The organism is Martinezella dioscoreae, assembly GCF_009176305.1.
Lineage (GTDB): Bacteria > Pseudomonadota > Alphaproteobacteria > Rhizobiales > Rhizobiaceae > Rhizobium > Rhizobium dioscoreae.
Genome location: NZ_BLAJ01000004.1, coordinates 688,972 through 746,475, shown reverse-complemented (window position 1 = coordinate 746,475; position 57,504 = coordinate 688,972). Strand labels below are relative to the sequence as shown.

The following is a 57,504-nucleotide window of genomic DNA, read 5'->3' as shown; positions in this document are numbered from 1 at the left end:
GCGGAGTCCGATTATGCGGTTGCCTGCATCGCATCGCCGGTCGTGGACCGGGATGGTCAATGTGTCGCGACCATTTCGATCGTGCTTCCCGAACAGAAAGCCGTGTCCGACGGCAGCCATTATGGCGAACAGGTGCGCGCGGCCGCCGAGCGAATCGAAAAGCTGATGGGCTGGCGCAACCACTGAATTCGTCCTCCTTAAAGCAATTCCAGCAAAAGCGCGACGCGGTTTTGCGTCCGGAATTGCGTAAAAACTAATCGTTAAGTGATACGATCGCTTCGATTTCGACCGTGATGTTGCCGGGAAGCGAGCCGAAGCCGACGGCCGAACGGGCATGTTGGCCCGCTTCGCCGAAGACTTCGATGAAGAGGTCCGAGCAGCCGTTGATGACGCTCGGATGATCCTCGAAATGCGGCACGGCATTGACCATGCCGAGCAGCTTGACCACTCGCTTCACCCGGGAGAGATCGCCGAGCGCGCCGTGCATGACAGCAAGCAGGTTGATGCCAGTTAGCCGCGCATGCTGATAGGCCTGGTCGACGCCCACGTCACCACCGACCTTGCCGGAATGGAGGTGGCCGTCTGCTTCCCGCGGCCCTTGACCTGAAAGATAGAGCACATTGCCTTCGCGGACATGGGTCACGAAATTAGCGATCGGCGGCGGCGGCGGCGGCAGCGCGATGCCGAGCGCAGCCAGTCGCTGGTAGGGTGTTTGCGCTGCTGAAGCGGCCTGTGTTGGGGACGTGTTCACGTATGCTCCTGCCATTCGATCTTAATGTTTCGACTACCGCCACGAATAGCCGTGGCTATGACGGACGAGCTTGCGCGCGCGGGGCACGTAGCGGCTGGCGGCGATCGCCTCCGCGCCGATGACAGCGTAGCGCGGCTCAAACAGCTTCCGCAGGCGTGAAACGTCGCCGTTTGAATCGGTCGCTTCGAGGTCCGCATCCACGAGATCGAATATGGTGAAATCGGCGCGCTCGCCGACCGACAGCCGGTTTTCCATCGAAAGCTTGATGACCGAGGCTGGCGCATGGGTGACGGCGTCGACCACCTTGTCGAATGGCATGCCGACCGAGAGCAGCTTGGACATGGTGGTCGCCAGATCCCAGACCGGGAAGTTCATGGAATGGCCGTGCAGGTCGGTCGAGATCGAGTAGGGCAGCAGGCCGCGCTTGATCGCCGCTTCCGCGACCTTGAACGAGAAGGAGGCGCCTCCATGGCCGATATCGAGCCGGATGCCTTCGCCGGCGCAGCGCTCGGCGAGATTGTAGAGGTCCTCGTCCTCCATGATGCTCGATCCGGCCTTGCCGTTGAAGCAGTGGGTGACGACATCGCCCGGTCCGAGAATTTCGAGCACTTCGTCATAGAGCGCGGGCGGCTCGCCCACATGCACCATCATCGGCACCTTCAGGATCTTGGCGATCTTCTTGCCGAGCTTGACGGGTGTGACCCCCCAGGAGCCGGTGATGACGTGGCTGGCACGCACTTTGATGCCGACGATATGCTCGCTGTTCTCGGCATAGCATTCGAGGATGCGGTCGAGGTCGATATCCTTGATATCACGCAGTTCGGGGACGCGATTGCAAGCAACGAGGCCGATCGAACCGAGATTGAGGAAGGCCTTGATGCGTTCTCTGGATGGTTCGATGATATATTCGCGGAAGCCATGAAAATTGGCTTCGCCGGCCGAGCCCGCATCGACCAACGTCGTGACGCCGCGCTCGGCGCCGCATTCGGATGGGCGGATCGAGATGTCGGTGCCGCCATGCCAGATGTGGACGTGCAGATCGATCCAGCCGGGAGAAATCCAGGCGCGCTTGCCGTCGACGCGCTCGATATCGCCGGGAGCGGCAAGTTGCGGGCCAAAAGCAGCGATCTTGCCGTCGGCGCCGACGAGGATGTCGATGACGCCGGCGGCGGTATCGCCACCGAAAGCCATGGGCTTCACATTGGTGAGGAGGAGCGGCTTGCCCGCTTTTTCACCGGTCATTTACAAGTCCTTTCGAAGTCTTGGATCGAGCATGTCCCGCAGGCCGTCGCCGACCATCTGCAGCGAGAGCACGGAGAGAATGATGGCAAAGCCCGGGAAATAGGTCATCCAATCAGCCTGGCCGATATATTGGCGGCCGGCGGCGATCATGGTTCCCCAGGTCGGGATTTCGGGGCTGACGCCGAGGCCGAGAAACGAAAGCCCGGCTTCGGCGAGCATGGCGCTGGCGAAGAGAAACGAACCCTGCACCAGGATCGGCGACAGGAGGTTTCTAAGCACATGCCGCGTCATGATGTGAAATGTCGAGATGCCGAGAGCCCTGGCCGCCTCCACATAAGGAAGTTCGCGGATGACAAGCGTCGAGGCGCGGACGATGCGGGCCAGCCGCGGCGAATAGACGATCGATAGCGCGACAATGACCGTCGTCAGCGACGGGCCGAGGGCGGCGACAAGCGCGATGGCAAGCAGGATGTCGGGAAACGCCATCATCGCATCGATCAGGCGGGCGATTGGGGTATCCAGCTTCTGGAAAAAGCCGGCGAGCAGGCCGAGAGTGACGCCGATCGCCGCCGACAGCGCCACGACGGCGGCTCCGACGAGCAGCGATAGCCGTCCTGCATAGATGGTGCGGGAGAAGATATCTCGGCCGAATTCGTCGGTGCCGAACCAGTAAACCCCGCTTGGCGGCTTCAGTCTGTTGACGATCGAGAGTTTCGAAGGCGAATAGGGCGCGATCCATGGCGCAAGCACGGCGAGCAGGACGAAGATCGTCAGCACGATGAGACCGGCGGCGACGGTCTTGCGCTTCAGAAGCCGGCGAAGGAACTTGCTTCGCTCGCTTGGCACCTGCTTTGGTGTATCGGTTGCGATATCGGCCATCAGTAGCGTACCCTCGGATCAACCAGCAGGTAGAGCATGTCGATTGCAAAATTGATCAGGACGTAAAGGCCTGCGACGACGAGTAAGGCCCCCTGGATCACCGGATAATCGCGGCGCAGCACCGCCGAGACGACAAGGCTTCCGACACCGGGCAGGCCAAAGACGGTTTCGGTGACGACAGCGCCGGAAATCAGGACCGCAGCTGTCAGCCCCAGAACGGTCAGGATTGGTATGAGCGCATTCCTCAGCGCGTGTTTCAGGACGACGCGGCGTTCGATCAGTCCTTTGGCGCGGGCGGTGCGAATATAGTCGTCTCCAAGCACGTCGAGCATCGATGCGCGGGTGAAGCGCAGGATCAGCGCCGAGGAGACAAGACCGAGTGCGACGGCCGGCAATGTCAGATGATACATGCGATCAAGGAAGCTTGTGCCTGGTCCGCCATAGCCGGAAACAGGAAACATCCCCAGGCGAACCGCGAAGATCTGCATCAGAATAAGGCCAAGCCAGAAGCTTGGAATGCTTGCCGCCAGCATGCCGAGCGCCATTGAAGCCTGATCGACGAGCGATCCTCGCCGATAGGCGGCATAGATGCCGATCGGCAACGCAATCACGCCAGCGATCAGGAGTGAGAACAGGGTCAGGAAAAAGGTCGGCTCGGCACGCTCGAGAAGCGCTGAGGAAACCGGGATATTCAGGAAGATCGATTGGCCCAGGTCGCCCTTGAGCAATTGCCCGACATAGAACAGGTATTGGACGAATATGGATTGGTCGAGGCCCAGCCGGGTCCGCAGTTCGGCAATATCCTGCCCGGTCGCATCCGGGCCGAGCATGACGGCGGCCGGATCGCCGGGAGTCACGCGCACGATCACGAAAACGATGGTGACGACAAGAAACATCACGACGATCATGCCTGCAAGACGCTGAAGGATGTAGCGTATCATTGGGTCGGTTCCCCGGAGTGGTTCCGCCTTCTTCGAATCGCGGAACCACTCCATTTCTTTGCTCTCTCGCAACTCCGAACGGAAAACTGCTGCGCATCTTTCCTGGAGTTGCTCTAAGTCCGCAAACGGACGGTACCGGGCGCCGGCCGCAACCGACGCCCCAGCGCCTTGGGAGGCTTATTTTTTGATCGACGCGTTCCAGAAGTAGGGCCATGGCGCGGGCTCGACGCCTTGAAGCTTCGTGGAGATCGCCGCGACGGCGTTGAAATCGCCGATCTTCATCATGGGAGCTTCGTCATAGATGGTTTTTTGAACGTTCGCCCAAAGCGAGATGCGCTTCTTGGGATCGACCTCCGTGTTGAAGGCGTCGATGGCAGCCTTGCTTGTCGGCGTGGCCCACCAGCCGGGCGAGCTCGGCGACAGCGTGCCGATCAGCGCCGGTTCCGGGAGGAAGGGACTGTGACTGATGTAGATGTCCCACAGCGCCTGGTCGGCACGGCGTTGGGTCAGCGTCGCCCAGTCGACCACCTGAAGGTCTACCGTGAAGCCCGCCTGTTTCAGATATTCGGCTGCGACCTGTGCCATCTTGTAATGGAACTCGTACTGGCGGCTGGTCAGGATACGGATCGGTTCGCCCTTATAGCCGGCCGCCTTGGCGGCTGTGGCCGCGCCTTCCGGATCGGCGACATTGTAATTCCCTTTGACGCCGGCATCCGTGCTCCAGGTAAAGGGGGCAGGGTACATGTTGCCGTTGACCGTATAGAAATTCGTGCTGCCGAAGGCTGCGGCCAGCATGTCCTCCATGCTGAGTGCCTGTCGGATCGCCTTGCGGATCGCGACATTCTTCGTGATACCGTCGGCGGTGTTGAAGACGAAAACCGGATAGCCGAACGGTTTGAGGAGCAGCGGCTGGGTCGCCGAAGCGGATTTCAGCTTGTCGAAGGATTCGACTGGAAGACTGTCGATATAGTCATACTGGCCGGAAATGGCCGCTTCGACGCGGGTGTTGGCATCGGGCACCGGAACGAAGCGGATTTCGTCGAGATATTGATGCCGGGCGCCCCCGTAACCATTGCTTTCGCCATCGCGTGGCTTGTAGCCGTCGAAACGCACCAGCTGAATATATTGGTCGGGCTTGCGCTCCTTCAGCATATAGGGACCGGTGCCGATGAAGTCGGTCATCGTGTCCGCCTGCTTGCTGGCTGGAATGATGATGGCGGCGGAGTTGTTGAAGGCAAGCAGCGAGGTGAGGGGGGCGTAGGGCTGCTTCAGCTTGATGACGACGGTCGCCGGATCCTGGGCGGTAATGGATTCGATGAAGCCGCCCGCCTGTTTGCCGCGCGACGCCAGCTTGGTCCAGCGGTTGAGCGAGGCGACCACATCGTTGGAGGTCATGACGCTGCCGTCATGGAACTTGATGCCGGTCCTGAGCTTGATCGTGTAGGTTTTGCCGTCAGCGCTGATCTCGGGCATGCTCTCCGCAAGCAGTGGCGTGACGTTCCAGCCCTTGTCGAAGGTGTAGAGCGTTTCGAAGATATGTTGGGTGACAATACCGACGAGATCGGCGGTGGAGGTCATGGGATCGAGCGTTGGCGGCTCCCCGATCGTCGCGACATTGATGACGCCACCTTTTTCCTGAGCCATCAGCAGCGAGGGCGCCGCAACCAAAGCAGCCGCAATCAGGAATCCGAGTCCTAACTTCATCGATACACTCCCAATTATGTTCCACAATTATGTTATATAGAATTTTATAACAGAATACAGGACGAGTGGAGGCTGTCAATGGCAGTAAAACCTGGGCGTATTGGCTTGAATGCGCATAGGTTCCGTCTTGCCGAAACATTTTGGCGGGAGCAGATTGCAGCGACAGAGGAGATAGTGCATGGCGCCTTACGATGCTTCCGGCCCCAGCGTGAACGGTATCGAACCTCGCTGGACGTCCAGTGCAAAGAGCGGAGTTGGCACAGCCCTTTCGCCAGCCTGCCGCATCTGGTTCACTCTCAGCCACGGCATCCTCAACGAAATCTATTATCCCCGCGTCGACAGTGCTTGCACCCGCGACATCGGATTGATCGTCACAGGTCCTGAAGGTTATTTTTCGGAGGAAAAGCGCGATACGGAGAGCGTCGTCACCACGGTCGAGGATGGCGTTCCGGCCTATCGGTTGATCAACACGGCGATCGACGGCCGTTATCGGATCATCAAGCGCATCATCGTCGATCCCATGCGCAGCAGCTTGCTACAGCAGATATCATTCGAGCCGCTGGAAGGCACGATCCGCGATTATCGTCTCTATCTGCTGGCCGCTCCACATCTGGCCAATGCCGGTTACGGCAATACGGGCTGGGTGGAGGACTACAAGGGCACACCGATGCTTTTTGCGACGGGCACGGGCGGTGTCTCGATGGCTCTTGCCGTCAGCGGTGGTTGGCGGACGGCATCCGCTGGCTATGTCGGTATTTCCGACGGATGGCAGCAATTGCAGAAAGAGGCCCGATTGGACCCGGCCTTTACGCGTGCCGCCGATGGCAACGTCGCGCTGACCGGTGAGATCGATCTGATCGGCGGCAGCGACACCGTCACCCTATCGCTCGGTTTTGGAAGTCACGCCAAGGAAGCCGGCTACAATGCCCTTGCCAGCTTGCAAGCCGGCTATGACAACGCCGAGCGCAGCTATGTTGCCGATTGGCGGACATGGCAAGACGGATTGCTGGCTTTGGACGAACCGAGAGCGCCGCCGCCCGAAGTCAATCGTTATCGGATCTCGACAGCCGTGCTGGCGACGCATCGGCCTCTTTCTTTCGAAGGACCGGCTGTTGCATCTCTTTCCATTCCATGGGGCTTTGCCAAGGGCGACGAAGACCTCGGCGGCTATCATCTGGTATGGCCGCGTGATCTGGTCGAGACGGCCGGTGGCTTTCTGGCTGCGGGCGCCGCGCAGGATGCGCTGCGCATTCTGGCCTATCTGCGCGTTATCCAGGAAGAGGATGGACATTGGCCGCAGAACTGCTGGCTGGACGGAGAGCCCTATTGGACCGGGATACAGATGGACGAGTGCGCCTTTCCGATCCTGCTCGCCGATGCCCTGCGTCGCGAGGGAGCCCTCACTGGCGATCTGTTACTGTCTTACGTGCCGATGGTCGAAAGCGCGGCACGCTACGTCGTCGTCAACGGTCCCGTTACCGGCGAGGACCGTTGGGAAGAGGATGGCGGCTTTTCTCCCTTCACTTTGGCGGTCGAGATCGCCGCCCTGCTTGCGGCAGCCGATATTCTGGAAATTGCCGGTCAAACGCACAATGCGGATTATCTGCGGCAGACCGCCGACGCCTGGAACGACCAGATCGAGCGCTGGACCTATGTCAGCAGCGATGCGGAGAGCGCTGCTCTCGGGATCAAGGGTTATTATGTCCGTATCGCGCCGCCTGAGATCGCCGACGGAAGCTCGCCCGCCGACGGTTTCGTGCCGATCAAGAACAGACCGCCCGCTGAATCCTTCTTGCCGACCGCCCGCGTCGTCAGTCCCGATGCTTTGGCGCTGGTGCGCTTCGGATTGCGGGCCGCCGACGATCCTCGCATCCTCGACACCGTCAGGGTGATTGATTCCCAGCTCAAATGCGACCTGCCGCAAGGGCCGCTATGGTATCGCTATACCGGCGACGGCTATGGTGAGCATGAAGATGGCGGCCCGTTCGACGGCACGGGCATTGGGCGGCCATGGCCGTTGCTTGCGGGCGAACGCGCCCATTATGAGCTTGCGGCCGGCCGTCCGGAGGTGGCTCTTCAGTTGCTCAAGACACTCGAGCAGTCCGCCGGTCAGGGCGGATTGCTCCCGGAACAGGTGTGGGACCAGCCCGATGTGCCGGAGCTGGGGCTTATGCTCGGAAAACCCTCCGGCAGCGCCATGCCGCTCGTCTGGGCTCACGCCGAGCATATCAAACTCCTGCGCTCGCTGAGAGATGGGGCTGTTTTCGACATGCCGCCGCAGGGTGTCGAGCGTTACGTGACCAACAAGGTGACGGCACCCTTCGTGCCGTGGCGTTTCAATAACAAGCTGTCGCAGCTTGCCGTCGGCAAACGCCTGCGGATCGAGGTCATGGCGCGCGCGATCATTCGCTGGAGTTTTGATGGTTGGGTCGGCGCCACCGATACCGAAACGAGCCAGAACGGCTTCGGCATACATGTTGCCGAGCTTTCATGCGAATACCTGCCTGAAGGCGGGTCGGTTGCCTTTACCTTTTACTGGCCTGACACCGATCATTGGGAGGGAGAGGATTTCTCCGTCTCGGTCGTTGAAGCGCCCTAGTAGGATTTGCGCCAGTGCGGATAGAAAGTGGACGAATATGAGTCAGGCATTAGAGAGCCGCAAAACGAACGTAAAACTGAAGAAAGCCGCCGCACCAGCTGCGACAGAAGAGCTTATCGTCTTGGCGATTGATCTCGGCGGTTCGCATGTCAAAATGCGTCTCAGCTCCGGTAGCGACCGCCGGGCAGCCGTCTCGGGGCCTGCAATGTCGGCGAAGCAGATGGTCCAGGCCGTCAAGGACCTGACGAGCGATTGGCGATATGATGTTATCGGCATGGGATACCCAGGCCCGGTTTCGAACAACAGACCCGCCATGGAACCGCACAATCTGGGCAGCGGCTGGCAGGATTTCGACTTTTCCACCGCTTTCGGCAAGCCGGTCAGGCTTGTCAATGACGCCGTGATGCAGGCAATCGGCAACTACAAGGACGGCAATATGCTGTTTCTCGGCCTCGGTACCGGATTGGGTTCGGCGATGATTGCCAATCACGTTTGCCTGCCCATGGAACTCGCCCATCTGCCTTACAAGAAGCGGGGCACGTTCGAAGACTTCATCGGAGAACGGGGCCTTGAAAAATACGGCAAGAAAAAATGGCGGCAGTCGGTCGAGGATATCGTCGAAAGATTGAGGGCGGCCTTGCTGCCGCATGAAATCGTAATTGGTGGTGGCAATGCCGAAAAGCTCAAGGAACTGCCCCCCGGCTGCCGTATCGGCGAGAACGAAAATGCGTTTCTCGGAGGATTTCGCCTTTGGAAGGATGCGACTTTGAGCTTCTAGGCTGCATCGGTGTGGTCGAATGGTGTGACATGAGGATCAGGCACAAGTCTGTCGGTCTTTCCTGACAGGAGGATAGCCGGCTTAGCGTCCCTATTTCATCGAGGCTTTCTCGTGCTGAACGATGTCGGCGAATAGCTGCAGCGCGCCACTTGGCTGCTCATCCTTTCGCGCGAGATAAAGGGGAGCCACGAGATTGTCTCCTGGGTCAAGCCTCAGATAGGCGATGCCGCTCGTCTCCAGCCCTGCGATCGATCCTGGAATGATGGAGATTCCGAGACCAGCGGCGACCAGACTGAGCGTCGACAGCAACCGGGGAGCTTCATGACGTATTTTTGGGCTGAAGCCCGCGGCAAGGCAGGCCGCTATGATACTGTCATATAGCCCCGGCCCCGAGGGACGGCGGTAAAGTATGAAAGCTTCGTTTGCTAGCTCCGACAATCGAGCGCGGCGAGGCTTCTCTCCTTTCGCTATCACCAGGGGATGACGATCTGGAAGAGCGACCAGCATCTCTTCATCGAGAATTCGGGAAATTATCAGCCCGCTCGACTGTGCAACGGGAGAGCGCACGAGTGCGACGTCGAGAAGACCGGAATGCAGCATGGCGATCAGATCGGGCGTACTGGCTTCCTCAAGCTTGAGCGCGACATCCGGTGACGCCTCGCCGAGCGAGCGGACGGCCGAGCTGACCAGCGGATGAAAGGCCGCCGAACTGGTAAAGCCGATGGCGAGGCTTCCCTCCTCGCCGCGGGCATTGCGTCTCGTCGCCTCTATCGCAAGATCGACATCGTTGAGGATGGTTCTCGCCCTCTCTATGAACGTCCGCCCCGCATCCGTCAGCTCGACACCTCTCGGCAGGCGCTTGAACAGCGATGCACCGACGATTGCCTCCAGCTTGGCTATCTGCTGGCTGAGCGGTGGCTGCTGGATGCCGAGCCTTTCGGCAGCGCGGGTCATATGGCCCTCATCGGCAACGGTTACGGCATAACGGAGGTGTCGAAGTTCGATCATGACATATCTCAAACATATGGATACTGTTCAATCCATATATTGGACGCATGACCGGTAAAAGCCTATTTTGACCGCCTGTTCGGCATAAACACACAGGCCATGACATGGACGCTATTTCTCATTCCAATGCTGATCAACGCGAAGGACCAGCGGTCGCGGAGCTCTTCTTCGGCTTTTTCAAACTCGGCCTCATTGGTTTTGGCGGGGTTCTGCCGCTCGCACGCCGCATGGTGGTCGAGGATCGCAAGTGGTTGACTGGGGAGGAGTTCACCGAACTGCTCGGGCTGTGTCAGTTCCTGCCCGGCGGCAATATCATCAATATGGCGGTTGCGATCGGCTCCAAGTTTCAGGGCGTGGCGGGGGCATTTTCGGCGCTCCTTGGCCTCATTGTCGCGCCGACGGCGATCGTGATCAGCCTTGGCGTCGTGTATGATCAGTTCAACAGCGATCCACGCATCCAGCACATGTTTGCAGGCCTTGCCGCCGCCGCGGCCGGTCTGCTGATCTCGATGGCCGTCAAGATCATCCTGCCGCTGCGCCGCAGGCCTGTCGCCCTGGTCATTGCCGCCATTTGCTTTGCCGCCATCGCCGTGGTCGGGCTGCCCTTGTTGCCGACCATGCTGGTTCTGGCACCTCTCGGTATCATCGCCATTTGGAAGCTTGAAGCATGACCACGACCCTGCTTTCTCTCGCAATCATTTTCACCCAGCTGTCGCTGCTCGCCTTCGGCGGCGGCAATTCCATTCTCCCCGAAATGCATCGTCAGATCGTCGATGTGCAGCATTGGATGACGGCGCAGGAATTCGGTGCGCTGTTCGCCTTGGCGCAGGCAGCTCCCGGTCCGAACCTAATGGTCGTGCCCCTGGTCGGCTGGCACGTTGCCGGATGGGCTGGAGTGCTGGTGACTTCGGTGGCAAAGTTTGGGCCTTCTTCGGTGCTGACCTATCTGGTGCTCCATCTCTGGAACCGTTTCAAGGACAGGCCGTGGCGAAGGATCGTCCAGGCCGGGCTGGTGCCGATGACCGCCGGGCTCGTCACCGCCAGCGCGGTCGTCATCACCGAGGCATCAACTCAGGGCTGGATTCTGGCGGCCATAGCGGCAGCCGGCGCATTTGTTCTTTCGACGACGCGCGTCCATCCGCTCATCGTTCTGGGCATTGGCGCGTTGATCGGGCTAAGCGGCATTGGCCAGGTCTGAGCCGGAGGTTTCCGGATCGCGCCACCGACATGGTCTGCATACAACGCTGCTCTTTAGATCAAGCCTGCCAATCGCTCACCAATCCAGGCATTGAATAGCGGATTGCGGGCAAGCGACGGGAAAAATATTTCTCCATAGAGTATATAGACATTATGCGTTTACTTTTCGAATAGCATTCCTGCCCCTAGCCTGATCGGCGGTCTCATTCGTCCGGAGCTGGCATGACAAGGCATATTCGATTCAACGCGTTCGACATGAATTGCGTCGCGCATCAGTCCCCGGGGCTATGGAGGCATCCGCGCGATAAGTCGTGGAAATACAAGGATTTGGACTATTGGCAGGATCTGGCGCGGACGCTGGAGCGCGGCATTTTCGACGGCATATTCATCGCCGACGTCATCGGCTATTACGATGTCTACAAGGGCTCGAATTACCATGCAATCGAGCAGGCCGCGCAGATACCGGTCAATGATCCGATTCAGCTCGCGGCGCCGATCGCGCTTGCGACCCAACATCTCGGCATAGGAATAACCGCCTCCACCTCTTTCGAGCATCCTTACACGTTTGCCCGCCGGCTCGCCACCGCTGATCATCACACCAAGGGCCGTGTCGGCTGGAATATCGTGACCTCCTATCTGGAGAGCGGCGCGAAGAACGTCGGTCAGGGCGGCCTGAAGACCCATGACAACCGCTATGAGGTCGCCGCCGAATATGTGGAGGTCCTCTACAAGCTTTTCGAAGGAAGCTGGGAGGAGGGCGCCGTGCTGCGCGATGCCGAGCGCGGCATTTTCACCGATCCTACCAAGGTCCACGAGATCGGCCACAAAGGCAAGTATTTCGATGTTCCAGGCTACCATCTCTGCGAGCCATCGCCGCAGCGGACGCCCGTGCTTTATCAGGCAGGCGCATCGGGGCCTGGTAAGGCCTTCGCGGCCGGCCATGCTGAATGCGTGTTCGTCGCGGCTCCGACCAAGAGCCTTCTGCGCGCCTATGTCGCCGATATCAGGCAGAGGGCTGCGGCTGCTGGCCGCGATCCACGGAAGGTGCTGATCTATAATCTCACGACACTGATCATCGCGGAGACCGACGCAAAGGCCCAGCAGCTCTTCGAGGAATATCAGAGCTATGCCTCCTATGACGGCTCGCTCGTATTCATGTCTGGCTGGAGCGGCATCGATTTCGGCCAATATGCGCCGACCGACGAATTGAAGAAGGTCGAGACCAATGCGATCGTCTCGATGATCGAGAACTTCGGCGGCAAGGACCGGGCCTGGACGGTCGAGGAACTCGCCAAATGGGGTGGGATCGGCGGAACAGGTCCCGTATTCGTCGGGTCGCCCTCGACTATCGCCGACATCCTGCAGGAATGGGCCGAAGAGACGGACATCGATGGCTTCAATCTCGCTTATGCGGTAACACCCGACAGCTTCGAGGCGGCGGTCGATCTGCTTGTTCCGGAACTACAGAAGCGCGGAGTGTATCCGACCGCCTATCGTCCGGGCACCTTGCGCGAAAAGCTCTTCGGCGAGGGACCTTATCTGCCGGTGACCCATCCGGCCAATGCCTATCGCGATATCGAGGCCGTCAAGCGTCGGGATGCGGAAGTGGCCACACCGTTACGCCAGTCGGCCGGCGTCTAGGTTTTGCCATATCACCGATCCGGTTGAAGCATGCGCATATTCGGCCCACTTTGACGATGCTCTGAGGGCCGACGAGCCGGATGGATCTCTGAGATATTCCGTGCAATCCAGCTATTTAAGGTAGCAATGCGTTAACGTTCTGTTCACCTTAAGATTACTAAGGTTTCCTGATGAAAAGGAAGGAAGCCCAATGAAAAAGATCTTTGTTCTCGCCATGGCTGCCGTAACGCTGGCAGCGCCCTTCGCCAACGCGCAGGAATGGCCCCGTCATCATCGCGATCGTCCCGACGAAGTTCATCGCAAGATGCCGCCTCGGGGACCGGGACGCCCTGGATGGGGGCCCTATCGGGGTAAGGACCGTTCGGGTTACTATCATGGCTACAGAGGTTACCGTGATCGCCGCCCGGGCTACCGCCGTCACAGCGATGGTCTTTGGTATCCCGCCGCGGCCTTCGCGCTCGGCGCCATTATCGGCGGCGCTTTGAACAACTAGCTCTTCCGCCTTTCCAGGAATTGCTCTTAAGCTTTCGATGATTATTGAAGCGGTTTGGGGGAATGCGATCCGTCATTCCCCCAAACCGCACAGGCGGATCGAAGTTCGCCCCAAGCCGGAACACCGCCCAATTGCATGCTTTCCGGTTGGAAAATATCGGGCCGGCAGTCCGTCACGTGTTGTGGATTGACTCCATCGGCCGAGTGCATTTCCGCTTTTCGCGAATCTCGGAAACGCTCTATCTTCTTGTTTCCAAACGCATTCCGGACGGAAAATGGCTGCGCGTTTTTCCTGGAAATGCTCTATCGTTAGGTGTCGTCCGGCATTTTCTGGAGTCGACCGTTGGGCGGTCGCGGTCATTCTGGCCGCTGGAAAGAGCCGCGTTTAAAATCGCTCCATCTCGCGGCCGACCTTCGTCAGAAACTGGCTGCGGGAACCTTCCGTCGAGCGGTTCATGTCGTAGTGGGCGAGGAAGATCACCGGGGCGAAAGGCTTGATCTGCGCGCGCAGCACGCGCTTGACGATCTTCTTCGGCGGGTTGCCCGCAATGAAGGCACGGAATGGATCGGCGCCATAGGTCAAGACCGCGCCGAGTTTGCGGATATGCTGCAGCTTCGAGCGCACCTTGCCGTTGACGAGTTCGAAGGAAACGCCCGGAAGCCAGACTCGGTCGAAATAACCCTTGAGGATAGCCGGAAAGCCGAAGTTCCAGACCGGAGTGACGATCACAAGCGCCTCGGTGCGTTCCAGCCGCTCGACATAGGGTTTGAGCGTCTCGGTATTTTCGGGATAGTCGTGATAGATCAGCCGGTCGTGGCGCGAGAGCACGGGATCGAAGCCCTCGGCATAGAGGTTGCAGTCGTCGACGTCGTGTCCAGTACGTTTCAGGCTCTCGACGGTCTGGCGATGCAGCGCGCCACCAAAACTTTCCTCGACCGGATGGGAATGAAGGACGAGAACCTTCATGAGGCCTCCATCAGCGCGGCAAGGCCGGGGAAGAGGTAGTTCTTGCCGGATTTGAAGTCGAAATTTGGATCGTCCCAGGCAATCATCTTGCCGGGATTGAGCAGGCCCTTAGGGTCGGTTTCCTTCTTGAAGGCAAGCTGGACGGCATCGGTCTGCTTCATGCCGCCTTCCTCCAGCGTATAGCGGTGCGGATTGAAGATCGGGCAGCCGTGATCCTGGTGAATCCTAATGATCTCTTCGAGCCGTGCCTCGGAAGTGTAGCGCACGAGGGGCAGTCCGGAGCATTGGATCTGCCCGTCGAACTTGATGAATTCGAGATGACCGGGCACCTCGTCACCAAAGATCTCCACCATCTTCTGAACTTTGGCGACATGATCCGGCCCCGGATACTGCACCTGCAGATACGTGATGTTGGGATCGACCTTGATGGCACGCAGCGTCGTGTGGTTCCAGGCGAGCTCATAGGCGTGCGGAATGCCCTTCATGCTCTCCACCTTGTCGGAGCGGAAGGTGATCTCGCCCTTCTGGTGCATGGTGAAGGCGACGAATGGGTCCATCGAATGCGGTGCGATCATCAATGCCACGATCGACTGCCCTTGGCGGATATAGGGCTTGTGGCGGCTGAAATATTCGTACGGAATGGGGGCGGCGATCGGGGCGATTTCCTTGACCAGAATGCCGTTGCATTTGGCAAGCGCGTCTGAAAAGCGCACTGCATCCATGAAGTCGTCATAGCCGACCAGCACGTCGATCCAATCATAGGCCGGCGCCAAGGGCATTTCGATTTCGGTGATGATGCCGTTGGTGCCGTAGGCATGGCTGACCTTGGTCAGGTCCCAGCCGGTGAGATCGAGCGTGCGGGGCTCCGCCTCCATCGTCACGACGCGAAGGCGCAAGATGTTGCCGAGATCGCGCAGCCCGCCCCAGGTGATCGAGCCGACACCGCCGGAGCCGCCGGCAATGAAGCCGCCGATCGTCGCAGTTTGTGCCGTCGAGGGATGGAAGCGCAGCTCCTGGCCCGAATGGGCCTTGGTCTGGCGATCGAGCTCGGCAATGACGATGCCGGGCTCGCAAACAACGCGGCCGGGATGGATCTCCTTGATCGTGTTCATGGCGGCGAGATTGAGCACGATGCCGCCGGAAAGCGGCATGGCCTGGCCGTAATTGCCGGTGCCGGCGCCGCGCGGCGTGACGGGAGCGTCATGCGCATAGGCGACCTTCAACGTGCGGATCACCTCTTCCTCGGTCTTCGGAGTGACGACGAGATCGGCCGTGACATTGTCGAGCTGGGCCTTCAGGATCGGCGAATACCAGTAGAAGTCACGGCTTTTCTGGCGCACCAGCGCCGGGTTGTCTTCGACGGCGATGCCTTCGAGTTCTTTCTTGATGCGCTGATAATCCGGCATGTCAGGCTCCAATGACGCTGTCGAGTTCGCGATAATCCGGCAGGCTGCGATCGATCACCTTGCCCTTGCGAAGGACGACGCGATCGGACTGCGGACGGGAAAGGAATTCGCTCCAGCGCCTTGCGCTGAAAAGCACGAGGTCGGCCGGGCTGCCGACGGCTATGTGCCCGATATCCGGGCGGCCAAGTATCTCCGCGGGCGAGGTGGTGATGACCCTCGCAGCCGTATCCAGCGGATGGTCGAGATGCAGGATGCGCACGGCCTCGCGGAACACCTCGACCGGATCGAGATCGCCATAGGCGTAGAATGGGTCGCGGGTATTGTCGGACGCGACGGCGGTTGGCACGCCGGCCGCGGCAAGTTCGTGCAGCAGGGTGACGCCGCGCCAGCGCGGCGTGCGCCCGGCGTGACGGTCCTGCAGATACATGTTGCACATCGGCAGCGAAACGATGGAGATCCCGGCCTTGGCGACGAGATCGATTGTGGCGCGGGCAATATTCTCATCCTGTCGGGCAAGCGAGCAGCAATGGCCGGCGGTCACCTTTCCGGTAAAACCGTTGCGAAGCACGGCCTCGGCGATGGCCTTCAACGTCAGCACCTCCTTGTCCTCGGTTTCGTCGACATGCAGATCGATGTCGAGGCCGTTATCGGCGGCTGCGCGGAAAAGCTTGTTCAGCTGCGCGTCGAGTTCCGGGTTCAACTGCGTCACACCGCCCATCAGGCCGCCGGTGTCGCGAACGACACGGAGCAGATCGGCAAAGAAGGCATCGTCTACCATGCTGTCGAGCGGAAAGAGGGCGACGGCCTGTAGCGCGATCTTGTCCTTCCACGCCTCGCGGACCGAGGCGAAGACCTCGAAGGAGATGCGATGCTGCGGCGCCAAGGAATCGAGGTGGGTGCGGATCAGACCGGTGCCGTGGGCATAAGCCGAGCGCAGCGAGAATTCCATGCGCTTGCGCACGTCGTCGGCCGACCAGTTAGCCTCGCGGTCGGTCCGCACTGCATCGAGCGCACCTATGAAACTGCCGTCCGGGTTCGGCCGGCGTTCCCAGATGTGCCCCTTGTCGAGATGGGTGTGCATGTCGACGAATGTCGGCCAGACCATGCCATCGCGCATATCCACTCGGGGATACTCGGCCGGCGCGGTTCCAGGCGCGACGATGTCGCTGACAAGGCCATCGGCGACGACGATATCGACCTTGACCAGGCCCTCACTCGAGGGCGCCGCAAGGCCGGAGAGCGTCAAGGCTGGGATGGTAGCATTGCTCAGCACAAAGCGGGCTGCGTTCGGTGGCGACATGAAGGCGTGGGACATCAGTTCTCCCGCTTGAGGCTGCTCTCATGCCAGCGATGCAGGCTCAGCCATGAGATGAAGGAGGTGAAGGCGAAGATCGCGACGCCGAGCGCCGACAGGAGAAGCAAGGCTGCGAAGAGCCGCGGCATGTTCTGTCGGTATTGCGCTTCCAGCAGTCGAAAGGCGAGACCGGAGTTCGGACCTCCCGAGCCAGCGGCGAATTCCGCGACCACCGATGCGATCAGCGATAGGCCGCCGCCGATCCTCAAGCCCGTCATGAAATAAGGCTGAGCGGCGGGCAGTTTCAGATGCAGCAAGGCCTGCCAGCGCGAGGCGCCGTAGAGATCGAAAAGGTTGAGCAGATTATGGTCGACGCTCTTCAATCCCTGCACCATGTTGGAGAGGATCGGAAAGAAGGCGACGAGGAAGCCGCAAATTAAGAGCGCTGCTTCGCGTGTCGGCGCATAGATCAGGATCAGCGGCGCGATCGCGACGATCGGCGTCACCTGCAAGATGACGGCCAGCGGATAGAAGGCGAGTTCGATCCAGCGGGACTGCACGAGAAAGATGGCGAAGCCGACGCCGCCAATCAGCGCCAGGACGAGGGATATGAAGGTGATCTCGGTCGTCACCCATAGAGCCGGCCAAAGGATGCCCCAGTCGGAAACGAGCGCCTTTGCGACGGCGATCGGGCTTGGCAGAATATATTGCGGAATGCCGGTGCCAACGACCAGAAGCTGCCAGAGGACAAGAAGCGCAAGAACGGTCAGGATGGGCACGAAGATACCAAGCGCGCGTTCCACACTGCGCTTTTTGGCTGCAGAGGCCGCGGGTGCGTCGGCAGATTCAACGGACAGAGTGGCGGGCAGACTGGTACTGTCACTCATCAATGGGCCTCCGGCCAGCCGATGGCCTCGATCAGGGAACGGGATACTTTTTCGCATACCTGCCGATATTCTTCAGATGAACGATAAAGCGGATCGCGCTCGCCGCTGGTTTTCAGCGGAAAATCGCTATGGACGCGGCCCGGCCGCGCCTTCATGACGACAATACGATTGGAGAGATAGGCGGATTCATAGACGGAATGCGTGACGAAAATGACGGTAATCCCTGTTGTCTGCCAGAGGCGCAAAACGTCGTCGTTCAGCTTCTGGCGCGTGATTTCGTCGAGTGCCGCAAAGGGCTCGTCCATCAACAGCAGCTTTGGCTTCGTCACCAAAGCGCGGGCGATCGAAACCCGCATCTTCATGCCGCCGGACAATTCGCGCGGATAGGCTTGCGCAAAATCCTGAAGGCCGACGGTTGCCAGCGTCTCCATGATCTGATCGTGCGCCGTCGCTTTCGACACGCCCCGCAGCTTCAGCGGCAGATGGACATTGCCAAACACAGTCTTCCAGGGAAGTAGCGTCGGCTCCTGGAAGACGAAGCTGATATCTCCTTCCGGCAGACCCTTGGCGTTGATGCGCGAGCTGGGCCAATCGATCCTGCCATTGGAGGCGCCGCCAAGGCCTGCGATGATACGCAACGCCGTCGACTTGCCGCAACCGGAAGGGCCGAGCAGGCTGATGAACTCCCCGCTTTCCACATGGAGCGACATGCCCGATAGCGCCAGCGTGCCGTTGGAAAAGACCTTGGAGACCTGTTCCATGACGACGAGCGGCCGTTTGCGTGTCTCGGTTTGGGTGAGTTTGGTAGATTCGGACACTAGCATGGTTCAGCTCTTTGTTGATCCACCCTCCCCTTGAGGGGGAGGGGCGGAGCCAAGCTCCGGGGCGGGGTGGATCCGGTGCTATCTCGGGTTCTCACCCCCAATCCGCCGCTTTGCGGCGACCTCCCCCGCGCGGGGGAGGTGCCTAGGCTTACTTCTTCAGCGACATGCCGACGCCCTTGCAGACGAACTGGGTATCGAACGCCTTCTTGTAGTCGATATCGGCATCGAAGAGCTTGATCTGCACCATCTCGTCGAAGAACTTCTTGTAATGAGCTTCCGTGATGCAGCCGATGCCCTTGTCGAGCGCATCGCCGGATTCCACGATGCCATATTCCTTCATCTTGGCGATGGAATAAGCGATCTGTCCATCCGTCATATCGGGATTGTCCTTCTTAATCAGCTCGTTGGCCGCCTTGTTGTCGCCGTAGAGGTAATTATACCAGCCCTCGATCGAGGCATTGACGAAGCGCTGTACGAGATCGGGGTTCTTGTCGACCAGTGCCTTTTGCGCGGTGATCATCGTCGAATAAGGCGAGTAGCCGGCGTCGGCGATCAGGAAGACTTTCGGCTTCCAGCCGGCCTGCTTCTCGATCTCATAGGGTTCGGAGGTCACGTAGCCCTGCTGCGCGGACTGCTTGTCTGCCAGGAATGGCGCCTGGCTGAAATTGTAAGGCTTGAACTGTTCGTCCTTGAAGCCTGGGAAGTTCGCCTTCATCCACTCGAAATAGGTGATGTAGCCGTCCTTACTCAGGAAAAGCGTCGGCAGCTTGGCCAGATCCTCGAATTTTTCCACGCCGGCATCCGGATGGGCGATCAGCACCTGCGGGTCCTTCTGAAAGATAGCCGCGACATCCACAATCGGAATGCCCTGCTTGACCGCATCGATCTCCTGTTGCGGGCCGCCCATGTAGAAATCCAGCTTGCCGGAGATCAGCAATGCCGAATTGGCCGCGTTGGGACCGCCCTGTACGATGGTGACGTCGAGGCCGTATTTCTTATAGGTGCCATCGGCGAGCGCCTGGTAGAAACCGCCGTGCTCGGCCTGGGCAAGCCAGTTGGTGCCGTAGGTGACTTTATCGAGCGCATTGGCCGGCTCGGCCGCCATGATCGCGGCCACGAGCCCCATAGCGGCGAGGAATGCTTTTGTCTTCAAGGCTTTATACATGGCTGACTGTTCCCTTTATCTGCCATGGGACGTCGTGGTTGGCGCCCATTTCCTGCATTTGAGCGGTTGCGTTGCTCTTTGAAAAGCATCAAAATTCGTGCGCATTGATGCCTTTTCGGCATCTGTTGCCGGGTCTGTGCCTAAATTGTGCGGCCTGGGCAAAAAATAAGCAATGGGAACGCGCATGCTGCACTCAAGACGACTTCTCTACATCAATGAAATCGCCCGCTGCGGCTCGATCCGTAAGGCCGCCGCGCGCCTCAACGTGGCCTCATCGGCGGTCAATCGTCAGATTCTGGCACTGGAGGAGGAAATGGGAGCGCCGCTCTTCGAGCGCCTACCGCGTGGCCTGCGGCTGACGGCGGCCGGTGAGCTCTGCATCGAGCACATCCGCGAGGTATTGAAAAATTACGAGCGGCTGGAGGGGCGCATTCGCAGCCTCAAGATGCAGCAGGCGGGTAAGGTTCGTATCGTCGCCACCGTGGGTCTGGCGTCAGGGCCGCTGCCCGAGATCATCGCGCGTTTTCTCTCCGAGCATCCCAGGGTCTTCGTCCAGCTGCGCAATGACGCCGGATCGACGACGATGGCGCCGGTCGTCTCCGGGGAAGTTGATCTCGGACTTGGCTTCAACATTCCGGCCATGCCGGGCATTCGCTCCCTTGCCAATTTCGACATACCGATCGGCGTCGTCCTGCCGCCCGGCCATCCACTGATCGGGCCTGGCCCCATCAATCTCGCCGATGTCGTGGAGGAGCGGCTATTGCTTGCCCAGCCCGGCACGAGCCTGCGCGAGGTCATCAATCTGATGCTGGCGCGCCTTTCCGTGCAGGTCGAGCCGGTGTTGGAGAGCAATGCGTCGGAAATGTTGAAGCAGCTGGTAAAATGTGGGGCAGGGCTGACATTGCTCAATCCGCTCGATGTGCTGACGGAGTGTCGCCGGGGAGAGCTGGTATTCCGCCCGATCGCCGAGCCGCATTCGCGGCCTCAACCGATGAAGCTGATCGCCCGCGCGCGAGCACCGCTGGACGCCGCCACCAGCCTCTTCGTCGAATACCTGCTTGCTGAATTGGCCGGGATCGTCGAGGAGCTGCAGGCGAAGGGACATATCATCCCGCCCTCCGAGCGACGCCGCGCGGATCCCTATTTCGAATAGAGGTTGGCAAGCGGATAGTCGCGCAGATCGCGCAGCATTTCTATGAAGCCGGCGACCTCATGTCGGCAGATGAGCGCGCCTTTTTCCGCCGTGCCATTGGCCGCGTTACCGACCACGCCGTTCGGATTGAGATCATGCGCGATCCAGGCGAGCGAATGCGGCGGCAAGGGTTGCAGATACTTGGAATGTTCCTTCATCCATTCCGCCTTGGAGGCAAAATTCTGCGCCTTGTCCATCCGGACCAGATCAGGCCGGAAATGCAGCATGAGCGAGGTCTCGACGTCGCCGCCGTGAATGCCGAAGCGCTGCTCATGCTCGTCGATCATACCATCAGGCGTACCGAAGCGGGTCCATTGCGTGGCGACGACGGCCATCTGGTAACGCACGCGCAGTTCGCGCGCGACGATGCTCATGATATCGACATTGCCGCCATGAGAGTTGACGATCGCCATCTTGCGGATGCCTGCTTCAGCGACCTTCGCGCCGATTGCGGTCCAGACCGGGATCAGTAACTCCGCGCTGAGCGACAGCGTGCCGGGGCCGTAGACGTGTTCGTTGGCCTTGCCGATCTCCTGCAGCGGCAGGACCAGGAAATCGAGATCGTCCGGGCGCTGGACCTTCAACTCGGCAAGCATGCCCTCGGCGATTGCGACATCCGTCGCAATCGGCAGGTGTGGGCCGTGTTGCTCCGTCGAGGCGATCGGTAGGATCGCGATGGTGGTGTCGGGTGAAAGACCGGCGAAATCATAGGTGTTGAGTTCATTCCAATAGAAGGGCTTCGTCATTGCCATGTCCTCTAGTCAGCGCCTGGTCACTCAACGGATACGGCAAGGATGGTAACGGTGGAAAGCATCAATTTGCGCCCGTGCCGCTGCCTTTTTGCGTACGCCTGGAACGACAGCGGCATTTGCCAATCGAGAGACTCGGCTGAAGAGCGGCGGTGTCGGCCTAGGCGGGCCGTGCCTCTTGTTTTTTTCCCGCTTTGCCTTGTTGAGGCGCTGATATTGCAGCAACGCATACTGGCGCGAAGAACCTCTCGTGATCCATAACTTCACTCCATATTTGGGGTAAAAATTGCACCATCTATATTTACATAGTGCATAAGATGCCCCATGTTTTCACTCATTGAAGTGAGGGGCGCATGGGCAAACTGGCTCAAATCGGAAACATCATCATTCGGATTTATGCGAACGATCATCTGCCCCCGCACTTCCACATTTTCACCCCGGATGGGGATGCTCTGGTAGAAATCGCGACACTGGAAATCTTGCGTGGTAAGCTCGCAAGCAAGGCACAAGACACCGCCCTCGAATGGGCGGCGAAGAACAAGGCGACGATTGCCGCCGAATGGAACCGGACCAATCCCCGCTTTCCAATCGCTTGAGGAAAGGAAACAGAAATGGATCTGCCGCGAATTGAAAGCGTAACGCCAACGTCAAACATGACGCTGGCAATCAAGTGGAAGGGCGGCGCTGAGGCTTCCGCAAACCTCGTTGGCTGGATTGCGACCGGCGGCGAATTGCTCGCCCCCCTCAAGTCTCCTGATGTCTGGAAAACCGCCGAAGTCACGGACTATGGCGCAACGGTCGAATGGGCCGGCGAAGATTTGGCGATCGATGCCTATCACCTTTTCCAAATTGCCGAGGATCAGCGCGATTTTGATGTCGAGGACCTGCGGAAATGGCAGGAAGAGATTGGGCTTTCGAATAACGAGGCTGCGGACTTTCTTGGAGTTAGCCTGCGCACGTGGAAGAACTATCGTGCCGGCGCTCCCGTCAGCCATGCCGTTAAGATGCTGCTGCGCGCTAGCCAGCGCGACCCTCTCTTGATGCATGCGCATTACCGGCCGCGTCAGAACGGCAGGCCGAAAGCCGCATAGCCGACGCCCGAAATTCGTTACACCTAGAGCCCATCGGGGACCTAAATGGAGCTAGAGAAAGAACTGCACATTACCGAAATAGGCGCCGCCCTCCATCCAAAACGCCGAATGGTTGTTTTACGGAGGGAAGATGGCTTTTATACATATGCGGAGCAGTACCATTATGTTTCGCACTATGAGGGAAAGATCATAGCCGAAGGCTGGGTAACGCTTCCCAGTGACGGTATGCATACTACTTCCAAAATAGCCGAGATCGAGGGGCGAGCAGCGTTTTCACGGCGCTACGGGGTAGCTTATTGATCAAACAATAGAACCTTTCTTGGTTCTATTTGTCAGCCGACCCAATTTCCGGAATGCAAGGCATGAACGATTTCAATCCATCCCAAGACTTCGCTGGCTTTGTCTTTCTTGCCATCGACCACGGATTCACGAGCATTGAAGATGGTGGAGGCCCGCTTGTTCCGTTCACGATGACTGTGGACCCAGCGGGACAAAAAAAGTTCGCTCGGTTTGCAATGGAGAAGCTCGAAGACGGTGTTGGAGCCGCCAAGAATAGTGTCGCATCGACCGGAGCGATAGCGATGTACGCGATAGCTTTGAAAGCGAGTTCGTTATCGGCTCCAAATCTCCAGACGCATCATGGAGCTCCGCTCAGTAGGAAATTCTCCTGCCTGCGCGTTGCAGATGGCGATTGACCTCACGGCCGATGTAGGACATGCGCGGCCTTCACTGCCGCAGATGCACGGTTCTCGACACCGAGCTTCACATAGATTTGTTCCAGATGCTTGTTCACCGTGCGGGCCGAAAGGCCGAGGATCTCGCCGATGTCGCGGTTCGACTTACCCTTGGCAAGCCATAGCAGGACCTCGGATTCGCGCTGCGTCAACGCGAAGCTCTGACGCAATGTCTCGTCATCGGCGCTCTGATTGCTGGCCGTCAGGCGGAAGAGATATTCGTCGGCGCCGATAGCGCCGAGGAAGGTGAATTGCAATGCGGCCTGACGGCCATTGCTGATGGAAAGAAGATTGTCGCGTGCCGAGCCGAGCCGTTCGCGCTCGAGCATGAAGGCGGCGATGTGTTTGGATGCCAGTTCGAGGCCGTCATCGCTGCCGGTGGCGGCGTTGATGAGGCGGGTTGCCTGCGGCGTCGACCAATGGATGGCGCCGTTGCCCTTCACGGCGAGGAGATGGCGCCCCGCCGCATCGAGCGCCACCCTGGCGCTCTGGGCGGAGCGGGCATTGCGCAGGTGAACGCGGATACGGGCGCGCAGCTCGTCGACATTGATCGGTTTTGTCAGATAATCGACGCCGCCCGATTCGAGCGCATGCACAACATGCTCGGTTTCGGTGAGCCCGGTCATGAAGACGACGGGAATCTGTGCAATGCCTGCATTGGATTTCAGCCGGCGGCAGGTCTCAAAACCGTCCATTGCCGGCATGACGGCATCGAGCAGGATAAGATCGGGCGTGATGCGCTCGACGATGTTAAGCGCCGCGGATCCCGAGGTGGCGATCAGCACGGAGAAGCCGGACTGCTCGAGCGCATCCGTCAGGAAGCCGAGCGCCTCCGGTGAATCATCCACCAGCAAGACTATGTCGCGGGGAAGGGCGGGCTCAGCCAATCTGTTCTACCTTTTCGATGTCGAAGCTGCGCAGCACGTTTAGAAAACCATCGAGATCGAAAGCCTGGACATGCGCGCGCAAGGCGTCGGTGAAGGGTTTGTTTTCCTCAAGCTTGGCGAGATCCGCAAGCTTCGCCTCGATGCCTCTGATATAACCGATTTCGCCGAGCCGTCTGAGCTCGCGGACATGCTCGATGCCAGGGCTTTTCAACGGCAGCGGCGGCTTTGGTGCGACCGGGGCGGAGGCGTCGGCATAGAGCCATTTCAGCCCGAGATGCAGCGCAAGCTTGTCGCGAAGCTGGCGGATATCGACCGGCTTGGAGATGGCGTCGTTGTGGCTGTCGTCACTGTCGGTCGCGGCGGCTGCATCGCCGATATTGGCCGACAGCATGAGGATAGGCGCGGTCTGGCCGTTTTCCCTAAGCCGCGAAACGAGCTGCCAGCCGTTCATGCCGGGCATGGAGATATCGACCAGGAAAATATCCGGCTTGATGCCCTCGATCAGCGCCAGGCAGTCCGGGCCGCCGGCGGCGGTGAGCACGATGAAATCGAGCGGCGATAGGATCTCGCGCATCAGTTCGCGGTGATCCTCGTTGTCGTCGACGACGACGACGGTACGTCGCGGCCCTTCGTAACCTGTAATACGCTGTTCCTGCGCCGGCGGCTTCATCGGACGGATCACGGCCGACAGCATCAGACGCACCCGAAAGGTCGAGCCGACGTCCTTCTCGCTCGTAACGGAAATCTCGCCACCGAGCGTATTCGTCAGAAGCTGAGTGATTGTCAAACCAAGGCCAAGCCCCGGCATGGGTCTGACGCTGTCGGCTTCGCCGCGCTGGAAAGGCTCGTAGATACGGGTAATATCCTTTGTCGCGATGCCGCGACCGGTATCGGAAACCGTGAAGGTGGCGACCTGGTTGCGGTAGCTAACTTCGAAGCGGACGCTGCCTGCATCTGTGAATTTGATGGCATTTGAAAGCAGGTTGACGAGGATCTGGCGCAGCCGCTTTTCGTCGGTGCGGACATAGTCGGGCAGCGCGGCGGAGCGCTCATGGATGAAGCTCAGCCCCTTGGCCTGCGCCTGAGGCTGGAACATGTCGACGATCTGGTCGAGGAAATCCTGGATATTGATCTCGTTGGAATAGACCTGCAGGCGGCCCGCCTCGATCTTCGAAATATCGAGCAGGCCGTCGATCAGGCCGGAAAGATGCTCCGCACTGCGGCGGATGACTTTTAGGGAAGATTGCCTGGGGGCCGGAATGGTCTCGTCACGCTCCAGGATCTGCGCGTAACCGAGCACGGCGTTGAGCGGCGTGCGCAATTCGTGGCTTAAGCCGACCACATAGCGGCTCTTGGCGCGGTTTGCCGCCTCCGCCGCCTCCTTGGCGCCCTGCAGAGCGGCGTCCGTCTTCTTGTGGGCGGCGATTTCCTTCAAGAGCAGCGTATTCTGGCGCGAGGATTCCTCCTCGGCGACCACGCGGCTGTCATGGGCAAGCACATAGAACCAGCATGCGACGCCGGCGATGACGGCAAAGACAAAGAAGACGATGAGGATCGTGCGGTCGACCACAGCGGCGGTCTCGGGAGAGGCTGCGCCCACCTGATGCGCGATCATTGCAAGAATAGCGCCCATGGCGGTCAGTGCCACGGCGACGGCAATGCCGTAGCGGCCGAGGCGCGTGGCGAGCTTGGCGACGATACTTTCCGGCAGCAAGGTCTTCGCGACCGTGCCGACCTGCGTATTGAGCCGAGCCTTCGGCTTGCACATGTCATGGCAGCGGCTGTCGAGCGAACAGCAGAGCGAGCAGATCGGCGCGGCATAGGCCGGACACCAGGCCATGTCCTCCGGCTCGAAGGGATGCTCGCAGACGGAGCAGGTGATGGTACTTAGATTCTTCCAGCTCTGGCGCGGCTTGCGGGCGAGATAATATTTACCCCCGGTGATCCAGGCGATGGCAGGTGACGCGATGAACGCCACGCTCAGCGTGACATAGGGTGCAAGCGAGGCGGCGATTGAGCCGAAGGCACCGAAATGCGCGATGAGAGCGATGGTTGCCGAAAGCGCCATGGCGCCAAGGCCGACCGGATTGATGTCATAGAGATGCGCGCGCTTGAACTCGATGCCAGGAGGCGCAAGCCCCAGCGGCTTGTTGATGAAAAGATCGGCGGAGACGGTGCAAAGCCAGGCCATGGCGATGATCGAGAAGATGCCAAGCGTCTCCTCCAGCAGCCGGTAGATGCCAAGCTCCATCAACAAGAGGGCGATGGCGACGTTGAAGACCAGCCAGATCACGCGGCCGGGATGGCTGTGTGTCAGCCGCGAAAAGAAGTTCGACCAAGCCAGAGAGCCGGCATAGGCATTCATGACGTTGATCTTCAGCTGCGAAATCATGACGAACGCCGCCATCAGGAGCAGCGCGGCATTGTGCCATGGGATCATGTAGCCGAAGGCGGTCAGATACATCTGCGCGGGATCGGCGGCACGATCGGCCGGCACGCCCGACGTCAGCGTCAGGACGACAAGAAAGGAGCCGGCGAGCAGCTTCGGCGCCCCGATAATCACCCATCCGGGTCCGGCCAGGAAGATGGCGAGGCGATGACGCCATTTGCGATGGCCGTCCGGCGGCAGGAAGCGCAGGAAATCGGCCTGTTCGCCGATCTGCGACATCAGCGCCAGGATGACGGCGGAAGCGGCGCCAAACTCGATCAGGTCGAAAGGAGCGGCGGTGCCCGGCGGGCTCGCGGGATGATGGATGCCGGCAAAGGCCCGCCAGAGATCGAATTTTTCCCAGTCGGCAAAGGCGATGAAGACGAAGGGCAGGATGTTGAGAACGATCCAGAAGGGCTGCGTCAGCAACTGGAACCGGCTGATGAGACGCACGCCGTGGGTGACAAGAGGGATCACCATGACGGCGCTGATGATATAGCCGATCCACACGGGTATGCCGAGCGTCAACTCCAGTGCTCCCGACATGATCGAGGCTTCGATCGCGAACAGCATGAAGGTGAAGCTGGCATAGATGAGCGAGGTGATGGTCGAACCGATGTAGCCGAAGCTTGCGCCGCGCGTCAGAAGATCGATGTCGACACCGTGACGGATGGCATAGCGGCTGATGGGCAGGCCGACGGCGAGCATGGCGAGGCTAGCGACAATGATGGCGTAGAAGGCGTTGGTGGTGCCGTAGGAGAGCGTGATTGTACCGCCGATCGCCTCCAGCGCCAGGAAGGAAATGGCGCCGATCGCGGTTTGCGAGATGCGTTGCGAGGAAAATTGCCGGGCGCTCTTGGCGGTGAAACGCAGGGCGTAGTCTTCCAGCGTCTGGTTCGCGACCCAGCGGTTATATTCGCGTCTTACTGGAATGATGCGTTGCCGCGCAGCCATGCTTACCCTTCAGCAGTCCCGCCATCGTCACTCCGGCAGTTCAGAGATGTCGTAACATGGATCGAGGTGGTGCTTAAGGGCATGAGTGTGCCTAAAGCTGCACATTTCGCCCCGGCGCCTACGTCATTTTACGTATGTGGTTTCCCGAAGGAGCGCCGGATAGTCGCTGAAGGCAACGGTTAATCCTTGTTTACCGGCCGTTGCGGCAGACAAAAGAGGGGAACCATAGATGAAATTCAAGACTCTCGTCTCCGGCGCGCTGCTCGGCGCCATCATGTCCACGACAGCATTCCACGGCGCTTTCGCGGCCGACGACACCATCAAGGTCGGCGTCCTGCATTCGCTGTCCGGTACCATGGCGATCTCGGAAACGACGCTCAAGGATGCCATGCTGATGCTCATCGACGAGCAGAACAAGAAGGGCGGCGTTCTCGGCAAGAAGCTCGAGCCCGTCGTCGTCGACCCGGCGTCCGACTGGCCGCTCTTTGCCGAAAAGGCCCGCGAACTCATTCAGAAAGACAAGGTCTCCGCCGTATTCGGCTGCTGGACCTCCGTGTCGCGCAAGTCGGTACTGCCGGTCTTCAAGGAACTGAATTCGATCCTGTTCTATCCGGTGCAGTTCGAGGGCGAAGAGTCCGAACGCAACGTTTTCTATACAGGTGCGGCTCCGAACCAGCAGGCGATCCCGGCCGTCGACTATCTCATGAAGAACGAAGGCGTGCAGCGCTGGGTGCTTGAAGGCACCGACTATGTCTATCCGCGCACGACCAACAAGATCCTCGAGGCCTATCTGAAGTCCAAGGGTGTCAAGGACGAGGACATCATCATCAACTACACGCCGTTCGGCTTCTCCGACTGGCAGACGGAAGTCTCCAAGATCAAGGCCTTCGGCGCGGCCGGCAAGAAGACGGCCGTCGTTTCCACCATCAACGGCGACGCCAATGTTCCCTTCTACAAGGAACTCGGCAACCAGGGTGTCAAGGCGGAAGATATTCCGGTCGTCGCCTTCTCGGTCGGCGAAGAAGAGCTTGCCGGCGTCGACACCAAGCCGCTCGTCGGACATCTGGCTGCCTGGAACTACTTCCAGTCGGTCGATACTCCAGCCAATGCCGCCTTCATCAAGGAGTGGCATGCCTACACCAAGAACGACAAACGCGTGACCAACGACCCGATGGAAGCCGCCTATATTGGCTTCAACATGTGGGTGAAGGCCGTCGAAAAGGCCGGCACGACCGATCCAGACAAGGTGATCGATGCGCTCGTTGGCGTCTCGGTGCCGAATTTGACGGGTGGCTATGCCACCATGATGCCGAACCATTACATCACCAAGCCGGTCCTGATCGGCGAAGTGCAGGAAAACGGTCAGTTCGACGTCGTTTCGCAGACCCCCGCGGTTGTCGGCAAGGAATGGTCCGACTACCTGCCTGATAGCAAGGATCTGATCTCGGATTGGCGCATGCCGCTGAACTGCGGCAACTTCAACGTCACCACCGGCAAGTGCGGCGGCAAGGGCTCCTGATAGCAGCCGACGCAAGATCGCCGCGGGCAGGATTTTCTGGCCGCGGCAGCTTGAGGGGACTAGCGCAATGTTCGACAAATTCGTTTACCGCATCGCCCTGGCGCTGGTCGCCGGCTTCTGTGTGGTGCTGGCGCTGACGGCCACGGGTCTGCGCGCCCAGGAAGACGCCCACGGCCTCATCAATTCGCTCGGCCAGGCCAATTTCCAGAAGGCCGGGGATATCGTCCAGAGCTTGGCGAAGTCAGGTGACCCCAAGGTCGTGCCGGCATTGCAGGCCTTTTCCGACGGTGATCTCTATATCAGGAAATCCGACAATCAGGTTTTTATCGCCAAATCCTCCGGCGACATGATGGATCTGATGGATCCTTTGACCGGGCAAGTGGTCGGCCAGGAAGCCAAGGACAATCTCGGAAAGATCAAGATCAACAACAATCTGCGCCGTGCGGTTCGCGCGGCTCTCGGCGGTCTGACGCTGATGAGCCCGGATCGCGCCACGAGGCTCGAAGCGGCGCAATCCATTTTGAAGGCGCCGAGTGCGGATTCGCTCGACGCCGTCGAGACGGCGCTGCAGAGCGAGAAGGACGCGGACATCCGCGGTGTGCTCGAACGCGCAAAGGCGGTTGCGGTGCTTGGTTCGGACCGCCCGATCGCAGAGAAAAAGGCGGCGATCGAGACGATCAAGAACGAAGGCGGCCGCGATGCCATCGGCATTCTCTCGTCGGTTTCCGTTGATGATAGCCTGAAGCCCGATGTTGCCGCCGCCATTGCCGGCATCCAGGATCAATTGAAGTTCTGGGATGCGGTGCAGAATATCTGGTACGGCCTTTCCCTCGGCTCGGTGCTACTGCTGGCCGCCATCGGCCTTGCGATTACGTTCGGTGTCATGGGCATCATCAACATGGCCCATGGCGAGATGGTGATGCTCGGCGCCTACTCGACCTTCGTGGTTCAAAGCATCATCCGCACCTCCTATCCCGAACTCTTCGACTGGTCGCTGGCGATCGCCCTGCCGGTCGCCTTCATCGTCACCGGCGCCGTCGGCCTCATCATCGAGCGTGGCGTCATCCGCTTCCTTTACGGCCGGCCGCTGGAAACGCTGCTCGCCACCTGGGGCATTTCGCTGATCCTGCAGCAGGCGGTGCGCTCGATCTTCGGGCCGACCAATCAGGAAGTCGGCAACCCCTCTTGGATGTCCGGCTCCTTCGACCTTGGCTATCTCTCCATCACCTGGAACCGGCTCTGGATCATCGTCTTTGCGCTCGGCGTGTTCGTTGCGCTGCTGCTTCTCCTCAAGCGCTCGGCCTTCGGGTTGCAGATGCGGGCGGTTACGCAGAACCGGCGCATGGCGTCGTCCATGGGCATTCGCACATCGTGGGTCGACGCCTTCACCTTCGCGTTGGGATCCGGCATCGCCGGCATGGCGGGTGTCGCACTCTCGCAGATCGACAATGTCTCGCCAAACCTCGGCCAGAGCTACATCATCGACAGTTTCATGGTCGTGGTGTTCGGCGGTGTCGGCAATCTCTGGGGAACGCTCGTCGGCGCCTTCTCGCTCGGCATTCTCAACAAGTTCCTTGAGCCCTATGCGGGGGCGGTGCTCGGCAAGATCCTCGTCCTCGTCCTCATCATCCTCTTTATCCAGAAACGTCCGCGCGGGCTCTTCGCCCTCAAGGGAAGGGCGGTGGAAGCATGATCACGACCTTTCTTCTTCGCTCGCTCGACCGCCGTATCAGCATTGCCATCGCGATCCTGCTTGCCGTCGCGGTACTCGTGCCGCTGTCGAACCTGCTGTTGCCCGAAACGAGCGCGCTACATGTGCCGACCTATCTGATGTCGCTGTTCGGCAAGTATCTGACCTATGCGCTGCTCGCCCTGGCGCTCGATCTGGTCTGGGGTTATTGCGGCATTCTCTCGCTCGGCCACGGTGCCTTCTTCGCGCTCGGTGGCTATGCGATGGGCATGTATCTGATGCGGCAGATTGGTTCGCGCGGTACCTATGGCAATCCGATCCTGCCCGATTTCATGGTTTTCCTGAATTGGAAGGAACTGCCCTGGTTCTGGTATGGCTTCGACCAGTTCTGGTTCGCCATGCTTATCGTGCTTGCGGCACCCGGCCTGCTGGCCTTCGTCTTCGGCTGGTTTGCCTTTCGCTCGCGCGTCAACGGCGTCTATCTGTCGATCATCACGCAAGCCATGACCTATGCTCTGCTGCTTGCCTTCTTCCGCAACGACATGGGTTTCGGCGGCAATAACGGCCTGACCGATTTCAAGGACATTCTCGGCTTCAACATTCAGGCCGATGGGACGCGCGCGCTGCTGTTCGCCATCACGGCCGTGTTCCTGGCGCTGGCATTGATGCTGTCCTCGGCCATCGTCCGCTCGAAGTTCGGCAAGGTGCTTGTGGGCGTGCGCGACGCGGAAAGCCGCACGCGTTTCCTCGGCTATCGTGTCGAACATATCAAGCTCTTCGTCTTCGTCGTATCGGCCATGATGGCGGGCATTGCCGGCGCGCTTTACGTGCCGCAGATCGGCATCATCAATCCCGGCGAGTTCGCCCCCGCGAATTCGATCGAAGTCGTCATCTGGACGGCCGTCGGCGGGAGAGCGACCCTGATCGGGCCGATCATCGGCGCGGTGCTCGTCAACGGCGGCAAGACCATCTTCACCGGCTTGTTTCCCGATTTCTGGCTGTTTGCGCTTGGTGGCTTGTTCGTCGCGGTGACGTTGTTCCTGCCGAAGGGCATCGTCGGAACGATAGCGCACCATTTCGGCAAGACGCGCAAGCCGACAAGCCCGCCGCCCAAGGCTGCGAAGGATGAAGCCGACCCGTCCGTGCAGGCTGCGGAGTAGGACCATGATCCCCGATATCAAACCCAACAGCATGCTCTACCTCAACAACGTTTCGGTCTCCTTCGATGGCTTCAAGGCTTTGAACTCACTGTCGATCGTCATCGAGCCTGGCGAACTTCGCGCCATCATCGGCCCGAATGGTGCGGGCAAGACCACGATGATGGACATCATCACCGGCAAGACGCGGCCCGACGAGGGCGAGGTGTTCTTCAACGGCCAGGTCGACTTGACGAAGAAGGATGAGGCCGATATCGCCCAGCTCGGCATCGGGCGGAAGTTCCAGAAGCCGACCGTTTTCGAAAGCCATACCGTCTGGGACAATCTCGAACTGGCGCTCAACCGCAATCGCGGCGTCTTTGCGACGCTATTCTATAGGCTGACGCCCGCGGATCGCGATCGTATCGAGGAAATCCTGGAGACGGTGCGGCTGTCGCACCGGCGCGACGAGCTGGCGGCCAATCTCTCGCATGGCCAGAAGCAGTGGCTGGAAATCGGCATGCTGCTGGCGCAGGAGCCAAAGCTACTCTTGGTCGACGAACCGGTGGCGGGCATGACGGATGCCGAGACGGCGGAAACCGCTGTGCTCTTGAAGGAGATCGCCAAGACGCGTTCGGTCGTCGTGGTCGAACACGACATGGGCTTTATCCGGGATCTCGGCGTCAAGGTGACATGTCTGGCGGAAGGATCGGTTCTGGCGGAAGGCTCGATCGATTTCGTCAGCAGTGATCCGAAGGTGATCGAGAATTATCTGGGGCGATGAAATGCTGACAGTCGAAAACGCGAACCTGCATTATGGCGCCGCTCAAGCGCTGCGAGGCATCTCCATCAAGGCGGAGATGGGCAAGATCACCTGCGTTCTCGGGCGCAACGGCGTCGGCAAAAGCTCGCTATTGCGTGCGGTTACCGGACAGCATGCCTTGTCGGCCGGCACGGTTGCTTTCAACGGTGTCACGTTGAACGGCATGGCGCCATTCGCGCGCGCCAAGCAAGGCATCGGCTACGTGCCGCAAGGACGCGAGATCTTTCCGCTCTTGACCGTGAAGGAAAATCTCGAGACCGGATATGCGCCGCTTTCCCGCCGCGACCGCAGCATTCCCGATGATATCTACAACCTGTTTCCAGTGCTGAAGTCCATGCTCTCGCGCCGCGGCGGCGATCTTTCCGGCGGCCAGCAGCAGCAACTGGCGATCGGCCGGGCGATGGTGACGCGGCCGAAGATCCTGGTTTTGGACGAGCCGACCGAGGGCATTCAGCCGTCGATCATCAAGGATATCGGCAGGGCGATCCGCTACCTCAGGGATTCCACCGGCATGGCGATCCTGCTGGTCGAGCAATATCTCGATTTCTGCCGCGAGCTTGCCGACTACGTCTACATCATGGATCGCGGCGAGATCGTGCATGAGGGGCTGGCCGAGACGCTGGATACGCCAGAGGCCCGCCGCCATCTGACTGTCTGAGCAGGAGAGATTGCTCATAGCCAGGGTCCGGATTGCCGCCGCTTTCGCCGGAGCCTCAGGCGTCCGAGGGGCTCCCACCCTTTGGTCTTACAGACCATCTTACTGCGGACAATATGGGCTATTCGTACGATGATATCTGCTCTCGTGGAAGCAGCACTCACGCATTTGTGACAGTTTCCCGAATTCCTGGGATATCTTTGCGACAAATCGCGGCTAAAGTGCTGAACATTATTCTATCTCTTGAGGGCGCCACGACTTTTGAAAGAGAATCCCATGCAGCAACGTAAAAGCGTATCGGTCGAAGAGCTCCCGGAAAATACAGCACTTGCGATATATGAGCTAATCGGCGGAACGTTCCGCAACTATTCCGAGATCCTTTACATACGTGTACCGGATGTGACTGATGATGGCAGGTCCATGGGTGGCATCGAAATCACCATTCGTAAGACAGCCTCCGCCGCATCACTGCAATGAGCGCGGCTGAACGCTTGTAACAAGCCTTTCTTCTCAGGTGATATTTAGGCATGTGTCAGCGGTAATCCAGCGGTCATGCACAACCGATCTTCGATCTCATTGCAATATGCCTGATCGTTAAATAGCGGTCGTCAACCGGTGATCGCGCATGCAGAAATGCCGATACACATTGTGATAATGCGCATAGATAACATTAAGTAGAGGACCGTATCCAAGCCATATATCGCGACATGATTTGGCCGCGTCGACACCAATTGACACACTTTGACCATTTTCCGGCAAAGCTATGTGACAAATCGAGAGTAATCCTCCTGTAAGAGCATGTTAGATAGGGCTTAAGGTGGTGATCATCAGCTTCAAATCACGCAATTGGATGGACAGGAAGTCAGGTTCAATTAGAAGGTATGATATCTCCGTGCCATCGGTTTATCAATCCACTCCATGGAATACCCATACCAGCATGACGGTGGAGATCGTTGATGTGGACCCTAATATGCTTATCCATCCGTTTGATCTACGTACGGATTCTTGCACAGATCAATCGGATCTTCGTGAGAATATGTTCATTCAGTGAGAGCGGTGAATAACATGAACGATCCGATGTCTGCACCATCATCAACGGATTGAGCACGTGCGGTACCATGGCGATAGTCGCGCTGCAATTCGCAACTCAAGCGGAGCGCGGGCAGGAAGCTACCTGGTCGCGCCAGACAAGCTGCCTTATGCCCTCTGCAGGCAGACGTGACGATGATGCCCAGAGGCGAAGGATTGGTTGCGAGTTCGCGCGGAGCCGTGCCGCCGGAAACCAGCCTTTCCGTTCCCTCCTTTCCTTCAGATTTTGATCCGCACGCAACGAGGAATATATGAAACGACATCTAACGCGGACCGTGGCTTCGGGAATCGTGGTCATATTGTTGGCTGGCTGCAGCCAACAGCCGGCAGCACAGAATAGTGGAAGAACTGTGAAATCCGAGGTTAGCGCGATGACATTGCATCCGCAATCGGTCGCGATCACCGCCGATCTACCCGGTCGCATCAGCGCCAATCTCGTCGCCGAGGTTCGGCCGCAAGTCGGCGGCATCATCCGCAGCCGCAATTTCAAGGAAGGAAGCGAGGTCAAGGAAGGCGATGTGCTTTATGAGATCGATCCGTCTTCTTACCAGGCATCCTATGACAGTGCGGTCGCCGCCTTGCAGAAGGCGGAAGGTGCCGTGCCGAATGCCCAGGCCAAATTGGACCGCTATGCGGGCCTGAGTGCGCAGAGCGCCGTCAGCCAGCAGAATTTCGACGATGCGAAGTCAACCCTGGTACAGGCACAGGCCGATGTCGCCTCTGCCAAGGCGGCGCTCGAGACCGCACGGATCAATCTTGATTATACAAAGATCCGTGCGCCGATTTCCGGCCGCGTCGATGCCTCCACCGTGACGGTCGGCGCACTCGTGACTGCCGAACAAACGACCGCGCTGACCACCATTCGCCAGCTCGATCCGATCAATGTCGACGTCACGCAGTCGAGTACGAACCTCCTGCGATTCCGACGTGCCGTGGAGGAGGGGCGCCTGAAGACAAGCGGCGAGAATGTTTCGGTCCGTCTGACCTTGGAGGACGGCACGCAGTATAAGGAAAGCGGCACGCTGGAATTTGCGGAGGCGGCTGTAGCCGAGACCGTCGGAACACTCAATGTCCGCGCCAGCTTCCCCAACCCGGAGCGGGTTCTGCTGCCGGGCATGTATGTGCGCGCCACCATTCAGGAAGGCGTTGCCGAAAGCAGCTTCCTCGTGCCGCAGCGTGCCGTGACCCGCAACACGAAGGGCGAACCGATCGCTTTCTTCGTCAGCGCGGACGGCAAAATCCAGCAGCGCGTGCTGACCGTTCAGCGCAGCATCGGCAACAGCTGGCTCGTCGGCAAAGGAGTAGAGGAGGGAGATCGAGTCGTTGTCGAAGGCATACAGCGCGTGCGTGACGGCCAGGAGGTGAACGTCGCGCTGGTGACAGTCGACGATGCCAGCGGAAATCTTGAACAGGCATCGGCGGCCGGCACAGCCCAAGCCGGTCAGCAGGCCAAGGCCGACGGCGCGGACAAGAGCACCGTCACCGGTTCGACGAATTGAGGGTAAAACATGTCTCGCTTCTTCATTGACCGGCCCGTCTTTGCCTGGGTGATCGCCATCGTCATCATGCTGGCGGGCGCACTTTCGATCCTCACACTGTCGGTCGCGCAATATCCGCAGATCGCGCCGACGACGGTGCGCATCACCGCCACCTATTCCGGCGCCGACGCCGCAACCGTCGAAAACTCGGTGACCAAGGTCATCGAGCAGGGCATGACCGGTATCGACAATCTCGATTACATGGCGTCGACCTCGACGGCGACGGGCCAAGCCTCGATCTCATTGACTTTCACCAACAAGGCCAATCCCGACGTCGCGCAGATGCAGGTGCAGAACAAGCTGCAGCTCGTCACCGCGCAATTGCCGCAAGTCGTCCAGAATACCGGCATCACCGTTTCGAAATCGACCAGCAGCTTCTTCCTCGTTGCGGCGTTTGTGTCGACGGATCGCAAACTTATGCCGACCGACCTAGCCGACTATGTCGACAGTACCCTGAACGATACTTTGAAGCGGGTTCCAGGCGTTGGCGACACCACGCTCTTCGGTGCGCGCTATGCTATGCGCATCTGGGTCGATCCGGACAAGCTCGTCAAATACCAGCTGATGACATCGGACGTCGTCTCCGCCATTCAAGCGCAAAACGTACAGGTCTCGTCCGGTCAACTGGGTGGTCTGCCGCAGCTTGGCGGCCAGCAGCTCAATGCGACGGTTACGGCTGGCAGCCGTTTCCAGACGCCGGAGGAATTCGAGAACATCATCCTCAAGAGCCTGCCTGATGGTTCCATGGTTCGCGTCAACGATGTCGCTACAGTGAAGCTGGGCGCCGATAGCTACGTCACGTCGGGTGTCTATAACGGCATGCCTGCCGCGGGCCTTGGCATCAGCCTGGCGACGGATGCAAATGCGATCGATACGGCGGCCAGGGTCCAGTCGACGATCGATGGTTTGCGCAGCACGTTGCCGCCGAACGTGGAGATCGTCTATCCCTACGATACGACGCCCTTCGTGAAGCTTTCTATCGAGGACGTGGTCAAGACGCTGTTCGAAGCCATCGTGCTCGTCTTCATCGTCATGTTCGTCTTCCTGCAGAACCTGCGCGCCACGCTGATCCCGACGCTCGCCGTCCCTGTCGTCCTGCTCGGCACCTTCGGCGTGCTGGCGATGTTCGGCTATTCCATCAACACATTGACCATGTTCGGCATGGTGCTGGCGATCGGCCTTCTGGTCGACGACGCCATCGTCGTCGTCGAAAATGTCGAGCGCGTGATGGAGGAAGAGGGATTGTCGCCACGCGAGGCGACGATCAAGTCGATGCAGGAAATCACCGGCGCGCTGATCGGCATCGCCACGGTCTTGTCGGCCGTGTTCATCCCGATGGCCTTCTTCTCCGGTTCGGTCGGCGTCATCTACCGGCAGTTCTCGGTGACGATCGTCTCGGCGATGGTGCTCTCCGTCATCGTCGCTCTTATCCTCACGCCAGCTCTTTGCGCCACCATTCTCAAGAAGCCGGCGCATGGGGCACGTGAGCGCGGCCTGTTCGGCTGGTTCAACCGCAATTTCGAGCGGGGAACGAGAGGTTATCAGCGCACCATTCATGGCATGATCCGCCGCGGTGCCGTGTTCCTCGTCATCTTCGTGCTGATCGGCGTCGGTGTCGGTTATTTGTTCAATCGTCTCCCTAGCTCCTTCCTTCCGGAAGAGGATCAGGGACGTCTTCTGACCAGCATTCAGCTGCCCCCCGGTGCGACCGCTGAACGCACCCGTAAAGTGCTCGATCAGGTCATGAATTATTATCTCAACAATGAGAAGGACTATGTCGACGGTGTCTTTGGCAGCGTTGGCTTCAATTTCAGCGGCCAGGGCCAGAACGTTGCCGTCGCCTTCGTGGATCTGAAGGACTTCGATCAGCGCAGGACGCCGCAAGCCTCCGCCCAGGCGATCGCCAGACGCGCGATGGCCGCCTTTGCCAAGATCAAGGACGGCAATGTCTTCGCGCTGGCACCGCCGGCAATCCCCGGTTTCGGCAATAACAGCGGCTTCGATTTCTACATCAAGGATATCAACGGCGCGGGTCACACCGCATTGATCGCCGCCCGCAACCAGTTCTTGGGTGCGGCGTCGGGGAGCGCGAAGCTGAGCGGCACGCGCCCGAACGGACTGGACGATACGCCGCAATATTCGATCCATATCGATCAGGAAAAGGCTCGCGCCTTGAACGTCAATCTGGCGGATATCAATGCGACGTTGTCGACGGCCTGGGGCGGCACCTACGTCAACGACTTCATCGACCGCGGCCGCGTCAAGAGAGTCTATGTGCAGGCCGACAGCAAGTTCCGCATGCAGCCGGAGGATTTCGATCGCTGGTATGTGCGCAATTCCGGCGGCGACATGGTGCCGTTCTCGGCCTTCGCCTCAGGTATCTGGACCTATGGTTCGCCACGCCTGGAGCGCTATAATGGTGCTTCTGCCGTCGAAATCCAGGGTACCGCGGCGCCTGGCGTCTCCTCGGGCGACGCCATGAACGAGATCGACAGGATCATGGCGAGCCTGCCGCCGGGGTTCAGCCACGATTGGACCAGCCTGTCCGCTCAGGAAAAGCTTTCGGGTAACCAGGCAAGCCAGCTCTACGCGATTTCGATCCTGGTCGTCTTCCTGGCGCTCGCCGCCCTTTACGAGAGCTGGTCGATCCCGTTCGCCGTCATGCTGTCGGTCCCGATCGGCATCTTCGGCGCACTGCTGGCCGCAACCATCTTCGGGCAGTCGAACGACGTCTACTTCAAGGTGGGCCTGCTGACAACAATCGGTCTGGCGGCAAAGAACGCCATCCTGATCGTCGAATTCGCCATCGAGCAGCAGAGTAAGGGCAAGAACCTGATCGATGCGACGCTCGAGGCGGCAAGGCAACGTCTGCGACCGATCCTGATGACCTCATTCGCCTTCATCCTCGGCGTGCTGCCGCTGGCGATTGCCAACGGGGCCGGTTCCGGCAGCCAGAACTCGATCGGTATCGGCGTCATGGGCGGTATGATCTCGGCGACCGTGCTCGGCATCTTCTTCATCCCGCTGCTCTTCGTCTCCGTCCGCCGTGTCTTCAAGGGCAAGAGATCGACCGATGCGGAGGGGCAGGAGCCGAACGTTGCCACGGCGACGCCGGATACGCCATAGTCATCATGCATACAGGCCCAGCGTCAAAGCTGGGCCTGCCGTAAAAGATGGCCGTTGGCAATTGACCCGGAGCCACGATTAGTGGCTCGGACTACCTCCATCGGCGATACGCTGCCCATTTTCGTCGAAGAGATGGACGGCGTTATGAGCCGGAGCGATGCGCAAGGTATCGCCTGGCGCGGCCCTGATCCGCTCACGGAACACGCAGGTGACTGTCTGCGTGCCGAGGCGGGCAATCACCATCGTTTCGGATCCCGTCGGTTCGACGACGATTGTCTCCACCTCGATACCGTCTGCCACCAGCTTGATATCCTCGGGGCGAATGCCATAGGTTACGGCAGTCGGCGGATATTGTTCGCTCGGCAGGATAAGCCCGTCGGTGGTGCGGAAACCGGTGTTCGTCATGCTGCCCTTGATGAAATTCATCGCGGGAGAACCGATGAAGCCTGCGACGAAGAGATTGACCGGCCGGTCATAAAGCTCAAGCGGCGATCCGGATTGCTCGATCAGGCCGTCCTTCATGACGACGATCTTGTCGGCCATGGTCATCGCTTCGATCTGATCGTGGGTGACGTATATGGTGGTGGTCTGTAGTCGCTGGTGCATTTCCTTGATTTCGGATCGCATCTGAACGCGAAGCTTCGCATCGAGATTCGATAGAGGCTCGTCGAAGAGGAAGACGGCGGGGTCGCGCACGATCGCGCGGCCCATGGCAACGCGCTGCCTCTGGCCGCCGGAAAGTTGCTTCGGATACCGTTCGAGAAGATTTTCAAGCCCGAGGATTTTCGCGGCATTGCCGACGCGCTGATCGATTTCCGCCTTCGGCATTCGCTTCAGCCGCAAGGAGAAACCCATGTTCTTCGCGACCGTCATATGCGGATAAAGCGCGTAGTTCTGGAAGACCATCGCGATATCGCGATCCTTCGGCGCGAGGTCGTTGACGATGTGCTTGCCAATCTGGATATCGCCCGAGGTGATCCCCTCCAGGCCGGCGATCATTCTGAGCAGCGTGGATTTTCCGCAGCCCGAGGGGCCGACGAGCACGACGAACTCGCCGTCGCGGATATCGACCGATACGCCCTTGATCGCTTTGAACGCGCCATAATCCTTGCGCGCATTGTTCACTCTGACATGTGCCATTTTCCATCCTCCCGGATAGCTTCAAAGCCCGTTCAAGACCTTTCGGAGATAGGCAAGGCCGAGGCGCTCGCCTTCCTTGCGTTGAGCAAGATCCTTGCCCGGCCAACCGAAAGCCGTATCCTCGTGCTCGATCGAAAGCGTGCCGTCAAAGCCATTGGCGCGCGCCTGACGCAGGAAGCGCGGCCAGTTGAGAAGTCCATGGCCCGGCAACTTGTATTGCCACCACCCCTTGCCATGATAGCCGACCGCCTGCTGAACGGCCGCATCGATCGCGGTATCCTTGGCATGAAGGATGGCGATGCGATCCTTGACCGCATCCATGGCGACATAGGGATCGACGCCGATGCGGATGAGATGGGAAGGGTCGAATTCAAGGCCGAAGCGTTTGTCGGGAATTCGTTTGAAGAGCTCTTGCCAGCCTTTCGGCGTGGTGCCGATGAAATTGTCCTTGGGGCCGGGCCAGTTCTCGATCGCAAAGATCAACCCGCTCGACGTCGTCCTGGCGATCAGCCGGTTGGCGAAGTCGGCGAAATCTTCATAGTTGGCATCCTCGTCGGCGCTGTCGTCGCGACCGGGAAAGATAATGAAGATCGGCACGTCCGCTTCGCCGATCGCGTCGGCGAATTCCTCGGTGATGGTTCGAAGTTCGCCGCGTTTGCCGCGATCGGCATCGAGCTGATTGCCGAAAAAGGCGATCGAGGAGACGAAGAGGTTGCGGTCGCGGGCAAGAGCGACCGCCGCTCGTACCTTGTCCGGCGTCTTGATATGGCCGCGGACATCGATCTCGATCGCATCGAAACCGGCGGAGGCGGCGAAATCCACCACCTCCTCGAAGGGCCTGTCGTTGAATGTCGACGTATAAAAACCGATCCTCATCAAAATCCTCCCTGCGGCCGCGGGGGCCAATTCAATTGTTCAGGCGGTCCATGAATTTGAGTGGTGAACGCGTGCGCTGGACCTCGTCGGCCGAGGCGAGCATGAGGGCTGCCGCCATCGGCATTGCCGCGGCGCCGATCGCGCAGGCGTCCTCTCCGAGCGAGGCACGGTGGATCGATGGCAGCGCCGTATCCTCCATATCGAGGTGCTCGTGGACATAGCGCAGCAGTTCATCGATCATGCGGATGGGCAAGCGGCCGCCCAGGATGATGGCATCGGGATCGACGATCATGCCGATGTGCTTGACCGCGACGGCCAGATGCGCGCTCATCCCCTTCAGCCATTGGGAGGCCAATTTTCTGCCACGGGCATCCAGCGTGAGGAGGTCCGAGGGCACGCTTGCCTTGATGCCGTGTTCGCCCAAGAATTTGTAGAGGAAGAAGAGCGAGAATATTTCGCCGAGAAGCTCGACTTTCTGGCCTCCCCTGTGGCGCGGATCGGCGATTGGCAGCCAGCCGATCTCGCCGCTCAGGCCCATGGCGCCGCGATGGCCGGCGCCGTCGAGCACGAGCCCGCCGCCGGGGCACGCATTGATCGCGATATAGAAGAAGCTACGGCTTTCCGCTCCAAGCCCGTAGTCCAGCTCCGCAAGCGCTCCCGCATTCGTTTCATTCTCGATGAAGACGGGATGCTGCGTCAGGTTCTCCAATGCGGCGCGCACGTCGAATTCCATCCACTCCCCATAATTATCGGGCTTGCCCAGGAAGTCGATCTCGCCGAGCCAGTCCGGCATCGCGAGTCCGATACCCGCCAGATGGGCATCGTCGATCAGGCGGCTGCGCTGGAAATGCGAGATCGCATCGGCGGTCAGCTGCATGAATTCGCCCGGCAGGATGTAGCGCTTTTCGTGGTGGACGCGGGCGCGCACGTTGCCGACGGCATCGACGGCAAGGATCGTCAAATGGTCGCGATCGATGTTGATGCCGATCGCGAAGAAGGCGTCGGGGTTGATCTCAAGCTCGATCGCCGGCTGTCCCCTCAGACCATGGCGCCGCCGGGCTTCTATGATCAGGCCTTCGTCGAGCAGGCGATCGACGATGCGGGCGATCGCCGGCTTGGTGAAGCCGGTCTGCCGGGCGATTTCGGCGCGCGAAATCGGCGCTTGCCGATGGATGCAACGCAGAACGACGCCTCGATTGTGCTCGCCCGCATCCTCGACATTGGCTCCCGTCAGGTCGGGAGACAGTTTGACACCGGTCGGTTGGTTTATCCTCGGGATTCCTTATCAGTCTGGCACGCGCAAACCGGCCTCACCCCTTCACCGAGCCGCTGGTCATGGAGCCAAGGATCAGCCGTTGCAGCGACAGGAATGCCACGATCGCCGGTACGACGGAGATGAGGCAGGCGGCCGCCAGCAGCTGGATGGACGAGTCGGTTTGCATGCCACGGAAATTAAAGATCCCGACGCCGATCGGCATCAAATTGTTTTGCGTGAGCAGCAGAAAAGGCACCAGAAATTGCGACCAGCCGGCAATGACTGTGATGATGAAGACGGAGGCGATGCCCGGTGCCGACAGCGGCAGCACGATCCGCCAGAACACGGAGAAACGGTTGCATCCGTCGATCATCGCGGCTTCGTCGAGGCTGCGCGGAATGCCGTCCACCGTGCTCTTCAGAAGCCATGTCGCGAGCGGCACGCCGAGCGCGATATAGACCATCGTCACGGCGAAATGCGTATCGAGCAGGCCAAGGCGGTTCATATAGCGATAGAGCGGCACCATGATGACCAGCGGCGAGATCATCTGAAAGAGCAGAAGCCCCATCATCGACAGGCCCTTGCCCCGGAACTGGAAGCGCGAGAAGGCGTAGGCCGCGGGCATGGCGACGATCAGAACGCCGAAGCCGCTCAGAGCCGCGAGCTTCAAGCCGTTCCAGAGATAGAGCGGGAAGTAGCTGTTATTAAGCACGGTGATGAAATTGTCGATCGTTGGGTTGTGCGGGATATAACGCGCCACGCCGCGATAGATTTCGCGTTTGTCGCGCAGCGCCATCGACAGCAGGTAGGTGAGGGGGCCGGCGAAGAAGACGAACATCGCCAGCATGAAGAGATAGCTCAGAAAATCGCCGAAGCGCGTGCCGGTGCGCCTGCTCATCGTTCATCCTCCTTCGGCAGGAACGATGCATAGATGACGGCTAGCCCGAGGCTGATGATGAGCATCAGCACGGAAAGCACGCTGCCCCCGGACAGGTCATAATTGCGGAAGACGATATTGAAGACATAGAGCGATATGACTTCGGTGGCGCGGCCAGGGCCGCCGCCCGTCAGCGTGATGATCGCGTCGAAAGTGTTCAGCGTCATGATGGTAATAAGGATCATGTTGACGAGGATGGCCGCGCGCAGCTGCGGGATGGTGATGAAGAAGAACTGCTGCGGGCCCGTCGCGCCATCCACTTCCGCCGCTTCGTAGAGCGAGGGATCGATTGCCTTCAACGCGGCATACATGACGACCATCGAGAAGGCCGTTCCGCGCCAGATGTTCGAGATCAGGGCTGACCAGGGCGCGATGGCGGGATCGGAAAGCCAGGCGACCGTCGGCAGGTGCATGAGCCGTAAGATGCTGTTCAGCGCGCCGTAGGGTGCTTCCGAAAATAGCATCTGCCAGATGATGCCGCCGGCGATGCCGGGCACGACCCAGGCGATGAGCGCCGTGGTTCTGAGTATCGTCGTGCCGAACAGACCGCGCTTTTCGCCGCGAACGACAACGACGGCGACGGCAAGGCCGAGGATCTGCTGGCCGATGACGCTGCCGCCGACGAAGACGAGGGTCGCCCAGAGAATGTCGGGCAGCTGCGGCGAACTCAGCATGTTCGCGATAGAAGCGAGCGTATAATCCTGATTGTCGCCGATCAGCGTCGCATTGGTGAAGGACAGACGGAACACGTCGATGACCGGATAGAGATAGAAGATGCCGATGACGATGATCACGGGCATGATCCAGGGTAGCGGCGCCCCGGCGAAACGGCGCATGAACGATCTGCTGTGCGGCCGGCTGGCAGCCTCGATGGCGATTGGGGTCATTGGGCTTCTCTGTCCGGGTTTGACACTGTCGGCAACGCCCGCGCGGGCGTTGCCGCGATCACAATCGTTAGAGACGCTTGTAAGCCTCCATCGTCGCCTTGAATGCCGCGTTAAGGGCTTCTTCCGGCTGCTTGGTTCCCGACAGGACGTCGCCCATCATGATCTGGATCTGGTTGGAGATCTCCGGATAGATCGGCGCGCCCGGACGGGCCTGGCCGTTGGCGAGCGCGTCGGCGAAGGTCTTGTTGGCTTCGGTCGCGAAAACCTCATATTTGTCGAAGAGCGATTTGCGCGTCGGCAATTGCTGCTGAAGCGCGTTGCCCGGCCCCATATAGATGTCGCGCGCGAGGTTGGCGCACATCTCGACCTTGTCTTTATCCTTGCTGAAGGAGGCGATCGTCCAGCCGCCCGTGCCGGTCGAGCGCTTATCTGCCGTCGGGCCGGGGATCGGAGAGAAGGTCCAGTTGGCGAATTCGTCCGGATCCAGCGTTGCCTTCAACTGGGCGAGCTGCCAATTGCCGCCGATGAAAAGCGCGGTCGTTCCGGCAGCCGCGGCCGCGTTCAGATCATCATAGTTGCCGATCGTCGTCACCCGTTTGGGCGCGGCACCGGAATCGACGAGATCCTTGTAATAGGTCAGCGCCTTGAGGAACTTCTCCTTGTTTTCATCCTCACCGAAAACCGGCTTGCCGGTATCGTCGACGAGCTTGCCGCCGAGCGCCCAGTAATTGGCGAGCCAGTCGAAGGTCGAACCCTCATAGCGGGCGGCGTTGAAGAGGATGCCCTCCATGCCTTCCTTGACGGAGGCGATACCGGCCTTCTTCAGGTCGTCCCAGGTCTGTGGTGCATCGGGGACAATGGACTTGTTGCGGTAGAGGACGCGAAGGTCGGTATCCCACCACCAGGCACGGATCGTCTGATCCTTGTCGGTGATGCCGTTGCGGATGAAGGGGAAGAGATCCGCGACTTCGTCCTTCGAGAAATAGGGGGTGAAGTCGGCGAGCACATGGTTGACCATGAATTGCGAGAGGACGAAGGAATCGACGGCGGCGCAATCCGGAGCATTGCCAGCCTTTGCCTGTTCGAGCATTTTTGCCTGCTCCGTGCCGATATCGGCTGACATGAACTGCATCTGCAGCTTCCAGTCGGGATGCTTCTTGATGAAGTCGATGAAGAGTTTCCGATAGCCCTCGGCGATCGCCGGATCGGCATTGTTCGGACTATCGTTCGTGAGCCGGACAGTGAGTGTTTTCGGCGCGTCGGCAAGGCCTATCCTGTCCTTTGTCGCCAGTTCTTGGGCAAATGCGGCAGGCACTGAAAACAACATCGTGCTCAGCGCTAGCGCGCTGACGAACGCTCTCTTCATGATGGGTCTCCTCCCCATTTTGAACGGATACAACATGGTGGCCAGTTGACCGCTCCTCATTTCCATGCTGCATTAATTAGATTAAGTTACTTTGGTTTGATGTCAAGTCGCAGCTCGGGAGGATTGAGATGCTGGTGACATTCGACAGCAGCTAGCGGCCTCAGGCCGCATTTCCCGATCTCGAAACAGTCGAGCCATCGCGGATATCCGCGGTGGGCAGTGAGGTTTTTCCCCGGCTATGAAAATAGCCAAACCTGACATCTATGGAGGATCAGATGCGCCTACTCATTCTCGGCACTGGCGGAATGGCCAACAAACATGCGGCAAGTTTCAAGGAGATCGAAGGCGTCAGCGTCGTGGGCGGCGTTGACGTCGTTCCCGAGCGGCTGGCTGCCTTTTGCTCGGAACACGCCATCCCCAATCGTTTCGGCTCGCTTGAGGAAGCGCTCGCCTGGGGCGAGTTCGATGCCGTCGCCAACGTAACGCCTGACGCTGTTCACCACCCGACGACGCTGCAGGCGATTGCTGCCGGCAAGCATGTCTTCTGCGAAAAGCCTCTTGCGACAGACGCGACCAAGGCGATGGAAATGACCGAGGCTATCGAGAAAGCCGGCAAGGTGGGCATGGTGAATTTCACCTATCGCAATTCGCCTGCCTTGCAGAAGGGCCGGCAGATGGTGCTCGCCGGCGAGATCGGCGAGGTGAGGCATGTCGAAGCCTCTCATCTGCAGAGTTGGCTCGTTGGCCGGCATTGGGGAGATTGGAAATCGGAGAGCAAGTGGCTGTGGCGCCTCAGCAGGAAGCATGGCTCGAACGGCGCGCTCGGCGACATCGGCATCCATATCGTCGACTTCGCGTCCTATGGGTCCGGACTTGACGTCGCTCATGTTTTCGCGCGGCTGAAGACCTTCAGCAAGGCGCCGGGCGACAAGATCGGCGAATATGATCTCGATGCGAATGACAGCTTCACGATGAATGTCGACTTCACGACCGGAGCGATCGGCACGATTCAGGCGACGCGCACCGCCGCCGGGCAGATGGACCAACTGCGCTTGAGAGTTTACGGCGAGACCGGTTCGATCGAGATGATCTACGACACAGGAAAATCGACGCTCCGCGCCTGTCTCGGCGAAGACGTTCACACGGCGACCTGGTGTGATATCCACTTTGATGACGTTGAGACGAACTACCAGCGCTTCGTTCAGGCCGTCAGAATGGGTAAGACTCAGGAACCCTCCTTCCGCCGCGCGGCAAACATACAGAAGGTCCTGGACAAGGCACTTGCCTCGGACATCAGCCATAAAGACGAGGCGCTTGCCTGAATCCAGAAGCGAGATTCAGCCGGAGACCGGCGGCAGAAGAGTGTTGAGGAAAGGCAGGAGTGCCGCCCCCAGCGCCACGCCGCCACCGCTGAAACTTGCCGGCTTCATCGGCGAAATCCAGGGCGTCAGGAATGGCCGTTTCGACGTGTCGCGGCGCTCGACGGAAAGCTGATGGATCAGTGCCTCGATAACGTCGCGCGGCAGGTCGCCGCCGATCATGATCACGCTCGGCGCGATGAAGCCGGCAATCGCGATGATCGGGTCGAGCAGATGGCTTGCCGCCTCGCGTATCCACTGCGTTATCAGTGGGGAATATGGCTCCTCGCCCGCCAGAAGGCGCCGGAATTCGTCCTCGCCCAACAATCCGTGCAGCGCATCGAAGCCCACGACCGTATTCAGGCGGATATTGTCGGGGCCGGTGCGCATGTCGCCGATATTGCCCGCGCGCCCATGAACGCCCGAATAGGGAACGCCACGAACGAGGAACCCGGCCTGGACATCCTCATCGATGATGATCATCGCGAGCCCGCCTTTCGGTGCCGGTGTGCCGATCGTGCGCTCGGCGAGCAGGCTTGCCGTGCATTCGTTCTCGACATGGCTGCGCGGAAATTTCAATGCGGCATCCAGCTGCTCGCTTTCTTCCGGGCTCCAGTCATTCGAGCCGATACCCAGGCCGATGATCGGCAAGTCGGCATGATGGCCGATCATGTCCTCGATCGCCGAAAGGATCGATGCGACCCTCCTTGCCCGGGCGAGGGGAAAATAAACGCGGTCGTGAACCTGGCCGCTCAGATCGACGAGAACCGCTTCGCCTCGATTTTGACGGGCACGAACGCCGATCGAGAAGGCTCCTTCTGGCCGCAGGGCAAATTCGGTGGAGGTCGCCCCACCGCCCGCGCCATTGCGCCGATGCGATGTCACCAACCCTTCATCGCCAAGCCGGCGCAGAATGTTGGTGATTCCCGGCCCGGTCAGTCCGGAATGTTTTCCGAGCTCCATGCGGGTCAAAGGGCCGTGGCGGCGGATCGCCTCCAGGATGACGCGAATATTTCTGTCGGCGATTTCTCCCGACCGCAGACCGAGTGTCTTGCCCCGCGTAACGTCCGTCTCCTCCGGCTGGCGCCACCGTGGCCCGGATCGAAGATACCGCATGACCGATTTCCTTGCGTACCTTGCCGCTGGTATATCGCGGACAAATGACAATGCCCCTGACTATTTTCCAACCGGTCCGTACAAATTCTTGATTTTATTAGGGCCGCAACCGCCCTTGTTTCAAGTGACTTTCGGAATGCAAGCATCCCTAAAAAGAGTCATGAGGTTCGTGGTTCGACCCCGGCGGCCGCTATTTTTCGTGCGCGTAAAATCGCATCCACTGCGATTAGCGTCAACAAAACCGCAGCCAATAGGAGAAGGTGGCCACCGATGGCTCGGTAGGCGAACACTCCCAGGACGCCGCCGAGAAGAAACGAGACGATCGTGTAAAGATGCAATTGTAGTTTGCTCAGATTGCGCCGCGCCTCCGGAGCCTGCTCACGTCCTCGCAAGGCGTCCAGGGCAATGGCTAGCTCTATGCCCAGATCCGTGGCCATGCCGGAAACATGCGTGGTGCGAACCCTGGCGTCCGAGATGCGGGTGACGACCGCGTTCTGGAGCCCCATCAGGAATGCAAGCCCGAGAACGAGAACCGGCGTGCGCCAAGCAGCGAGAAGCCATAGATCCGCGCAGCCGAGCGCGGCAAGCAAGATGGCCTCGGTCAAAATACTATAAGCATAGATCGCATGTACGTTGCGCCGCTGTCCCGCGTTGACAATCAGCGTCGAAGTCGCGGCCCCGAGGATGAAGGCGATGACAATCCCGCCGTAAAGCAGGCTCGACAGCCACTGTCCCACGGCAAGATGATCGGACAGGGTCGATACATTTCCCGTCATGTTGGCTGAGAAGAAGCCGACAGCGTAGAAGGCGGACGCATTCAATGCGCCCGCAATTGCCGCAAGGGACGCAGCCAGATGGCGGTCAATTTTCTCGTTGCGATGGGTGCCTTGTCTTACAAGCATGGAAGCCACTGTTGGCGGTTGCGGATTGAAGGCATCGAAAGTCTTTGCTCCTTTCTGGATTTCAGGCCGACATCTTTCCAAACCGGACTGGGAACCATCATGCCTCCTTGCCTCCGGGTATTGCGGGATCGGGTATGACGATTCCACGCGGGCCAACATATCCGAAACGATGACGATTTACCCTACTACTCGACGCAGCGCTCTCACAAGCGGGCTTTTGGCTTTGCGTGAAGATGCCACATGGACCAAGCCGCCACATCCTCGCCTCAGTGTGGCTGCTCTCATCGGCGGCATTGGATTGCCTTCCAGAACCGCAATTCTTTCGGTTGTATGGGTGGTCCATCAAGAGAGCTTGCTTTCGTTCAGACGGTTTAGAATGTCAAGCGGTATCAGATGCCTGGATGTGCAGCGTCGAGAGGAGGCCCCCTCCCGCAATCGATGCATATAAACCGAACGCTCAGGTTGAGATTGGGCGCGTAAGAAGGAATTGTTAGCGCGGAAGGCGCACATGATTTAGTACTATTTGACAACTGGAAAATTGTCGCATCGGTCGTAGACTTCTGATTGTAGCCAGCAAGCCAAGCGAGATGCGGCTAAGAGCGCCGGTGCGCTCGTCGGTGCAAATAAGCCGAAACAGGCGGTTCGACTCCGCGGCCGCAACCACGCCCTTCAACAGCATCACAGTTGATGGATGAAAAGCTGCAATTGCAACTAATTCGAAGGGGCACACGCCCACCAAATTCCGCCTCACACGTTGTGCGGAAAAGAAGCTTACTCGCCATCAGACTAAGGTCCGTGTTCAACGCAGCTCTATTCGGATAGTGCATGACTGCCCCCGGTCGCCGACACCACTGCCACCCGTCGGCGGTCTGCCCTGTCATCGGACCAACCTCCGGTGACAGGGCGAATAATCAGGCGTTGGATCGGCGTTCGCTCGATGCCGCATGGACAGTGACCTCCCGCCGGAGAGGCGCTTCATCCCTTGCTGTCAAGGCCAGCCGCTAGCGAGACCCCGAAGGCGGCCCGAGGTCATGCGTTGAGTATCAGCGCGTTCCTGACAAAGGATCACAACCATTCCTCTTCGCCGACCGCCCATTATCTTTCCGCAAGTCGGTATGCGTCGGCTGCGACGATTGAAAGCCGTCCGTCGTCAACACCTGACCCGCGACGGTGTGACTATCCGGTCGCCTTCGTTGCCATCATCTGCTGCTTCGAGCACTCGGCACCCACGCGATGCTGAACAACTCCACGAATAGGAGTTGATAGCACCGAGCGCATTACCTGGACGCAGCCACATCTTTTCGATGAAGTGCGAAGCCTGATGCCCTCTGACCGCCCAGTTCCGACCGGAGTTGCATGGTCGGAATATGGTAATCCCCGCCATTTTGGCTCCTGTAAGGAATGGGGCTTGTTGTTTCGAGCGTTCGCATCCGATCGCGCAGATGTTTCGCAGCGGCTTCGAAGCGGGCGTCGTCGAAGCGATCGGTACTATAGGTCACGAAGGGCGGCAGCACATCGTAGCCAGGATAGTAGAGAATGCCGTGATTGATCGGAAACAGAAGATCGTCGATGGGACCGTTGATTCCCCGAGGAGCGTAGTGTTCTTCCCACCCCCCTGCGGTTACGATCAACATGGCTCGCTTGCCGACCAAGGTTCCCTCTCCATAGCGATCACCCCAGCGCTTGTCGCTGTGTTCGCCAACGCCATAGGCGAACCCATAAGCAAACACGCGGTCGACCCAACCTTTCAGGATGGCCGGCATGGCGAACCACCAGAGCGGAAACTGCAGGATCAATGCATCAGCCCAGAGAAGCTTTTCGATCTCCCCTTTGACATCGTCCGTCAGCGTATCGCCGCTGAAGGCATGTTTGGAAGCGGCGACCGGCATAAGCCGCTCGTCGGGAGCCAAAGACGGGAAATCCGCGCGGTCGATCTCCGATTTCCAGCGCATGGCATGTAGGTCGGAAACCTCTACCGTGTGGCCGGCTGCTTCCAGTTCCTGGACCGCAACATCACGTAACGATGCCGATAAGGATTTAGGTTCGGGGTGAGCGAAGACGATGAGCACATTCATGGTGACGCCTGCTTGTTGAAGAAAACTCTCCCTAAGCTAGGCCATGTTCCGCTAATGCGTTATATAGCAGGGATGGATAGGATAATGCCGAATAATGGATAGATCGGACATCACGCTCGAACGCATTCGCACCTTTGTCCGCGTCGCCGAACGCGGCAATTTGTCGGCTGTGGCGCGTGAGTTGAACATTGGCCAGTCCAGTGTCACGCGGCATGTGCGTGAGCTTGAAGAAGCCCTTGGCGTGGCACTGTTGAGCCGCACGACCCGTCGTGTCACGCTCACCGAGGAAGGGGGACTTTATTATGCCAATGCCATCCAAATCCTGCGCCTGCTGGAACAGGCGACCGATGAAGCGCGAAGCGCGCGGAGCGTCTCCGCCGGCTCGGTTCGCATTTCTTGTACGGCAGCGCTCGGCGTCCGGCATGTCAGCCGTCTGGTCTTCGCCTTTCAGGATCGCTACCCGGACATCGCAGTCGACCTCAGCCTGACGGATGAACGCGTTGATCTCATCCGCGAAGGCGTGGACATCGCACTGCGCCTCGGTCCGCTCGCCGACAGTTCGATGAAGCTGCGGGCGATCGGTCAAAGCCGGCGCGTTCTCGTCGCCTCTCCCGCCTATCTGGCAAGCCGTGGCCGGCCGGCGACACCCGAGGAGCTCAAGGACCATGAGGGCGTTCGCATGTCGAACGTTGCCGGAAGCGAATCTCTCGCGCTTGAGCGGGCGGGAGGCACGCGCCACCTCGTGCCTTTCAGCGGGCATCTGCGCGTTGATCACGGGCTCGCCGCGCGCGAAGCCTTTATCGCGGGTCGCGGCCTGGGCCCCGCTCATATCTGGCTGGTGGACGACCTTCTCGCGGACGGCCGGCTCGAAACGGTGCTGCCTGACTACGCTCCACCGGCCGTGCCGTTGAATATGCTTATCGCGCCCGAACGAACCGGCATCGCGCGTGTCCGGCTGCTGGTCGAGTTTCTGGCAGAGGGAATGCTCCGGGTCCCTGGTATAGAGCGGTAAGGGGCAAGAAGTTAAAACGCTGCCTGAAGCAGGGCGCGCAAAATGGCGCAACGGTTTGCCGATTCCGAAGACTCCGCCATATGGCGTGGAGCGTAATTTGAATCTGGCGCCGCGGCGGAGATGGCATAGAGGCAGCGGTCTTCATCAAGAGGAAATCTGGACAAGCCTTTCGCGATCTCGACATCCGTCGTTATGCGGTCGACGGCCAGCCGAGACTCGGGGCCACCGTCTGAGCGGGATTTGGTCATAGCCGCACATTCTCTGCAGGACCGAAAGTGGGCGGCAGGAGGAAAACAATCTCGTCGGCTGCCGCCAAGCCAGACCCGCGTCCCGAGCCGGAGCGCCTAGGGCGCACCCAATATTTCCCCCGCAATGCCACCATCACATGTTGGATCGGAAATCATCTGCCCTAGATCAGTGAAAGGGAGATATCGGTAATTGTCTTGCCTCTGTTCGAAAGCGGAAAAGGCCAGCGATGATCTATGATGCCGTTGTCGTGGGTTCTGGTTTTTCCGCCATTTCCACCGTTTGCAATCTCGTAGAGCTGCTCCCTGAAACGGCATCGATCGCCATTGTCGGCGACGATCCTGGCTTTGGTCGCGGGACCGCCTATCGGACAGAACTCTACTTGCATCGGCTGAACGTGCCGGCCGGTCGCATGAGCTTGTTTCCGGATCGTCCGAATGCCTTTGTCGAATGGCTGCGGGAACGCAAGCGGCCGCTGGACGCGGGAGATTTCGCCTCCAGGCAGGACTATGGCCTGTATATTCGAGACAGTTTGGCCGCTTTGCTGCGCAACAGGAAACAGCGTTGTCGAGTCGACTTCATCAAGGCCAAGGCGACGGGATGCGTTGAGCGATACGGTTCCGCGCTCGGCTTTATTTTGGACAACGGCAATGAGATCGCCGGGCGAAGCGTCGTGCTCTGTCTCGGCGTTGGCAATGCACCATTGCCGTTTGATGTTTCCCGACTATCCGCGGACGTGCGCTCCCATATCATCGAAAATCCATGGCGGCTGTCATGGTTGAGACGGGTCGGTAAGGCCGATACGGTCTGTATCTTGGGTTCGGGACTGACGATGATCGATCAGGTTTTGGCACTGTTTGCCCACGGTTTCACCGGCAAGATAATCGTATTGTCACGGCGCGGCCTCGTTCCGCACGATCATGTCAGCCATCCCAAGTCGGCGGTCGATATCGACGTCGAAGCCTTGCCCACGCGGATGAGTGAACTCCTGCATGTTCTCCGTCGCGAGAGCAAAGATGCGGGGGACTGGCGCAGGGTCATGGATGGCTTACGCCCGAAGACGCAAGCTCTCTGGTCGAGATTGCCGGAGATCGAGCGCCGTCGCTTTTTACGCCATGCCTTGCCGTGGTGGAACATTCATCGTCATCGTGTTGCTCCGGATGTGTTCCGGCGGTTTGAAAGGATGCTGCAAAACGGCCAGGTTTCGATCCGAGCCGGCCATCTGCGGAATGTCGAGAAAACCAAGGCTTTAACCGTACATTACCGGCCTCGCGGCGAGAGCTTTACAGCCTCCATCGAGGCGGACTGGATCGTGAATTGCACTGGCATGGAACGAGCAGGCATCGCGCATTCCCCATTGCTGCAGGAGATGCAGCGCAAAGGCCTGATCGAGGCGGATCCGCTTGGTCTCGGATTGGTGGTCGATGCTCGCTCACGCATCCCTGGCTCGAGCGGCAAGGAAGCAATCATCTATGCCGTTGGCGCGCTGACCGCTGGCCAATTCTGGGAAATTACCGCCGTGCCGGATATCCGCGTGCAGGCAAGAAAGGTTGCCGAGGCGATTGCGGATAGATTGTCGTGAAGGATCGATATCCGCCGACTTGAGAGCTGGCGGTCAGCTCTGTGCGACACGCACGATCAGCTTACCGAAGTTCCGTCCTTCCAGCAGCCCGAGAAAAGCTTCCGGAGCGTTTTCGAGCCCATCCACGATGTCCTCCTTATATTTGAGGCGCCCCTCGGCAATCCATTTTCCGGCTTCTCGATAGAAATCGGGGCGTTGATCGGCAAATTCGCGTTGTATGAAACCCCGGATGGTCAGGCTCTTTCTCAGGATGGCGCGCATTACAGCAGGCAATTGGTCCGATCCACGCGAAGTGGACGGGTCTTCGTTGTAATGCGCGATCAGTCCGCAGACCGGAACGCGCGCGAAATCGTTCAGCAATGGAAACACCGCGTTCCAGACATGTCCGCCGACATTTTCGAAATAAATGTCGATGCCGTTCCGGCAAGCAGACGCGAGCCGGGCTTGAAAATCGTCGGCCCGGTGATCGATCGCGGCATCGAAGCCGAGTTCGTCGCGGATATAACGGCATTTGTCCGGGCCGCCTGCAATACCAACTACTCGCGCACCAAAGATCTTGCTGATCTGCCCGACGGCCGAGCCGACCGCGCCGCTGGCGGCGGCCACGACCAATGTCTCTCCCGCCTTGGGCCGCCCGATATTGCGCAGCCCCGCATAGGCGGTGAAGCCCGGCATTCCGAGAATGCCGAGTGCCGTCGAGATCGGCGCCGCATTCGGGTCAAGCCTGCGTAATCCCGCGCCGTTTGAGATCGCATGGCTCTGCCAGCCGGAATGGGAGAGGACGATGTCTCCCGGCGTGAACTCCGTATTGCGTGATTTGACCACGCGCGCAACGGTTCCTCCTTCCATCACGCCGCCAATCTCGACCGGCGTGGCATAGGATTTCGCGTCGTCCATCCGGCCTCGCATATAGGGGTCGAGGGAAAGATAAAGGATCTGCAGAAGAACCTCGCCTTCGTCGAGATCCCGCAAGGTTTCCCGTTCAAGCCGGAAGTTCGCCGCGACCGGTTTTCCAACGGGACGGGAGGCAAGCACGATGCGGGTGGTGACGGGCTGATTGGCCATGTGGAATTCCTTATCTCAAGTTCTGCTTCCGGACGCGATGCAGGATTTCGTAATCTCAGTTGCAGCCGTCCGAAGTTCGTGTCGTATCACCGTGTGTGAGCGTCGGTCTTCCAACTCATTCCTTGAACCATAGTGCGACTCCATTGGCGGCATCGGCATCAACAAGCAGGCCGCCCTCGAAGGCGCGAGGCGAAAAGCCTCCTTGCGCCAGCACATCTGCGGTTGCTTCAACCGATCGTACCTTCAGTCCGAGCGCCACTTTTCTTTCGTTACCGTCAAAGCTTGCCGGAATGGCGGAGCCGAACCGGGAGGCGGCGTCAACCTCGGACAGGATATGAAGTGTGACGATGCCGGCGTGAATTACAATGCCGTCCCTGCTGATTTCAGGCGCGGCGGTATCGGCAAATCCGCCTAGCAGTTCGGTTAGCGCTTCGGGAGCGCGGCTGACGATGAAGACATCGACGATATCGAGAACACCGTTGGGGTGGCTCTGATCTCTCTGCTGCCACACCAGCTCCGGCGTATTGTGCTGGCAGAAAAAGAAGCGGCCATTGGAGATCGCCTCCTTGCCGATCTGGAAGGTGCGGAAACTGGCTGACTTCTCTATGCCTCCCACGTTGACAGGGCGCGAGAAGTCCCGCCATTCGGTGACGGATTTGCCGGCATCGCCCAATTCGCGTTGCAGGCTGGCTGCGTCCGTGGTTCGAAAGGCAAGTCCGTTCAAACCGATCGGATAAGACCAGAGATCGGTGCGTTTGTCATCACTGTCAGGCGGAAATCCGAGTAGCTCCAGATAGTTCTCGCCGAACACGGCAAGATGATTGATGGAGCCCAGGGTATGGTAACCTCGTGGCGTCAGCGCGAAGCCGAGTTTGCGATAGATCGCAGCGGCCTCGTCCAGCCGATCAAGGACGCCAATGACGGCGTGATCGAGGATGAGGGGTTGGGCAGTAACAGCCATTGGGGGCTCCCGACATAGAGGTATGTTAAATTGCGGTCTTTGCGCCGCATTCGGCATGCCGCGGCTTTGGTGATCACATCAGCAACCGTGTTCGCGGGCCGAACGGGAGCGGCTGCTGAAATGCGTCGAACAGGATTGGCTATCCACGGTAAGGCTGACGTCGATGCGAACCGATCTCATGAGATAGTTCGACGGATTTCGATTGCAGCTCATGGCTAGTACCGTCATCGACAAGATCATCGAGAATGAGCGCCCGATATTCTTGCGCCAGCAGCCTTGTCTCGATCTCGTCGCGTTGTGCCGAGAGGCGAAAGAAACGACGCAGCCTGCTCATGATATGCCTCCTTTACGCGGCTCGGTTGAGATTGCCAGACGTTGTGGATACCAACTTGTGGATTGCTCGCAGCACGTCGGAGGCGGCGGCAAAATGTTGGCCGTCAAGGTCATAGACGTGAAACTTGACCGCGATGAACCTTAGCGCGCCCTTGTCCGGAACGACGATGCCCACCGGAATGCCGGCATATTCAATCACCTGTCTGGTCATTTTCATCACCCCTTGAAATGGATTCTTCCGAACGAACGATCGGCGGCGTTCTAAGTTCGATTAGTCCATTAATTTAGTGGATTATATATGTAAAAGATGCGGTGAGCTATTCGCGGCGGTGCCAAATAGTCGGGCGATAGGGGAAAACAATTCTAGTAGAAGAGGTTGAAGGGTATTGAGGAACGTGCATTGGAGATTGCGAAATTGTTTCTAAACGTCCGAATATCGCGCCGCTCGCTTCAAGCGGATGCCAACCCCATCAAGGAGCCATCGCCTATTCAACCTCGTGATATACCCGCGCGTTCGTTTCCTGACTTGCGACCAAATTAGAATATTAATTCTATAGATAGCTTGGTGTTTGCCGTAGTTTGATGCGCGTTTTCATACAGAGGCTTACACAATGGGCATCAAAGCCAAATTCAAGGCGGCAAGTTTACTAAGCGTGTGGCTATTGGTGGCGCCGTCGGCATTCGCCGATGACCAGCCGGTCAAGGGCGGCACGCTGATTTATCTTGAACAGCAGGCGCATACGAACCTTTACCCGCCGGCGGGCGGCTTCTATCCGAATGGTGGCATTCTCAACCAGATCACCGACAAGCTCACCTATCAGAACCCGAAGACGCTCGATATCGAGCCGTGGATCGCCGAATCCTGGACAGTCAACGACAAGGCGACGGAATATACGTTCAAGATCCGCAAGGGCGTGACATTTTCCGACGGTTCTCCGCTCGACGCCAATGCCGTGGCGAAGAATTATGATACGTTCGGCCTTGGCAATAAGGAGCTGAAGCAGCCG

Annotated in this window: 51 protein-coding genes and 1 pseudogene (2 of these 52 cut by a window edge); 24 read left to right on the top strand and 28 right to left on the bottom strand. The window is 59.3% G+C overall.

The features are described 5' to 3' along the window. A protein-coding gene (locus GDN47_RS20680; RefSeq protein ID WP_173002533.1) for an IclR family transcriptional regulator crosses the window boundary here: on the top strand, window positions 1-186 show its 3' portion. It extends 648 nt beyond the left edge of the window; only the last 186 of its 834 coding nucleotides appear in the window; its start codon lies beyond the left edge, outside the window; it ends in the stop codon at window positions 184-186. 67 nt (window positions 187-253) lie between these two features. Here GDN47_RS20680 and GDN47_RS20675 read toward each other — a convergent pair whose 3' ends face one another. The 5 genes from GDN47_RS20675 to GDN47_RS20655 all read right to left on the bottom strand — a co-directional run bounded on the left by GDN47_RS20675 (window position 254) and on the right by GDN47_RS20655 (window position 5,517). Then, the gene (locus GDN47_RS20675; protein WP_113421473.1) at window positions 254-766 is read right to left on the bottom strand and encodes a RidA family protein; all 513 of its coding nucleotides are present in this window, start codon (window positions 764-766) and stop codon (window positions 254-256) included. An 18-nt stretch (window positions 767-784) separates the two neighbouring features. Next, entirely contained in the window at window positions 785-1,993 is a 1,209-nt protein-coding gene (locus GDN47_RS20670; protein WP_145635769.1) for an amidohydrolase/deacetylase family metallohydrolase, read from the bottom strand. Beyond that, entirely contained in the window at window positions 1,994-2,872 is an 879-nt protein-coding gene (locus GDN47_RS20665) for an ABC transporter permease (RefSeq protein WP_113396474.1), read from the bottom strand. Beyond that, on the bottom strand, window positions 2,872-3,813 hold the full coding sequence (locus GDN47_RS20660; protein WP_173002532.1) for an ABC transporter permease: 942 nt from the start codon (window positions 3,811-3,813) through the stop codon (window positions 2,872-2,874). Before GDN47_RS20660 ends, GDN47_RS20665 begins: the two co-directional genes overlap by 1 nt. Before the next feature lie 177 nt (window positions 3,814-3,990). After that, on the bottom strand, window positions 3,991-5,517 hold the full coding sequence (locus GDN47_RS20655; RefSeq protein WP_152094133.1) for an ABC transporter substrate-binding protein: 1,527 nt from the start codon (window positions 5,515-5,517) through the stop codon (window positions 3,991-3,993). 178 nt (window positions 5,518-5,695) lie between these two features. Here GDN47_RS20655 and GDN47_RS20650 point away from each other — a divergent pair, with 178 nt between their 5' ends. Then, window positions 5,696-8,116 (top strand): glucan 1,4-alpha-glucosidase, encoded by a 2,421-nt coding sequence (locus GDN47_RS20650; RefSeq protein ID WP_152094132.1) that lies wholly within the window; start codon window positions 5,696-5,698, stop codon window positions 8,114-8,116. A gap of 37 nt (window positions 8,117-8,153) precedes the next feature. Beyond that, the gene (locus GDN47_RS20645; RefSeq protein ID WP_113355735.1) at window positions 8,154-8,894 is read left to right on the top strand and encodes an ROK family protein; all 741 of its coding nucleotides are present in this window, start codon (window positions 8,154-8,156) and stop codon (window positions 8,892-8,894) included. A gap of 90 nt (window positions 8,895-8,984) precedes the next feature. Here GDN47_RS20645 and GDN47_RS20640 read toward each other — a convergent pair whose 3' ends face one another. Continuing rightward, window positions 8,985-9,902: a LysR family transcriptional regulator gene (locus tag GDN47_RS20640; protein WP_113355736.1), complete on the bottom strand. Its 918-nt coding sequence runs from the start codon at window positions 9,900-9,902 to the stop codon at window positions 8,985-8,987. Between the two features lie 104 nt (window positions 9,903-10,006). On the opposite strand from GDN47_RS20640, the gene GDN47_RS20635 reads away from it, so the two are divergent. The 4 genes from GDN47_RS20635 (at window position 10,007) to GDN47_RS20620 (ending at window position 13,233) form a co-directional block, all read left to right on the top strand. Further along, window positions 10,007-10,573, top strand: a complete 567-nt coding sequence (locus tag GDN47_RS20635) for a chromate transporter (protein WP_113355737.1) — start codon at window positions 10,007-10,009, stop codon at window positions 10,571-10,573. Beyond that, the gene (locus tag GDN47_RS20630; protein WP_113391174.1) at window positions 10,570-11,100 is read left to right on the top strand and encodes a chromate transporter; all 531 of its coding nucleotides are present in this window, start codon (window positions 10,570-10,572) and stop codon (window positions 11,098-11,100) included. The genes GDN47_RS20635 and GDN47_RS20630 overlap by 4 nt, the downstream gene beginning before the upstream one ends. Window positions 11,101-11,321: 221 nt before the next feature. After that, window positions 11,322-12,740: an LLM class flavin-dependent oxidoreductase gene (locus GDN47_RS20625; RefSeq protein WP_113421478.1), complete on the top strand. Its 1,419-nt coding sequence runs from the start codon at window positions 11,322-11,324 to the stop codon at window positions 12,738-12,740. A gap of 190 nt (window positions 12,741-12,930) precedes the next feature. Beyond that, complete coding sequence (locus tag GDN47_RS20620; protein WP_113355740.1) at window positions 12,931-13,233, top strand: hypothetical protein; 303 nt, start codon at window positions 12,931-12,933, stop codon at window positions 13,231-13,233. A gap of 384 nt (window positions 13,234-13,617) precedes the next feature. On the opposite strand, the gene GDN47_RS20615 is transcribed toward GDN47_RS20620, so the two are convergent. The 6 genes from GDN47_RS20615 to GDN47_RS20590 form a co-directional block, all read right to left on the bottom strand. After that, the gene (locus GDN47_RS20615; protein WP_152094131.1) at window positions 13,618-14,199 is read right to left on the bottom strand and encodes an NAD(P)H-dependent oxidoreductase; all 582 of its coding nucleotides are present in this window, start codon (window positions 14,197-14,199) and stop codon (window positions 13,618-13,620) included. Then, window positions 14,196-15,605 carry an FAD-binding oxidoreductase gene (locus GDN47_RS20610; protein ID WP_152094130.1) on the bottom strand — a complete coding sequence of 470 codons (1,410 nt, stop codon included), beginning with the start codon at window positions 15,603-15,605 and terminating at the stop codon, window positions 14,196-14,198. Before GDN47_RS20610 ends, GDN47_RS20615 begins: the two co-directional genes overlap by 4 nt. Window position 15,606: 1 nt before the next feature. Continuing rightward, complete coding sequence (locus GDN47_RS20605) at window positions 15,607-16,920, bottom strand: cytosine deaminase (protein WP_145635762.1); 1,314 nt, start codon at window positions 16,918-16,920, stop codon at window positions 15,607-15,609. Continuing rightward, the gene (locus GDN47_RS20600) at window positions 16,920-17,786 is read right to left on the bottom strand and encodes an ABC transporter permease (RefSeq protein WP_113332098.1); all 867 of its coding nucleotides are present in this window, start codon (window positions 17,784-17,786) and stop codon (window positions 16,920-16,922) included. The genes GDN47_RS20605 and GDN47_RS20600 overlap by 1 nt, the downstream gene beginning before the upstream one ends. After that, the gene (locus tag GDN47_RS20595) at window positions 17,786-18,610 is read right to left on the bottom strand and encodes an ABC transporter ATP-binding protein (protein ID WP_113332097.1); all 825 of its coding nucleotides are present in this window, start codon (window positions 18,608-18,610) and stop codon (window positions 17,786-17,788) included. The genes GDN47_RS20600 and GDN47_RS20595 overlap by 1 nt, the downstream gene beginning before the upstream one ends. A gap of 148 nt (window positions 18,611-18,758) precedes the next feature. Further along, window positions 18,759-19,775 carry an ABC transporter substrate-binding protein gene (locus GDN47_RS20590; protein ID WP_152094129.1) on the bottom strand — a complete coding sequence of 339 codons (1,017 nt, stop codon included), beginning with the start codon at window positions 19,773-19,775 and terminating at the stop codon, window positions 18,759-18,761. 184 nt (window positions 19,776-19,959) lie between these two features. On the opposite strand from GDN47_RS20590, the gene GDN47_RS20585 reads away from it, so the two are divergent. Then, entirely contained in the window at window positions 19,960-20,928 is a 969-nt protein-coding gene (locus GDN47_RS20585) for a LysR family transcriptional regulator (protein ID WP_113331850.1), read from the top strand. On the opposite strand, the gene GDN47_RS20580 is transcribed toward GDN47_RS20585, so the two are convergent. Next, window positions 20,916-21,713: a creatininase family protein gene (locus GDN47_RS20580; protein ID WP_113331851.1), complete on the bottom strand. Its 798-nt coding sequence runs from the start codon at window positions 21,711-21,713 to the stop codon at window positions 20,916-20,918. The two genes, GDN47_RS20585 and GDN47_RS20580, sit on opposite strands and share 13 nt — an antisense overlap. A gap of 356 nt (window positions 21,714-22,069) precedes the next feature. Here GDN47_RS20580 and GDN47_RS20575 point away from each other — a divergent pair, with 356 nt between their 5' ends. The 4 genes from GDN47_RS20575 to GDN47_RS20560 all read left to right on the top strand — a co-directional run bounded on the left by GDN47_RS20575 (window position 22,070) and on the right by GDN47_RS20560 (window position 23,502). Further along, window positions 22,070-22,312, top strand: a complete 243-nt coding sequence (locus GDN47_RS20575; protein WP_113331604.1) for a DUF4160 domain-containing protein — start codon at window positions 22,070-22,072, stop codon at window positions 22,310-22,312. 15 nt (window positions 22,313-22,327) lie between these two features. Next, window positions 22,328-22,807 (top strand): helix-turn-helix domain-containing protein, encoded by a 480-nt coding sequence (locus GDN47_RS20570; protein ID WP_113331605.1) that lies wholly within the window; start codon window positions 22,328-22,330, stop codon window positions 22,805-22,807. Window positions 22,808-22,852: 45 nt separating this feature from the next. Next, complete coding sequence (locus tag GDN47_RS20565) at window positions 22,853-23,107, top strand: hypothetical protein (RefSeq protein ID WP_152094128.1); 255 nt, start codon at window positions 22,853-22,855, stop codon at window positions 23,105-23,107. Between the two features lie 62 nt (window positions 23,108-23,169). Further along, complete coding sequence (locus tag GDN47_RS20560) at window positions 23,170-23,502, top strand: hypothetical protein (protein WP_113331606.1); 333 nt, start codon at window positions 23,170-23,172, stop codon at window positions 23,500-23,502. A 2-nt stretch (window positions 23,503-23,504) separates the two neighbouring features. On the opposite strand, the gene GDN47_RS20555 is transcribed toward GDN47_RS20560, so the two are convergent. After that, the gene (locus GDN47_RS20555) at window positions 23,505-24,428 is read right to left on the bottom strand and encodes a response regulator (RefSeq protein WP_113331607.1); all 924 of its coding nucleotides are present in this window, start codon (window positions 24,426-24,428) and stop codon (window positions 23,505-23,507) included. Continuing rightward, window positions 24,421-27,810 (bottom strand): hybrid sensor histidine kinase/response regulator, encoded by a 3,390-nt coding sequence (locus GDN47_RS20550; protein WP_113355315.1) that lies wholly within the window; start codon window positions 27,808-27,810, stop codon window positions 24,421-24,423. The genes GDN47_RS20555 and GDN47_RS20550 overlap by 8 nt, the downstream gene beginning before the upstream one ends. A gap of 229 nt (window positions 27,811-28,039) precedes the next feature. On the opposite strand from GDN47_RS20550, the gene urtA reads away from it, so the two are divergent. The 8 genes and pseudogenes from urtA to GDN47_RS20510 all read left to right on the top strand — a co-directional run bounded on the left by urtA (window position 28,040) and on the right by GDN47_RS20510 (window position 39,386). After that, window positions 28,040-29,329, top strand: a complete 1,290-nt coding sequence (urtA, locus tag GDN47_RS20545) for an urea ABC transporter substrate-binding protein (protein ID WP_069613978.1) — start codon at window positions 28,040-28,042, stop codon at window positions 29,327-29,329. Between the two features lie 67 nt (window positions 29,330-29,396). Next, window positions 29,397-31,022, top strand: a complete 1,626-nt coding sequence (urtB, locus tag GDN47_RS20540) for an urea ABC transporter permease subunit UrtB (protein WP_113355313.1) — start codon at window positions 29,397-29,399, stop codon at window positions 31,020-31,022. Beyond that, a pseudogene (urtC, locus tag GDN47_RS20535) lies at window positions 31,019-32,090 on the top strand (urea ABC transporter permease subunit UrtC); the annotation flags it as partial. The gene urtB and the pseudogene urtC, both read left to right, overlap by 4 nt. 93 nt (window positions 32,091-32,183) lie before the next feature. Further along, window positions 32,184-32,939 carry an urea ABC transporter ATP-binding protein UrtD gene (urtD, locus tag GDN47_RS20530; RefSeq protein WP_069613981.1) on the top strand — a complete coding sequence of 252 codons (756 nt, stop codon included), beginning with the start codon at window positions 32,184-32,186 and terminating at the stop codon, window positions 32,937-32,939. Between the two features lies 1 nt (window position 32,940). Next, complete coding sequence (gene urtE, locus GDN47_RS20525) at window positions 32,941-33,636, top strand: urea ABC transporter ATP-binding subunit UrtE (RefSeq protein ID WP_113419962.1); 696 nt, start codon at window positions 32,941-32,943, stop codon at window positions 33,634-33,636. A gap of 273 nt (window positions 33,637-33,909) precedes the next feature. Beyond that, the gene (locus tag GDN47_RS20520; RefSeq protein ID WP_069613983.1) at window positions 33,910-34,110 is read left to right on the top strand and encodes a hypothetical protein; all 201 of its coding nucleotides are present in this window, start codon (window positions 33,910-33,912) and stop codon (window positions 34,108-34,110) included. Between the two features lie 863 nt (window positions 34,111-34,973). Then, window positions 34,974-36,221, top strand: a complete 1,248-nt coding sequence (locus GDN47_RS20515; protein WP_145635753.1) for an efflux RND transporter periplasmic adaptor subunit — start codon at window positions 34,974-34,976, stop codon at window positions 36,219-36,221. A 9-nt stretch (window positions 36,222-36,230) separates the two neighbouring features. Next, the gene (locus GDN47_RS20510; RefSeq protein WP_145635751.1) at window positions 36,231-39,386 is read left to right on the top strand and encodes an efflux RND transporter permease subunit; all 3,156 of its coding nucleotides are present in this window, start codon (window positions 36,231-36,233) and stop codon (window positions 39,384-39,386) included. A 78-nt stretch (window positions 39,387-39,464) separates the two neighbouring features. Here the strand turns inward: GDN47_RS20510 and GDN47_RS20505 are convergent, their stop codons facing one another. From GDN47_RS20505 to GDN47_RS20480, 6 genes are all read right to left on the bottom strand, one after another. After that, window positions 39,465-40,526 carry an ABC transporter ATP-binding protein gene (locus GDN47_RS20505; protein ID WP_113421149.1) on the bottom strand — a complete coding sequence of 354 codons (1,062 nt, stop codon included), beginning with the start codon at window positions 40,524-40,526 and terminating at the stop codon, window positions 39,465-39,467. 21 nt (window positions 40,527-40,547) lie between these two features. Then, window positions 40,548-41,402 (bottom strand): sugar phosphate isomerase/epimerase family protein, encoded by an 855-nt coding sequence (locus tag GDN47_RS20500; protein WP_152094127.1) that lies wholly within the window; start codon window positions 41,400-41,402, stop codon window positions 40,548-40,550. A gap of 31 nt (window positions 41,403-41,433) precedes the next feature. After that, window positions 41,434-42,672, bottom strand: a complete 1,239-nt coding sequence (locus GDN47_RS20495) for an ROK family transcriptional regulator (RefSeq protein WP_113352975.1) — start codon at window positions 42,670-42,672, stop codon at window positions 41,434-41,436. A gap of 40 nt (window positions 42,673-42,712) precedes the next feature. Next, window positions 42,713-43,555, bottom strand: coding sequence for a carbohydrate ABC transporter permease (locus GDN47_RS20490; protein ID WP_092716672.1), 843 nt, complete (start codon window positions 43,553-43,555; stop codon window positions 42,713-42,715). Next, window positions 43,552-44,481, bottom strand: coding sequence for a carbohydrate ABC transporter permease (locus GDN47_RS20485; RefSeq protein WP_145635747.1), 930 nt, complete (start codon window positions 44,479-44,481; stop codon window positions 43,552-43,554). The genes GDN47_RS20490 and GDN47_RS20485 overlap by 4 nt, the downstream gene beginning before the upstream one ends. Window positions 44,482-44,548: 67 nt before the next feature. Beyond that, window positions 44,549-45,847: a type 2 periplasmic-binding domain-containing protein gene (locus tag GDN47_RS20480; RefSeq protein WP_152094126.1), complete on the bottom strand. Its 1,299-nt coding sequence runs from the start codon at window positions 45,845-45,847 to the stop codon at window positions 44,549-44,551. 275 nt (window positions 45,848-46,122) lie between these two features. Here GDN47_RS20480 and GDN47_RS20475 point away from each other — a divergent pair, with 275 nt between their 5' ends. Further along, window positions 46,123-47,169, top strand: a complete 1,047-nt coding sequence (locus GDN47_RS20475; protein WP_152094125.1) for a Gfo/Idh/MocA family protein — start codon at window positions 46,123-46,125, stop codon at window positions 47,167-47,169. 15 nt (window positions 47,170-47,184) lie between these two features. Here GDN47_RS20475 and GDN47_RS20470 read toward each other — a convergent pair whose 3' ends face one another. The 3 genes from GDN47_RS20470 to GDN47_RS20460 form a co-directional block, all read right to left on the bottom strand. Continuing rightward, window positions 47,185-48,321, bottom strand: a complete 1,137-nt coding sequence (locus GDN47_RS20470) for an ROK family transcriptional regulator (RefSeq protein WP_152094124.1) — start codon at window positions 48,319-48,321, stop codon at window positions 47,185-47,187. Between the two features lie 158 nt (window positions 48,322-48,479). Then, window positions 48,480-49,223: a YoaK family protein gene (locus tag GDN47_RS20465; RefSeq protein ID WP_113388676.1), complete on the bottom strand. Its 744-nt coding sequence runs from the start codon at window positions 49,221-49,223 to the stop codon at window positions 48,480-48,482. A gap of 1,277 nt (window positions 49,224-50,500) precedes the next feature. Further along, window positions 50,501-51,298, bottom strand: coding sequence for an NAD(P)H-dependent oxidoreductase (locus GDN47_RS20460; RefSeq protein WP_113388558.1), 798 nt, complete (start codon window positions 51,296-51,298; stop codon window positions 50,501-50,503). Window positions 51,299-51,392: 94 nt separating this feature from the next. On the opposite strand from GDN47_RS20460, the gene GDN47_RS20455 reads away from it, so the two are divergent. Together GDN47_RS20455 and GDN47_RS20450 are read left to right on the top strand one after the other, a co-directional pair. Further along, entirely contained in the window at window positions 51,393-52,310 is a 918-nt protein-coding gene (locus GDN47_RS20455) for a LysR family transcriptional regulator (RefSeq protein WP_113388559.1), read from the top strand. A gap of 475 nt (window positions 52,311-52,785) precedes the next feature. Further along, on the top strand, window positions 52,786-54,138 hold the full coding sequence (locus GDN47_RS20450; RefSeq protein ID WP_113331250.1) for an FAD/NAD(P)-binding protein: 1,353 nt from the start codon (window positions 52,786-52,788) through the stop codon (window positions 54,136-54,138). A gap of 33 nt (window positions 54,139-54,171) precedes the next feature. Here GDN47_RS20450 and curA read toward each other — a convergent pair whose 3' ends face one another. The 4 genes from curA to GDN47_RS20430 all read right to left on the bottom strand — a co-directional run bounded on the left by curA (window position 54,172) and on the right by GDN47_RS20430 (window position 56,708). Further along, window positions 54,172-55,203: an NADPH-dependent curcumin/dihydrocurcumin reductase gene (curA, locus tag GDN47_RS20445; protein ID WP_113331249.1), complete on the bottom strand. Its 1,032-nt coding sequence runs from the start codon at window positions 55,201-55,203 to the stop codon at window positions 54,172-54,174. Between the two features lie 115 nt (window positions 55,204-55,318). Continuing rightward, a complete protein-coding gene (locus GDN47_RS20440; RefSeq protein WP_113331248.1) occupies window positions 55,319-56,164 on the bottom strand; it encodes a VOC family protein in 846 nt (281 codons plus the stop codon). A gap of 139 nt (window positions 56,165-56,303) precedes the next feature. Further along, complete coding sequence (locus tag GDN47_RS20435) at window positions 56,304-56,498, bottom strand: hypothetical protein (RefSeq protein ID WP_113331247.1); 195 nt, start codon at window positions 56,496-56,498, stop codon at window positions 56,304-56,306. Window positions 56,499-56,510: 12 nt separating this feature from the next. Next, window positions 56,511-56,708, bottom strand: coding sequence for a hypothetical protein (locus GDN47_RS20430; RefSeq protein ID WP_113331329.1), 198 nt, complete (start codon window positions 56,706-56,708; stop codon window positions 56,511-56,513). Between the two features lie 400 nt (window positions 56,709-57,108). Between GDN47_RS20430 and GDN47_RS20425 the strand changes: the two genes are divergently transcribed. Next, window positions 57,109-57,504, top strand: partial view of a TIGR04028 family ABC transporter substrate-binding protein gene (locus GDN47_RS20425; RefSeq protein ID WP_145635734.1) — the 5' portion only. It continues 1,230 nt past the right edge of the window; 396 of the gene's 1,626 nt are visible here — the first part of the coding sequence; it begins with the start codon at window positions 57,109-57,111; its stop codon lies beyond the right edge, outside the window.

Coding starts and splice junctions, on each gene's coding strand:
- GDN47_RS20575 (WP_113331604.1), top strand. CDS start 22,070: ATGGGCAAACTGGCTCAAATCGGAAACATCATCATTCGGATTTATGCG.
- GDN47_RS20490 (WP_092716672.1), bottom strand. CDS start 43,555: ATGAGCAGGCGCACCGGCACGCGCTTCGGCGATTTTCTGAGCTATCTC.
- GDN47_RS20550 (WP_113355315.1), bottom strand. CDS start 27,810: ATGGCTGCGCGGCAACGCATCATTCCAGTAAGACGCGAATATAACCGC.
- GDN47_RS20500 (WP_152094127.1), bottom strand. CDS start 41,402: ATGAGGATCGGTTTTTATACGTCGACATTCAACGACAGGCCCTTCGAG.
- GDN47_RS20660 (WP_173002532.1), bottom strand. CDS start 3,813: ATGATACGCTACATCCTTCAGCGTCTTGCAGGCATGATCGTCGTGATG.
- GDN47_RS20470 (WP_152094124.1), bottom strand. CDS start 48,321: ATGCGGTATCTTCGATCCGGGCCACGGTGGCGCCAGCCGGAGGAGACG.
- GDN47_RS20485 (WP_145635747.1), bottom strand. CDS start 44,481: ATGACCCCAATCGCCATCGAGGCTGCCAGCCGGCCGCACAGCAGATCG.
- urtA (WP_069613978.1), top strand. CDS start 28,040: ATGAAATTCAAGACTCTCGTCTCCGGCGCGCTGCTCGGCGCCATCATG.
- GDN47_RS20580 (WP_113331851.1), bottom strand. CDS start 21,713: ATGACGAAGCCCTTCTATTGGAATGAACTCAACACCTATGATTTCGCC.
- GDN47_RS20630 (WP_113391174.1), top strand. CDS start 10,570: ATGACCACGACCCTGCTTTCTCTCGCAATCATTTTCACCCAGCTGTCG.
- GDN47_RS20620 (WP_113355740.1), top strand. CDS start 12,931: ATGAAAAAGATCTTTGTTCTCGCCATGGCTGCCGTAACGCTGGCAGCG.
- GDN47_RS20480 (WP_152094126.1), bottom strand. CDS start 45,847: ATGAAGAGAGCGTTCGTCAGCGCGCTAGCGCTGAGCACGATGTTGTTT.
- GDN47_RS20600 (WP_113332098.1), bottom strand. CDS start 17,786: ATGAGTGACAGTACCAGTCTGCCCGCCACTCTGTCCGTTGAATCTGCC.
- GDN47_RS20590 (WP_152094129.1), bottom strand. CDS start 19,775: ATGTATAAAGCCTTGAAGACAAAAGCATTCCTCGCCGCTATGGGGCTC.
- GDN47_RS20645 (WP_113355735.1), top strand. CDS start 8,154: ATGAGTCAGGCATTAGAGAGCCGCAAAACGAACGTAAAACTGAAGAAA.
- GDN47_RS20625 (WP_113421478.1), top strand. CDS start 11,322: ATGACAAGGCATATTCGATTCAACGCGTTCGACATGAATTGCGTCGCG.
- GDN47_RS20565 (WP_152094128.1), top strand. CDS start 22,853: ATGGAGCTAGAGAAAGAACTGCACATTACCGAAATAGGCGCCGCCCTC.
- GDN47_RS20605 (WP_145635762.1), bottom strand. CDS start 16,920: ATGTCCCACGCCTTCATGTCGCCACCGAACGCAGCCCGCTTTGTGCTG.
- GDN47_RS20560 (WP_113331606.1), top strand. CDS start 23,170: ATGAACGATTTCAATCCATCCCAAGACTTCGCTGGCTTTGTCTTTCTT.
- GDN47_RS20640 (WP_113355736.1), bottom strand. CDS start 9,902: ATGATCGAACTTCGACACCTCCGTTATGCCGTAACCGTTGCCGATGAG.
- GDN47_RS20440 (WP_113331248.1), bottom strand. CDS start 56,164: ATGGCTGTTACTGCCCAACCCCTCATCCTCGATCACGCCGTCATTGGC.
- GDN47_RS20570 (WP_113331605.1), top strand. CDS start 22,328: ATGGATCTGCCGCGAATTGAAAGCGTAACGCCAACGTCAAACATGACG.
- urtD (WP_069613981.1), top strand. CDS start 32,184: ATGATCCCCGATATCAAACCCAACAGCATGCTCTACCTCAACAACGTT.
- GDN47_RS20515 (WP_145635753.1), top strand. CDS start 34,974: ATGAAACGACATCTAACGCGGACCGTGGCTTCGGGAATCGTGGTCATA.
- GDN47_RS20455 (WP_113388559.1), top strand. CDS start 51,393: ATGGATAGATCGGACATCACGCTCGAACGCATTCGCACCTTTGTCCGC.
- GDN47_RS20635 (WP_113355737.1), top strand. CDS start 10,007: ATGGACGCTATTTCTCATTCCAATGCTGATCAACGCGAAGGACCAGCG.
- curA (WP_113331249.1), bottom strand. CDS start 55,203: ATGGCCAATCAGCCCGTCACCACCCGCATCGTGCTTGCCTCCCGTCCC.
- GDN47_RS20585 (WP_113331850.1), top strand. CDS start 19,960: ATGCTGCACTCAAGACGACTTCTCTACATCAATGAAATCGCCCGCTGC.
- GDN47_RS20675 (WP_113421473.1), bottom strand. CDS start 766: ATGGCAGGAGCATACGTGAACACGTCCCCAACACAGGCCGCTTCAGCA.
- GDN47_RS20460 (WP_113388558.1), bottom strand. CDS start 51,298: ATGAATGTGCTCATCGTCTTCGCTCACCCCGAACCTAAATCCTTATCG.
- GDN47_RS20430 (WP_113331329.1), bottom strand. CDS start 56,708: ATGACCAGACAGGTGATTGAATATGCCGGCATTCCGGTGGGCATCGTC.
- GDN47_RS20610 (WP_152094130.1), bottom strand. CDS start 15,605: ATGCCGGATTATCAGCGCATCAAGAAAGAACTCGAAGGCATCGCCGTC.
- GDN47_RS20615 (WP_152094131.1), bottom strand. CDS start 14,199: ATGAAGGTTCTCGTCCTTCATTCCCATCCGGTCGAGGAAAGTTTTGGT.
- GDN47_RS20595 (WP_113332097.1), bottom strand. CDS start 18,610: ATGCTAGTGTCCGAATCTACCAAACTCACCCAAACCGAGACACGCAAA.
- GDN47_RS20670 (WP_145635769.1), bottom strand. CDS start 1,993: ATGACCGGTGAAAAAGCGGGCAAGCCGCTCCTCCTCACCAATGTGAAG.
- GDN47_RS20450 (WP_113331250.1), top strand. CDS start 52,786: ATGATCTATGATGCCGTTGTCGTGGGTTCTGGTTTTTCCGCCATTTCC.
- GDN47_RS20475 (WP_152094125.1), top strand. CDS start 46,123: ATGCGCCTACTCATTCTCGGCACTGGCGGAATGGCCAACAAACATGCG.
- urtB (WP_113355313.1), top strand. CDS start 29,397: ATGTTCGACAAATTCGTTTACCGCATCGCCCTGGCGCTGGTCGCCGGC.
- GDN47_RS20465 (WP_113388676.1), bottom strand. CDS start 49,223: ATGCTTGTAAGACAAGGCACCCATCGCAACGAGAAAATTGACCGCCAT.
- GDN47_RS20510 (WP_145635751.1), top strand. CDS start 36,231: ATGTCTCGCTTCTTCATTGACCGGCCCGTCTTTGCCTGGGTGATCGCC.
- GDN47_RS20435 (WP_113331247.1), bottom strand. CDS start 56,498: ATGAGCAGGCTGCGTCGTTTCTTTCGCCTCTCGGCACAACGCGACGAG.
- GDN47_RS20655 (WP_152094133.1), bottom strand. CDS start 5,517: ATGAAGTTAGGACTCGGATTCCTGATTGCGGCTGCTTTGGTTGCGGCG.
- GDN47_RS20665 (WP_113396474.1), bottom strand. CDS start 2,872: ATGGCCGATATCGCAACCGATACACCAAAGCAGGTGCCAAGCGAGCGA.
- urtE (WP_113419962.1), top strand. CDS start 32,941: ATGCTGACAGTCGAAAACGCGAACCTGCATTATGGCGCCGCTCAAGCG.
- GDN47_RS20505 (WP_113421149.1), bottom strand. CDS start 40,526: ATGGCACATGTCAGAGTGAACAATGCGCGCAAGGATTATGGCGCGTTC.
- GDN47_RS20650 (WP_152094132.1), top strand. CDS start 5,696: ATGGCGCCTTACGATGCTTCCGGCCCCAGCGTGAACGGTATCGAACCT.
- GDN47_RS20520 (WP_069613983.1), top strand. CDS start 33,910: ATGCAGCAACGTAAAAGCGTATCGGTCGAAGAGCTCCCGGAAAATACA.